This is a genomic window from Saccharopolyspora sp. NPDC049426 (assembly GCF_040676935.1).
In the GTDB taxonomy this organism is placed as follows: Bacteria; Actinomycetota; Actinomycetes; order Mycobacteriales; family Pseudonocardiaceae; genus Saccharopolyspora.
Window position 1 is genome coordinate 402,844 of sequence record NZ_JBFAPZ010000005.1, and the last position, 56,206, is coordinate 459,049.

Annotated in this window: 55 protein-coding genes and 2 riboswitches (1 of these 57 cut by a window edge); of the genes, 38 read left to right on the forward strand and 17 right to left on the reverse strand. The window is 69.1% G+C overall.

Going from position 1 to position 56,206, the window contains the following annotated elements; translation table 11 throughout:
• Positions 1-1,277: the 3' portion of a pyruvate kinase gene (gene pyk, locus AB0J78_RS13625; protein ID WP_363789233.1), read on the forward strand. It extends 145 nt beyond the left edge of the window; only the last 1,277 of its 1,422 coding nucleotides appear in the window; its start codon lies beyond the left edge, outside the window; it ends in the stop codon at positions 1,275-1,277.
• A 113-nt stretch (positions 1,278-1,390) separates the two neighbouring features.
• Positions 1,391-2,287 (forward strand): acyl-CoA thioesterase II, encoded by an 897-nt coding sequence (locus AB0J78_RS13630; protein ID WP_363789327.1) that lies wholly within the window; start codon positions 1,391-1,393, stop codon positions 2,285-2,287.
• A 215-nt stretch (positions 2,288-2,502) separates the two neighbouring features.
• Here AB0J78_RS13630 and AB0J78_RS13635 read toward each other — a convergent pair whose 3' ends face one another.
• Positions 2,503-3,006, reverse strand: coding sequence for an Lrp/AsnC family transcriptional regulator (locus AB0J78_RS13635; RefSeq protein WP_363789234.1), 504 nt, complete (start codon positions 3,004-3,006; stop codon positions 2,503-2,505).
• A 94-nt stretch (positions 3,007-3,100) separates the two neighbouring features.
• Here AB0J78_RS13635 and AB0J78_RS13640 point away from each other — a divergent pair, with 94 nt between their 5' ends.
• The 4 genes from AB0J78_RS13640 (at position 3,101) to AB0J78_RS13655 (ending at position 7,185) form a co-directional block, all read left to right on the forward strand.
• On the forward strand, positions 3,101-3,709 hold the full coding sequence (locus tag AB0J78_RS13640) for a LysE family translocator (protein ID WP_363789235.1): 609 nt from the start codon (positions 3,101-3,103) through the stop codon (positions 3,707-3,709).
• Positions 3,710-4,032: 323 nt separating this feature from the next.
• A complete protein-coding gene (gene dacB, locus AB0J78_RS13645) occupies positions 4,033-5,604 on the forward strand; it encodes a D-alanyl-D-alanine carboxypeptidase/D-alanyl-D-alanine-endopeptidase (protein WP_363789236.1) in 1,572 nt (523 codons plus the stop codon).
• Between the two features lie 128 nt (positions 5,605-5,732).
• Positions 5,733-6,389 carry a DedA family protein gene (locus AB0J78_RS13650; protein ID WP_363789237.1) on the forward strand — a complete coding sequence of 219 codons (657 nt, stop codon included), beginning with the start codon at positions 5,733-5,735 and terminating at the stop codon, positions 6,387-6,389.
• Between the two features lie 409 nt (positions 6,390-6,798).
• Entirely contained in the window at positions 6,799-7,185 is a 387-nt protein-coding gene (locus tag AB0J78_RS13655; RefSeq protein WP_363789238.1) for a helix-turn-helix transcriptional regulator, read from the forward strand.
• Positions 7,186-7,381: 196 nt separating this feature from the next.
• On the opposite strand, the gene glyA is transcribed toward AB0J78_RS13655, so the two are convergent.
• The 5 genes from glyA to AB0J78_RS13680 form a co-directional block, all read right to left on the reverse strand.
• Positions 7,382-8,662 carry a serine hydroxymethyltransferase gene (glyA, locus tag AB0J78_RS13660; RefSeq protein ID WP_363789239.1) on the reverse strand — a complete coding sequence of 427 codons (1,281 nt, stop codon included), beginning with the start codon at positions 8,660-8,662 and terminating at the stop codon, positions 7,382-7,384.
• A gap of 29 nt (positions 8,663-8,691) precedes the next feature.
• Positions 8,692-9,795 (reverse strand): glycine cleavage system aminomethyltransferase GcvT, encoded by a 1,104-nt coding sequence (gene gcvT, locus AB0J78_RS13665; protein ID WP_363789240.1) that lies wholly within the window; start codon positions 9,793-9,795, stop codon positions 8,692-8,694.
• 119 nt (positions 9,796-9,914) lie between these two features.
• Positions 9,915-10,014: riboswitch (glycine riboswitch) on the reverse strand.
• 1 nt (position 10,015) lies between these two features.
• Positions 10,016-10,112, reverse strand: a riboswitch (glycine riboswitch).
• A gap of 136 nt (positions 10,113-10,248) precedes the next feature.
• Positions 10,249-10,563 carry a type II toxin-antitoxin system PemK/MazF family toxin gene (locus tag AB0J78_RS13670; protein ID WP_363789241.1) on the reverse strand — a complete coding sequence of 105 codons (315 nt, stop codon included), beginning with the start codon at positions 10,561-10,563 and terminating at the stop codon, positions 10,249-10,251.
• Between the two features lies 1 nt (position 10,564).
• Entirely contained in the window at positions 10,565-10,798 is a 234-nt protein-coding gene (locus AB0J78_RS13675; protein WP_363789242.1) for a hypothetical protein, read from the reverse strand.
• 70 nt (positions 10,799-10,868) lie between these two features.
• Positions 10,869-11,495 carry a TetR/AcrR family transcriptional regulator gene (locus AB0J78_RS13680; protein WP_363789243.1) on the reverse strand — a complete coding sequence of 209 codons (627 nt, stop codon included), beginning with the start codon at positions 11,493-11,495 and terminating at the stop codon, positions 10,869-10,871.
• 105 nt (positions 11,496-11,600) lie between these two features.
• On the opposite strand from AB0J78_RS13680, the gene AB0J78_RS13685 reads away from it, so the two are divergent.
• The 7 genes from AB0J78_RS13685 to AB0J78_RS13715 all read left to right on the forward strand — a co-directional run bounded on the left by AB0J78_RS13685 (position 11,601) and on the right by AB0J78_RS13715 (position 19,424).
• A complete protein-coding gene (locus tag AB0J78_RS13685) occupies positions 11,601-12,779 on the forward strand; it encodes an acyl-CoA dehydrogenase family protein (RefSeq protein WP_363789244.1) in 1,179 nt (392 codons plus the stop codon).
• A gap of 341 nt (positions 12,780-13,120) precedes the next feature.
• Positions 13,121-13,303, forward strand: coding sequence for a hypothetical protein (locus tag AB0J78_RS13690; protein WP_132625899.1), 183 nt, complete (start codon positions 13,121-13,123; stop codon positions 13,301-13,303).
• Positions 13,304-13,427: 124 nt separating this feature from the next.
• On the forward strand, positions 13,428-14,654 hold the full coding sequence (locus tag AB0J78_RS13695; protein WP_363789245.1) for a Tm-1-like ATP-binding domain-containing protein: 1,227 nt from the start codon (positions 13,428-13,430) through the stop codon (positions 14,652-14,654).
• Positions 14,655-14,667: 13 nt separating this feature from the next.
• Positions 14,668-15,498 (forward strand): phosphoenolpyruvate hydrolase family protein, encoded by an 831-nt coding sequence (locus tag AB0J78_RS13700; protein WP_363789246.1) that lies wholly within the window; start codon positions 14,668-14,670, stop codon positions 15,496-15,498.
• A 105-nt stretch (positions 15,499-15,603) separates the two neighbouring features.
• On the forward strand, positions 15,604-16,038 hold the full coding sequence (locus tag AB0J78_RS13705; protein ID WP_363789247.1) for an SRPBCC family protein: 435 nt from the start codon (positions 15,604-15,606) through the stop codon (positions 16,036-16,038).
• Positions 16,039-16,194: 156 nt separating this feature from the next.
• Entirely contained in the window at positions 16,195-17,142 is a 948-nt protein-coding gene (locus AB0J78_RS13710) for an NAD(P)-dependent oxidoreductase (protein WP_363789248.1), read from the forward strand.
• Positions 17,139-19,424: a glycosyltransferase family 2 protein gene (locus tag AB0J78_RS13715; RefSeq protein WP_363789249.1), complete on the forward strand. Its 2,286-nt coding sequence runs from the start codon at positions 17,139-17,141 to the stop codon at positions 19,422-19,424. Before AB0J78_RS13710 ends, AB0J78_RS13715 begins: the two co-directional genes overlap by 4 nt.
• Here AB0J78_RS13715 and AB0J78_RS13720 read toward each other — a convergent pair.
• Positions 19,393-19,851 (reverse strand): GtrA family protein, encoded by a 459-nt coding sequence (locus tag AB0J78_RS13720; RefSeq protein ID WP_363789250.1) that lies wholly within the window; start codon positions 19,849-19,851, stop codon positions 19,393-19,395. The genes AB0J78_RS13715 and AB0J78_RS13720 overlap by 32 nt on opposite strands.
• 141 nt (positions 19,852-19,992) lie before the next feature.
• On the opposite strand from AB0J78_RS13720, the gene AB0J78_RS13725 reads away from it, so the two are divergent.
• The gene (locus AB0J78_RS13725; RefSeq protein WP_363789251.1) at positions 19,993-21,162 is read left to right on the forward strand and encodes an NAD-dependent epimerase/dehydratase family protein; all 1,170 of its coding nucleotides are present in this window, start codon (positions 19,993-19,995) and stop codon (positions 21,160-21,162) included.
• 269 nt (positions 21,163-21,431) lie between these two features.
• Here AB0J78_RS13725 and AB0J78_RS13730 read toward each other — a convergent pair whose 3' ends face one another.
• Positions 21,432-22,337 carry a sulfite exporter TauE/SafE family protein gene (locus tag AB0J78_RS13730; protein WP_363789252.1) on the reverse strand — a complete coding sequence of 302 codons (906 nt, stop codon included), beginning with the start codon at positions 22,335-22,337 and terminating at the stop codon, positions 21,432-21,434.
• Between the two features lie 789 nt (positions 22,338-23,126).
• Between AB0J78_RS13730 and AB0J78_RS13735 the strand changes: the two genes are divergently transcribed.
• Positions 23,127-23,846, forward strand: a complete 720-nt coding sequence (locus AB0J78_RS13735) for a M23 family metallopeptidase (RefSeq protein WP_363789253.1) — start codon at positions 23,127-23,129, stop codon at positions 23,844-23,846.
• Between the two features lie 402 nt (positions 23,847-24,248).
• Here the strand turns inward: AB0J78_RS13735 and AB0J78_RS13740 are convergent, their stop codons facing one another.
• From AB0J78_RS13740 to AB0J78_RS13755, 4 genes are all read right to left on the reverse strand, one after another.
• Complete coding sequence (locus AB0J78_RS13740) at positions 24,249-25,058, reverse strand: SigB/SigF/SigG family RNA polymerase sigma factor (protein WP_363789254.1); 810 nt, start codon at positions 25,056-25,058, stop codon at positions 24,249-24,251.
• Positions 25,055-25,495: an ATP-binding protein gene (locus AB0J78_RS13745; protein ID WP_363789255.1), complete on the reverse strand. Its 441-nt coding sequence runs from the start codon at positions 25,493-25,495 to the stop codon at positions 25,055-25,057. Before AB0J78_RS13745 ends, AB0J78_RS13740 begins: the two co-directional genes overlap by 4 nt.
• A 100-nt stretch (positions 25,496-25,595) precedes the next feature.
• A complete protein-coding gene (locus tag AB0J78_RS13750; protein WP_363789256.1) occupies positions 25,596-26,222 on the reverse strand; it encodes a vitamin K epoxide reductase family protein in 627 nt (208 codons plus the stop codon).
• Positions 26,219-26,968: a thioredoxin domain-containing protein gene (locus AB0J78_RS13755; RefSeq protein ID WP_363789257.1), complete on the reverse strand. Its 750-nt coding sequence runs from the start codon at positions 26,966-26,968 to the stop codon at positions 26,219-26,221. The genes AB0J78_RS13750 and AB0J78_RS13755 overlap by 4 nt, the downstream gene beginning before the upstream one ends.
• Before the next feature lie 142 nt (positions 26,969-27,110).
• Here AB0J78_RS13755 and ligD point away from each other — a divergent pair, with 142 nt between their 5' ends.
• The gene (gene ligD / locus AB0J78_RS13760; RefSeq protein WP_363789258.1) at positions 27,111-28,115 is read left to right on the forward strand and encodes a non-homologous end-joining DNA ligase; all 1,005 of its coding nucleotides are present in this window, start codon (positions 27,111-27,113) and stop codon (positions 28,113-28,115) included.
• A gap of 6 nt (positions 28,116-28,121) precedes the next feature.
• Here the strand turns inward: ligD and AB0J78_RS13765 are convergent, their stop codons facing one another.
• Complete coding sequence (locus AB0J78_RS13765) at positions 28,122-28,274, reverse strand: hypothetical protein (RefSeq protein ID WP_363789259.1); 153 nt, start codon at positions 28,272-28,274, stop codon at positions 28,122-28,124.
• A 298-nt stretch (positions 28,275-28,572) separates the two neighbouring features.
• Between AB0J78_RS13765 and AB0J78_RS13770 the strand changes: the two genes are divergently transcribed.
• From AB0J78_RS13770 to AB0J78_RS13790, 5 genes are read left to right on the forward strand one after another with little or no spacing between them, the layout of a single operon-like run.
• Entirely contained in the window at positions 28,573-29,781 is a 1,209-nt protein-coding gene (locus tag AB0J78_RS13770) for a helix-turn-helix domain-containing protein (protein WP_363789260.1), read from the forward strand.
• Between the two features lie 38 nt (positions 29,782-29,819).
• Complete coding sequence (locus AB0J78_RS13775; protein WP_363789261.1) at positions 29,820-30,332, forward strand: YbaB/EbfC family nucleoid-associated protein; 513 nt, start codon at positions 29,820-29,822, stop codon at positions 30,330-30,332.
• Positions 30,329-30,637 carry a hypothetical protein gene (locus AB0J78_RS13780; protein WP_363789262.1) on the forward strand — a complete coding sequence of 103 codons (309 nt, stop codon included), beginning with the start codon at positions 30,329-30,331 and terminating at the stop codon, positions 30,635-30,637. Before AB0J78_RS13775 ends, AB0J78_RS13780 begins: the two co-directional genes overlap by 4 nt.
• Positions 30,634-32,019, forward strand: coding sequence for a hypothetical protein (locus AB0J78_RS13785; protein WP_363789263.1), 1,386 nt, complete (start codon positions 30,634-30,636; stop codon positions 32,017-32,019). Before AB0J78_RS13780 ends, AB0J78_RS13785 begins: the two co-directional genes overlap by 4 nt.
• Entirely contained in the window at positions 32,016-32,939 is a 924-nt protein-coding gene (locus AB0J78_RS13790) for a DUF6346 domain-containing protein (RefSeq protein WP_363789264.1), read from the forward strand. Before AB0J78_RS13785 ends, AB0J78_RS13790 begins: the two co-directional genes overlap by 4 nt.
• Before the next feature lie 104 nt (positions 32,940-33,043).
• On the opposite strand, the gene AB0J78_RS13795 is transcribed toward AB0J78_RS13790, so the two are convergent.
• A complete protein-coding gene (locus AB0J78_RS13795; RefSeq protein WP_363789265.1) occupies positions 33,044-33,433 on the reverse strand; it encodes a RidA family protein in 390 nt (129 codons plus the stop codon).
• 336 nt (positions 33,434-33,769) lie between these two features.
• Here AB0J78_RS13795 and lpdA point away from each other — a divergent pair, with 336 nt between their 5' ends.
• The 7 genes from lpdA to AB0J78_RS13830 all read left to right on the forward strand — a co-directional run bounded on the left by lpdA (position 33,770) and on the right by AB0J78_RS13830 (position 42,703).
• On the forward strand, positions 33,770-35,230 hold the full coding sequence (gene lpdA / locus AB0J78_RS13800; RefSeq protein WP_363789266.1) for a dihydrolipoyl dehydrogenase: 1,461 nt from the start codon (positions 33,770-33,772) through the stop codon (positions 35,228-35,230).
• A gap of 24 nt (positions 35,231-35,254) precedes the next feature.
• On the forward strand, positions 35,255-36,370 hold the full coding sequence (gene pdhA / locus AB0J78_RS13805; protein WP_363789267.1) for a pyruvate dehydrogenase (acetyl-transferring) E1 component subunit alpha: 1,116 nt from the start codon (positions 35,255-35,257) through the stop codon (positions 36,368-36,370).
• A gap of 140 nt (positions 36,371-36,510) precedes the next feature.
• On the forward strand, positions 36,511-37,506 hold the full coding sequence (locus tag AB0J78_RS13810) for an alpha-ketoacid dehydrogenase subunit beta (RefSeq protein WP_132677341.1): 996 nt from the start codon (positions 36,511-36,513) through the stop codon (positions 37,504-37,506).
• 25 nt (positions 37,507-37,531) lie between these two features.
• Complete coding sequence (locus AB0J78_RS13815) at positions 37,532-38,779, forward strand: pyruvate dehydrogenase complex dihydrolipoamide acetyltransferase (RefSeq protein ID WP_363789268.1); 1,248 nt, start codon at positions 37,532-37,534, stop codon at positions 38,777-38,779.
• Positions 38,780-39,131: 352 nt separating this feature from the next.
• Positions 39,132-39,755, forward strand: coding sequence for a DUF4232 domain-containing protein (locus AB0J78_RS13820; RefSeq protein ID WP_363789269.1), 624 nt, complete (start codon positions 39,132-39,134; stop codon positions 39,753-39,755).
• A 36-nt stretch (positions 39,756-39,791) separates the two neighbouring features.
• Positions 39,792-40,430, forward strand: coding sequence for a DUF4232 domain-containing protein (locus AB0J78_RS13825; protein WP_363789270.1), 639 nt, complete (start codon positions 39,792-39,794; stop codon positions 40,428-40,430).
• Positions 40,431-40,462: 32 nt separating this feature from the next.
• The gene (locus AB0J78_RS13830) at positions 40,463-42,703 is read left to right on the forward strand and encodes an N-acetylmuramoyl-L-alanine amidase (protein WP_363789271.1); all 2,241 of its coding nucleotides are present in this window, start codon (positions 40,463-40,465) and stop codon (positions 42,701-42,703) included.
• A 153-nt stretch (positions 42,704-42,856) separates the two neighbouring features.
• Here AB0J78_RS13830 and AB0J78_RS13835 read toward each other — a convergent pair whose 3' ends face one another.
• Positions 42,857-43,864: an iron-siderophore ABC transporter substrate-binding protein gene (locus AB0J78_RS13835; RefSeq protein WP_363789272.1), complete on the reverse strand. Its 1,008-nt coding sequence runs from the start codon at positions 43,862-43,864 to the stop codon at positions 42,857-42,859.
• A gap of 161 nt (positions 43,865-44,025) precedes the next feature.
• Here AB0J78_RS13835 and AB0J78_RS13840 point away from each other — a divergent pair, with 161 nt between their 5' ends.
• The 5 genes from AB0J78_RS13840 (at position 44,026) to AB0J78_RS13860 (ending at position 49,344) form a co-directional block, all read left to right on the forward strand.
• On the forward strand, positions 44,026-44,784 hold the full coding sequence (locus AB0J78_RS13840) for an EI24 domain-containing protein (protein ID WP_363789273.1): 759 nt from the start codon (positions 44,026-44,028) through the stop codon (positions 44,782-44,784).
• Between the two features lie 27 nt (positions 44,785-44,811).
• Positions 44,812-46,125, forward strand: a complete 1,314-nt coding sequence (locus tag AB0J78_RS13845) for an amidohydrolase (protein ID WP_363789274.1) — start codon at positions 44,812-44,814, stop codon at positions 46,123-46,125.
• A gap of 17 nt (positions 46,126-46,142) precedes the next feature.
• A complete protein-coding gene (locus AB0J78_RS13850; RefSeq protein WP_363789275.1) occupies positions 46,143-46,850 on the forward strand; it encodes a M50 family metallopeptidase in 708 nt (235 codons plus the stop codon).
• An 82-nt stretch (positions 46,851-46,932) separates the two neighbouring features.
• Complete coding sequence (locus tag AB0J78_RS13855; RefSeq protein WP_363789276.1) at positions 46,933-47,835, forward strand: oxidoreductase; 903 nt, start codon at positions 46,933-46,935, stop codon at positions 47,833-47,835.
• 138 nt (positions 47,836-47,973) lie between these two features.
• On the forward strand, positions 47,974-49,344 hold the full coding sequence (locus AB0J78_RS13860; RefSeq protein WP_363789277.1) for a PAS domain S-box protein: 1,371 nt from the start codon (positions 47,974-47,976) through the stop codon (positions 49,342-49,344).
• 96 nt (positions 49,345-49,440) lie between these two features.
• Here AB0J78_RS13860 and AB0J78_RS13865 read toward each other — a convergent pair whose 3' ends face one another.
• Positions 49,441-49,617: a hypothetical protein gene (locus AB0J78_RS13865; RefSeq protein WP_363789278.1), complete on the reverse strand. Its 177-nt coding sequence runs from the start codon at positions 49,615-49,617 to the stop codon at positions 49,441-49,443.
• A 104-nt stretch (positions 49,618-49,721) separates the two neighbouring features.
• Here AB0J78_RS13865 and AB0J78_RS13870 point away from each other — a divergent pair, with 104 nt between their 5' ends.
• The 3 genes from AB0J78_RS13870 to mshB all read left to right on the forward strand — a co-directional run bounded on the left by AB0J78_RS13870 (position 49,722) and on the right by mshB (position 52,401).
• Entirely contained in the window at positions 49,722-50,453 is a 732-nt protein-coding gene (locus AB0J78_RS13870) for a Clp protease N-terminal domain-containing protein (RefSeq protein WP_363789279.1), read from the forward strand.
• Positions 50,454-50,517: 64 nt separating this feature from the next.
• A complete protein-coding gene (locus AB0J78_RS13875; RefSeq protein WP_363789280.1) occupies positions 50,518-51,480 on the forward strand; it encodes a DUF3048 domain-containing protein in 963 nt (320 codons plus the stop codon).
• Between the two features lie 78 nt (positions 51,481-51,558).
• Entirely contained in the window at positions 51,559-52,401 is an 843-nt protein-coding gene (gene mshB, locus AB0J78_RS13880) for an N-acetyl-1-D-myo-inositol-2-amino-2-deoxy-alpha-D-glucopyranoside deacetylase (protein WP_363789328.1), read from the forward strand.
• 191 nt (positions 52,402-52,592) lie between these two features.
• On the opposite strand, the gene AB0J78_RS13885 is transcribed toward mshB, so the two are convergent.
• Entirely contained in the window at positions 52,593-53,315 is a 723-nt protein-coding gene (locus AB0J78_RS13885; RefSeq protein ID WP_363789330.1) for a maleylpyruvate isomerase family mycothiol-dependent enzyme, read from the reverse strand.
• Positions 53,316-53,509: 194 nt separating this feature from the next.
• On the opposite strand from AB0J78_RS13885, the gene AB0J78_RS13890 reads away from it, so the two are divergent.
• Positions 53,510-55,081: an alpha/beta hydrolase gene (locus AB0J78_RS13890; protein WP_363789281.1), complete on the forward strand. Its 1,572-nt coding sequence runs from the start codon at positions 53,510-53,512 to the stop codon at positions 55,079-55,081.
• Positions 55,082-55,567: 486 nt separating this feature from the next.
• On the forward strand, positions 55,568-56,149 hold the full coding sequence (locus tag AB0J78_RS13895) for a TMEM165/GDT1 family protein (protein WP_363789282.1): 582 nt from the start codon (positions 55,568-55,570) through the stop codon (positions 56,147-56,149).
• Positions 56,150-56,206 lie beyond the last annotated feature (57 nt).

A 56,206-nucleotide genomic window follows, 5' to 3' on the forward strand; every position in this document is an offset into this window, starting at 1 on the left:
ACATGGTCCGGGCCGCGGCGAAGGAATCCGGCCGCGCCGTGGGCATCCTAGGAGACCTGCAGGGACCGAAGATCCGGCTCGGGAAGTTCGCAGCCGGACCGGTCGAGTGGCGAACCGGCGACGTCGTGCGCATCACGGTCGATGACGTGCAGGGCACGCATGACCGGGTGTCCACCACCTACAAGGGCCTGGCCGAGGACGCCAAGAAGGGCGACCGGCTCCTGGTCGATGACGGCAAGGTCGCGATGGTCGTGACCACCGTCGAGGACAACGATGTCGTGTGCGAGGTGACCGAGGGCGGTCCCGTCTCCGACAACAAGGGAATCTCCCTGCCGGGCATGGACGTCTCCGTACCGGCCCTGTCCGAGAAGGACATCGAGGACCTGGAGTTCGCGCTCGAACTGGGTGTGGACTTCATCGCGCTGTCGTTCGTGCGCAGCCCCGCCGACATCGACCTGGTCCACCAGGTCATGGACCGCGTCGGCCGCCGCGCACCGGTCATCGCGAAGCTGGAGAAGCCTGAGGCGGTGGACAACCTCGAAGCCATCGTGCTGGCCTTCGACGGCGTCATGGTCGCCCGCGGTGACCTCGGCGTGGAGCTCCCGCTCGAACACGTCCCGCTGGTCCAGAAGAAGGCGATCCGCATCGCGCGGGAGAACGCCAAGCCGGTCATCGTGGCCACCCAGATGCTGGACTCGATGATCCAGAACTCGCGCCCGACCCGGGCCGAGACCTCCGACGTCGCCAACGCGGTCCTCGACGGCGCCGACGCGGTGATGCTGTCCGGCGAGACCAGCGTCGGCCGCTACCCGATCGAGACCGTGCAGACCATGGCCCGCATCGTCGAGGCCGTGGAATCCGGTTCGCCCACGCCGCCGCCGCTGAGCCACGTCCCGCGCACCAAGCGCGGCGTGATCTCCTACGCGGCGCGCGACATCGGCGAGCGCCTCAACGCCAAGGCTCTGGTGGCCTTCACGCAGTCCGGCGACACCGTGCGCCGGCTCGCGCGACTGCACACCCGCCTGCCGCTGCTGGCGTTCACCCCCGAGGAGTCCGTGCGGAGTCAGCTCGCTCTCACTTGGGGGACGGAAACGTTCTTGGTGCCTAAGGTGGACACAACGGACCAGATGGTGCGGCAGGTCGACCAGGCGATGTTGTCCCTGGGCCGGTCGCAGCGCGGCGACATGGTCGTGGTCGTCGCCGGTTCGCCGCCGGGCACGGTCGGTTCGACCAACCTCATCCGCGTGCACCGTCTGGGCGAAGAAGACCACGTCTGATCGGCCTCGGGCGGGAGCACCAGCTCCCGTCCGGCCGGTCGGGCGCACTACCCGAGGAGCACGCAGTGACCGAAGCGGCCAGGGCCGCAGCAGCCGACCCGACCGGGACCCACCTGCAGGGCGAGGTTCCGGTGGACGTCAACGGCGTGCCGCACGGCCAACCCGTGCTGGACAGCCTGGTGGCGCTGCTGGACCTGGAGCGCATCGAGGAGAACATCTTCCGCGGTGTGAGCCCCGCTTCCTCGACCATCCGCGTCTTCGGCGGTCAAGTCGCCGGGCAGGCGCTGGTCGCCGCCGGTCGCACGGTGCCGGAGGAGCGACGGGTGCACTCGTTGCACGCGTACTTCATCCGGCCCGGCGACCCGAGCATCCCGATCGTCTACGAGGTCGATCGCACCCGTGATGGTCGTTCCTTCACCACGCGCCGCGTGGTCGCGCAGCAGCGCGGCAAGACGATCTTCTCGCTGTCGGCGTCGTTCCAGGTCGACGAGGGCGGCATCGACCACGCCGAGCCGATGCCCGAGGTCCCCGACCCCGAATCGCTGCCGACGTTCGGCGAGCGGCTCGGCGAGTCGCTGTCGAAGTTCGGCCCGCCGCAGCCCCGCCCGATCGACGTCCGCTACGTCACCGAGCCGCCGTGGGTGAGCCGCGAGAACGGCCCGCGCGAGGCCCGCAACCAGGTGTGGATGCGCGCCGACGGCGTGCTGGCCGTGCCGGACGACCACCTGCTGCACGTCTGCATCGCCGCCTTCGCCTCCGACATGACGCTGCTGGACGCGCCCCTTGCGCGGCACGGCGTGTACTGGGGCCTGGACAACGTCGTCGGCGCGAGCCTGGATCACGCCATGTGGTTCCACCGCCGCTTCCGCGCTGACGAGTGGTTCCTCTACGACTGCGCCTCGCCGAGCGCCTCCGGCGGACGAGGTCTGGCAACCGGCCGCTTCTTCTCCCAGGACGGCCAGTTGGTCGCCACGGTCGTCCAAGAAGGCCTCCTCCGAGTCAACGACTGATCTGCCGTTTCCCGGCTCCGCGTGCCCACTCCTGTCCAGAACCCCGATTTCAGTGGAAATCAGGTCCCGGAGTTCCACTGAAATCGGGTTCCGGAGTTCCACTGAAGTCGGGTCCCGGAGTTCCACTGAAATCTGGGTGGTCACGTGCGGGGTGCCGGGTTGTGGTGGGTTGGGTGAGTCGGACGTCTGTGATCGTGGTTGCTGCGGAGCTGGGTTCAGGTTCGCCTGCGGCGTTTGGGGCGCAGGTGCTTGGGGGCCGTGAGGGCTCTGGTGCGGAGCTGTTCCAGGACGATCGAGCTGGTGAAGTTGCGGACCTCGGTTCGCGACGCGAGCTTGTCGACGAGGAATTCCTGCAGGTGCTTGGTGTCGGCCACCGCGACGTGCAGCAGGAAGTCGGCTTGGCCGCTCACGTGCAGGAGTGAGCGGGTCTCCGGCTGGGCCATGACGAACTCGCGGAACTGATCCACGATCTGACGGGTGTGCGGGCGGACGTTGACCGCCACCACCGCTTCCAGCGCCAGTCCCGTCGCGGCCGGGTCGACGTCGATGTGCGACCCGGTGATCACTCCCTGTTCTCGCAGCCTGCGGACGCGTTGCAGGCAGCTGGACGGCGCCAGCCCGATCCGTTCGGCGAGGGTGCGGTTCGGCAGGGTCGCGTCGTTCTGCAACTCCTCCAGAATCCACCAGTCAACCGAATCCAGTTCGACTGATTCACTCATAACCGAACATCCTACGCAGCTGGTCGAAACCAGGCGAACCATCGACGGAGAATCTGCGCATCTGCTTCCCCGAAATTCTTCGAAGGAGTTCGTCGTGCACATCGCCTGGGGGTCGTTCCTGCTGGCGTTGCTGGTGATCGTGCTGGTCCCCGGCCCCGACTTCGTCCTGGTGACCCGCAACGCGGCCAGCGGTCGCAGGTACGGATGGCTGGCCGCGGCGGGCGTGAACTGCGGACTGCTGCTGCACGCCACCGCCGCCACCCTCGGCCTGTCGGCGCTGGTCGCGGCCGTGCCGACGGCGCTGTTCGTGGTCAAGGGACTGGGCGTGGCCTACCTGGCGTGGATGGCGCTGCAGATGCTGCGCCACGCCGGTTCCAGCCCGGCCGAGGCCGTCGTCGAGCAGCCGCGTTCCGGTCGCGCGGTGTTCCTGCGCGGACTGCTCACTGACGTGCTCAACCCGAAGGTGATGCTGACGTTCCTGACGCTGCTGCCGCAGGCGATGGACCCGAGCGCGGCGCCGATGCCGCAGGCCGCGCTGCTCAGCGGGGTCGCGGTGATGGCCTTCGCCGCGTGGTGGCTGGTCGTGGTCCCGTCCGTCGGCCGGCTGGCCGCGCTGCTGGCGAGCCCCAAGCGCCGCGCGGTCTTCGAACGCTGCTGCGGCGGCGCCCTCCTCGCCATGGCCACCTCAATCGCAGTCGGCTAACCCACCTCCCCGCCCACACCCGGATTACCGCAGTATTCAGACCCCGGATTACGGCGGTATTCAGACCTCACCCCCTGCCCGTACCCGGATTACCGCAGTATTCGGGTCCCGGATTACTGCGGTATTCGGGCCCCGCCTCCCTGCCCGTGCCCGGATTACGGCGGTATTCCGTTGCCTGATTACCGGGGTGTTCCGGGTGCGGAGGTTGGGGGTGATCCGGGTTCGGGTGGGGATGGGGTTTGTTGTTTGCGGCTTTTGGGTTGGGTTTGTTGACCTTTCACAGGTGGGCTGCTTAGTGTCCGTGATCTCGGAGAGGAGCGGGCATGCGCAGACGGTGGGCGTTCGTGGTCGGGTTGGCGGTGGCGTTCCCGCTGGTGGCGGTGCCGTCGACAGGTGCGGCGCCGACCGGGGTGGACGCGCTGAAGGTCGACCTCGACGACATCCTGGCCGACCCCAGGCTCGGCGGTGCGCAGGCCGGGGTCGTGGTGCGCGATCCGGCCACCGACGAGGTCCTCTACAGCAGGCAGGCCACCGACCGCGCCACGCCGGCCTCCAACGCGAAGCTGTTCACCGCGGCGGCGGCGCTGGAATCCCTCGGGCCCGACTACCGGTTCCGCACCCAGGTGCTCAGCGACGCCGCGCACCAGGGCCCGGCGCTGCTGGGCGATCTCCACCTGCGCGGAACGGGCGATCCGACGATGCTGGCCGCCGACTACGACCGGCTTGCCGCCCAGATCGCCGAGCAGGGTGTTCGCGAGGTGCGCGGCCGGCTGCTCGCCGACGACACCTGGTTCGACGACGTTCGGCTGGGCTCCGGCTGGGCCTGGGACGACGAGCCCTACTACTACTCGGCGCCGGTCTCGGCGCTGAGCGCGGCGCCGGACACCGACTTCGACGCCGGGAGCGCGATCGTGCGGGTCACACCCACCGCGCCTGGCCAGGCGCCGGAGGTCGCGCTCGACCCCGGAACCGGTGCGCTGAGCATCGACAACCGCGCCACCACCGCTGCCGAAGGCGAACCGGGCATCACCGTCACCCGCGACCACCACAGCGGCCGGGTCGTGGTGACCGGGACCGTCCCGGCCGGTGCCGAGCCGGTCGAGGAGTGGGTGGCCGTGCCCGATGCGACCGCCTACGCCACCGACGTCTTCGCCCGCGCCCTGGCCGCGCACGGCATCACCGTCACCGGGACCGGGAAGGCCGCCGCACCGCAGGGCGCCCGCGAACTGGCCGCGCGCGAGTCGATGCCGATGCGCGAGCTGCTGGTGCCGTTCCTCAAGCTCAGCAACAACGGCCACGCCGAGGTCCTGATCAAGGCCATGGGACGCGAGCAGGCCGGGGAGGGGAGCTGGGCGGCCGGGACGCGCGTGCTCGCCGAGCGGCTGCGGGGGCTCGGCGTGGACGCCGAGGCGCTGCGCCTGGTGGACGGATCAGGGCTGTCCCGGATGGACGGCGTCACCCCGGAACAGCTCGCCCTGCTGCTGGACAACGCCTCGCAACGCCCGTGGGCCCAGACCTTCTACGACGCCCTGCCGGTCGCCGGGGCGCCGGACAGGCTGGTCGGCGGCACCCTGCGCAATCGGATGGCCGGCACCGCCGCGGCCGACAACGTGCACGCCAAAACCGGTTCGCTGACCGGTGTTACGTCGCTGTCGGGCTACGTCACCGCCGCCGACGGCCGCAGGCTGGTGTTCTCGGTGGTGTTCAACGACTTCCTCTCCGACACCCCGCAGGACCTGGAGGACGCGATCGCGGTCCGGCTCGCCGAGCACAACGGCGCCGCCGACCAGCCGCGCGGGCGCCCGCGGGTGCCGCAGCCGCGCACGGCGCCCGACGACCCGAGCACCCCGCGCGACGAGAGCGCCCTGGAGTGCGCCTGGACCAAGTCTTGCTGAGTCGGTTCCCCCTAGGGGCAACGGTTTCGGGTTCGGTTGGCGTTTCGGTGCCATACCTGAGAACAGCTCATGTGCTCCCCGGTAGCGTGACCGCCGTCAGAGCTGCCGCAGCCGAGGAGCCCGTTCCCGTGACGTTCATCAGCGACGCCCTGGCCATGATCGCCGGTCTGCCCCGACCGCTGCTCGTGCTGGCAACCGGAGCTCTGGTGCTCGGCGAGTGCACCATCGGCCTGGGGTTCCTGGTCCCCGGCGAAGCGGGTCTGCTGGTGGCCTCGGCCGCGGTGAACGACCTCGGTTTCTTCCTGACGCTGGCCGGAACCGTGGCGGTGTGCGCGGCAGTCGGCGACAACATCGGGTTCTGGCTGGGCCGCCGGTACCGGCTGAAGATGCGCGAGACGAAGGTGGTGCGCAAGCTCGGCCAGCACCACTGGGATCGCGCGGGCACGCTGCTGCGGCGCTGGGGGATCGGTGCGGTGCTGGTGGGCAGGTTCCTGCCGGTGGTGCGGACGCTGCTGCCCGCCGCTGCGGGCGCCAGCGGCATGTCCTACCCGCGGTTCTTCCTCTCGTCGGTGATCGGCGCCGTGGCCTGGTCGGCCACGCACGTCGGCATCGGCTGGGTGGCGGGAGCGTCGGCGAAGTACGTCGAGTCGATGCTCGGCCGGGCGAGTTGGGTGCTGGCGATCGCCGTCGTGCTGGTCGGTGCGGGTGTCTGGGCTTGGAAGCGCCGTCGCCCGCGCAGCCAGGTCGTGCCCGAGCAGGTGGAGGACGTCGAAACCGCGGCTTAAGAGCTGTTGAGGGACCACTTTGCGTGACGGTGCGGGTGGCGGAACCTGAGCGGCTTCGTGGTCTCCGTGCGCCGCTTCTTATGTATGTCCAATACACGGCGTCGCGGCGTACTCGCCACGAAGCCGCTCAGAACCCGCGGCGGTGCGGGCTGAGTCCCACACCTGGAACAGCAGCTCCGCCGCACCCCTCAGCAGCTCCTAGTGAGCCGGGCGGTGCAGTGAGATGCGGACGCCGCGGCCGGTGGGCGACGGGGTGACGCGGACGTGAGTCTCATTCATGTGTCTGGACTCTAACGCACGCTTCGGCGTAAAACCAGTGGTGAAAGGGCTGGCGGCCGATGGAAGGCGTGCGCGTCCACCCGTTGAGCGGAGTGCGGTGAGTCGCACGGGTGGGACTAGACTCGAACTCATGGCACACGCTGGCGCGAGCGACGTGACCGCGACCGCGGGGGACAGCGACTTCGTCGAATACCTCGAACGGCACCTGGCTGAACGCGGGTGGACCGTTCACGACTTCTGCGAGCACAGCGGACTGAGACCGAGCGTGGTCTTCCGCTGGCGCAAGGGCTACCGGCCCGACATCGGCAACGCGCGGATCATGGCCAGCGCCCTCGGCGTCCCGTTGCTGGAAGTGCTGGTCAAGGCCGGTCGGCTGAGCGCGGACGAGGCCGGAGCCGAGGTCCGCATCGTTCCCGAGCTCGACTCGGTGCCCACCCAGGTCCTGCTGCGCGAGGTCAGCGCGCGCGTGGAGAAGCTGGAACGCTCCGCCGCCGATCACGCGGAAGCCGGTGTGTAGCTGCCGGGCCCTGGTGAGATTTGGAAGCGGTCGGCCCTCCGCGAACGTTCACGGCCGAAGGCGCATGGGAACGGGCCCCGGTCGATGACCGGGGCCCGTTCTCCGCGAGGCGTGGGAAGTCAGACCCGGGCGGGTTGCTTCTTGCGGCTCGGCCGACGACGATCGCGATCGCAACGCGGCGTTTTTGCTCAGACGATCAGAGGTTCGGGTAGAGCGGGTGCTTGGCGGCCAGGGCCTCCACGCGGGTGCGCAGCTCGGCGCTGATCGACTCGTCGAAGTTCGGCTTGAGGGCCTGCGCGATCACCTCGGCGACCTCGGTGAACTCCTCCTTGCCGAAACCGCGGGTGGCCAGCGCCGGGGTGCCGATCCGCAGACCCGAGGTGACCATCGGCGGGCGGGGGTCGTTCGGGACGGCGTTGCGGTTGACCGTGATGCCGATCTCGTGGAGCCGGTCCTCGGCCTGCTTGCCGTCCAGCTCGGAGTTGCGCAGGTCCACCAGCACCAGGTGCACGTCGGTGCCGCCGGAGACCAGCGAGACACCGGCCTCGGTGGTGTCGGAGGCCAGCAGGCGCTCGGCCAGGATCCGGGCGCCCTCGACCGTGCGGCGCTGGCGGTCCTTGAACTCCTCGCCGGCGGCGATCTTGAACGCCACCGCCTTGCCCGCGATCACGTGCTCCAGCGGGCCGCCCTGCTGACCGGGGAAGACCGCGGAGTTGAACTTCTTGGTGAACTCCTCGTCGTTGGACAGGATCACACCACCGCGCGGGCCGCCCAGCGTCTTGTGCGTGGTCGTGGTGACCACGTGCGCGTGCGGCAGCGGCGACGGGTGCAGACCCGCGGCCACCAGACCGGCGAAGTGCGCCATGTCGACCATCAGGTAGGCGCCGACCTCGTCGGCGATCTCCCGGAACCGCTTGAAGTCCAGCTGGCGCGGGTAGGCCGACCAGCCCGCGACGATCAGCTGCGGCTTGTTCTCCCGCGCCAGGCGCGCGACCTCGTCCATGTCGACCCGGTGGTCGGACTCGGAGACGTGGTACGGCACGACGTTGTAGAGCTTGCCGGAGAAGTTGATCCGCATGCCGTGGGTGAGGTGACCACCGTGGGCCAGGTCCAGGCCCATGATGGTGTCGCCCGGCTTGAGCAGCGCGAACATCGCCGCGGCGTTGGCCTGCGCGCCCGAGTGCGGCTGCACGTTGGCGTAGCTGGCGCCGAAGAGGTCCTTGATGCGGTCGATGGCCAGCTGCTCGACGACGTCGACGTGCTCGCAGCCGCCGTAGTAGCGCTTGCCCGGGTAGCCCTCGGCGTACTTGTTGGTCAGCACCGAGCCCTGCGCCTGCAGCACGGCCTGCGGCGCGAAGTTCTCCGAGGCGATCATCTCCAGGGTGTTCTGCTGGCGACCCAGCTCGGCGCCGACCGCCGCTGCCACCTCCGGGTCAACCGTTGCCAGGGCATCGTTGAACAGATCCGGGTTCGACATCAGTGTGTGCCTCCTGTTTCTTTCTGGAGTCAGGCGTTGCGGCGGTAGAACGGCAGCTCGACGACCCGCACCGCGACGTTGCGGCCTCGGATGTCGACTTGCAGGGCCGTGCCGGGTTCGCTGTGCTCCCGGTCGACGTAGGCCATCCCGATCGGGTGCCCGAGGGTCGGGGACGGTGCGCCGCTGGTGACCTCGCCGATCTCGGCGCCGTCGGCGTCGAGGACGCGGTAACCGTGGCGCGGCGCCCGCCGCTGGTCGGTGGTCAGTCCCACCAGGGTGCGCTCGGTGGGCTTCTCGGCAACCGCGGCCAGCGCGGACTTGCCGACGAAGTCGGCGTCCTTGTCCAGCTTGACCACTCGGCCGAGGTTCGCGTGGAAGGGCGTCAGCTCCGCGGACAGCTCGTTGCCGTACAGCGGCATGCCGGCTTCCAGGCGCAGCGTGTCGCGGCAGGACAGCCCCGCCGGCTGCAGGCCGTGCTCGGCGCCGGAGGAGGTCAGCGCCTGCCAGACGGCCTCGGCGTCGCCGGGGGCGGTGAACAGCTCGAACCCGTCCTCGCCGGTGTAGCCGGTGCGCGCCAGCAGCACGTCCTTGCCCGCGACCGTCGAGGGGTAGCCCGCGTAGTACTTGACGGTGCTCAGGTCGGTGTCGGTCAGCGGCGCCAGGATCGCCACCGCGTTCGGGCCCTGCACCGCGATCAGCGCGTAGTCGTCGGAGGCGTCGGAGTGCGCGGCGTCGAAACCGGAGACCCGCTCGGCCAGCTCGGCGGAGACCACGGCGGCGTTCGCGGCGTTGGCCACGACCAGGAACTCCTGCTCGGCGAGCCGGTAGACGATCAGGTCGTCGAGCACGCCACCGGAGTCGTTGCAGATCATGGTGTAGCGGGCGCGACCGGGGGTGATGGCCGAGGCGTTGGCGACCAGCGCGTAGTCCAGCGCCTCGGCGGCCTGCGGGCCGCTGATCAGGATCTCGCCCATGTGCGTGAGGTCGAACAGGCCGGCGCCCGTGCGCACCGCGTTGTGCTCGGCGGTGTCGCTGCTGTAGCGAACCGGCATCTGCCAGCCGGCGAACTCGGTGAAGGTGGCGCCGAGGGATTCGTGCACCGCGTGCAGCGGTGTCCGGCGGGGCGATGACATGGTGAAACTCCTCCTGGGTGGGCGTGCCGGTCGGCAGTCGAGGGCCGGTCAGCTCACGCGCCCAACCTTATCCGGGGCGCCTCGACCCCCGACCGTCGCGGTCTGCGCTGGTCGGGCGGGGTCTCCCCGGAGTCATTGGCCTGAGAGTTTCACCACCCGGCGGGGTGGTTTGCACCGTGGGCGAGAAGCGCGATGCTCCTGCTTTTCTCCGTGATTCGCCTGGTGTCCTGCGGTAACGGTGCCTGAGAGTTTACTGGGGAGTATTGCTCCTTCGGCGCCTCGTCCGGCGAGGACGAGGTCTCTCCCGCGAGACGTCATCGGCGCGGTATTCGGTTGTACCGCTCACAGACGCTACGAACCGCCCCACCCCCAGTCAACAGGAAGACCGAGTGATCTCAACCCTTGCGCAGCGGCTTTCCGGATGGTTGCGGGGCTGCGCGCGAGAGGCGCGGTTCACCAAGGAGCGAAAAGGCCGAGCACCCGTCTCAGGGCCTCATCGATGTCCTCCATGTCGTCTCTCGTCAACGTGCCTGCTTGTTGGCTGAACCGCTGCTGCGGATCGATGGCCTGGAGTTGTTCAACCAGGACCCGTGTTCGCTGTTTTCCGATGCGAACCTCGGGGCGGTGTGCCGCAGGGCGTGCGCTGGTCGACGTCGGTGCGGCGATCACCGTTGAAGTCAGGAGCGCGTCTGACTGAAGGATCACGGCGAAGCGTGGGCCGCGCTGTTCGTGACCTCGTGCGTTCGGATTTTCCTTCAGCCGGTACACGTCACCACGCATCGCCCGCGCCCATCGCTTCGCGGGCAGCGTTGACCTCGGCGAGGTCCTCTGGATCTTGAAGCAGTTTCGCTGATTCCTCTCGCATCTGCTCGGTGACGAGGTGCCGATAAGACAGGTCGAGCGCACAGCGGATGGCGTTGTTGCGTGAGCTGCCATCGCTCATGAGTGCGGCCAGTTTTCGTTCCGCGTCGTCGTCGAGTCTGACGGTGAAGCTGGTGGACATGCCTCGAGAATACGCGTTGCGAACCGGATGGTGAACCACAATTGGTTCGGCTGATGGTGGCATGCGTGGTTCATCCGGTGAGGTCTTCGAGTTGGGTCTTGAGGCCGTCGATGAGGGCCGAGAGGGCGAGTTCGAAGCTGGCGGCGTCTATTTCCGCCGCCTTCTGGTGGAGAAGGTGGGCCCTGCTGAGGTGCGGGAAGCGGTTGGCGTAGACCGTGGCGTCGGCGGGGAAGCCGTGGCTGAACGAGCCCATGGCCGAGCCGATGACCAGGTACTTCGTCGAGGCGCCGATCATCGTGGCGTAGCGCTGCGGCCAGCCGGCCCGGGTGAGGCCGCCGTGGACGGCGTCGGCGGCGCGCAGGGCCGAATCGCGCCGGGCCGGGCCGTAGGCGATGAACGGGACCAGGTTCGGGTGGTCGACCAGGGCGGCGCGGTAGGAGCGGGCCCAGGTGCGCAGGCCGGCGGCCCAGTCCCGGTCGAAGTCGGAGACGTCGACCGCGCTCATCACCTCGTCGGCGATCTCGTGCAGCAGGTCTTCCTTGGTGGCCACGTGGTTGTACAGCGACGCGGCGCGCACGTCGAGGCGCTCGGCCAGCCTGCGCATCGAGAGCGCCTCCAGGCCCTCGGTGTCGATGATCTCCAGCCCGGACCTTCGGATGAGTTCCGGGGAGAGTCGGGGTGTGCTGGGTCTGGGCAACGTCTGTCTCCTCACCGGAACCCTTGCGGCGTGCGCCGGGACGGTTCTAGGCTGCCATAAAACTAACGGTGTTAGTTACCGGCCTGCACGGAAAGGAACCACGCGATGGTCGACTTCTCGCTCTCCGACACCGAGCGCGACATCCGCGACTGGGTGCGCAACTTCGTCCAGCGGGAGCTCATGCCGCTGGAGCCGGAGGTGCTGCGCAGAGAGCGGGCGGGTCAGCGCGGTCTCACCAAGGACGAGCTGCTCGAACTCCAGGACAAGGCCAAGGAGGCCGGGTTCTGGGGCGTCCAGACGCCGGAGGAGTACGGCGGCATGGACCTCTCGGCCGTCATGACGGCGCTGATCGAGGTCGAGCTCGGCCGCACCTACGTGCCGTTCCGCTTCGGCGGTTACGCCGACAACATCCTCTACTACGCCAACGAGGAGCAGAAGCAGCGCTACCTGCTGCCGACCATCGAGGGCACCCGCAAGTCCTGCTTCGCCATCACCGAGCCCGGCGCGGGTTCGGACGCCAAGAACCTGCGCACCACCGCCGTTCGCGACGGCGACGACTGGGTCATCAACGGCGAGAAGACCTTCATCACCGGTGGCATCGACGCCGACTTCGTGATGGTCTTCGCCGTCACCGACCGGGAGAAGGGCGCCAACGGCGGCGTGACCTGCTTCCTGGTCGACCGCGACATGGGCTGGAAGTCCGAGCCGATCGACATCATGGGCCCCGACGAGCGCCAGCCGGCCGCGCTGGTGTTCGACAACGTCCGAGTGCCCGACGAGAACGTGCTCGGCGAGGTCGGCAACGGCTTCGGGCTGGCCATGCAGTGGATCGGCCGGGGTCGCTACCTGCTGCCCGCCCGCGCGCTGGGCGCGTGCGAGCGCCTGGTGGAGATGGGCTCGGAATACGCCCAGAACCGCGAGACCTTCGGCGCTCCGATCGCCGACCGGCAGGCCATCCAGTGGATGATCGCCGACTCGGCGGTGGAGATCGAGGCGCTGCGCTGGCTGATCCTGCAGGCCGCCTGGCAGGTCGACCAGGGCATGGACTCCCGGCACGCGCAGTCCATCGCCAAGCTGTTCGGCGCCACGCACGCCAACCAGATCGTCGACCGGGTCCTGCAGATCCACGGAGGCATGGGCTACACCAAGGAGCTCCCGGTCGAGCGCTGGTACCGCGACCTGCGGCTGCTCCGGATCTTCGAGGGCACCGACGAGATCCAGCGCCGCACCATCGCCCGCAACGTGCTCAAGGGCCACGCCTCGGTGAGCGGTGTCCTCGGCTAAGAGCTGTTGAAGGGCGACTTTGCGTGGCGGTGCGGGTGGCGGAAACCCCCGAAGGGGAAAGCGCAGCGGCTTCGTGGTCTCCGCGCGCCGCTCCTGATGTATGCCGCTTGCCCAGGGTGTGGACATCGGCGTCGCGGCGTACTCGCCACGAAGCCGCTCAGAACCCGCGGCGGTGCCAGCTGCTCCGGTGGGGTGAGGAGGATGCGGCTCCGCCGCATGCTTCCAGCCGGAACCGGAACGTCACCGGAACGTCGCCACTCCGTTCGACGTGGTGAGGCGTGAGTCGCGGGTGATTTGTCGGTAGTCTGATGGACAACGGCCTCGATGCATCGGGAGTGATGATGTCGCTGTTCAAGAAGGTCACCGACTTCGCCAAGAGCCCGCAGGGCAAGAAGGTGGTCGACCAGGCCAAGAAGTACGCCTCCGACCCGAAGAACAAGGAAAAGATCGACCAGGTCAAGAACAAGTTCATGGGCAAGGGCGGATCCGGCTCCCAGGGTGGTTCCCAGGGCGGACACCACTGAGCGAAAGTCCCAGGAGACGACCTCCGGCGTGCAGCCGGAGGTCGTTTTTCTGTTGCTCGCCGGGCGATCGACAGTAGAGTCCGATCCCGGGTCGTTCTCCACGGCGAGCAGCACGGAGGTCTCGATGGGCAGCGCGTACGTCGCTGGAACGTTCGACACCAAGGGCGATGAGCTGGATTATGTCGCCGAGCTCATCGCCCACGGGCATCCCGTCGTCACCGTCGACCTGTCGACCACCGGCGAGGGTTCGTCGCGCGCGGTCGTCCAGGCGGCCGAGGTCGCCGCGCACCACCCGGACGGCGCGGATGCGGTGTTCACCGGCGACCGGGGAACGGCCGTGACCGCGATGGCCACCGCGTTCGCGCACTTCCTGCGGGAACGCGACGTCGACGGCGTCATCGGGCTCGGCGGTTCCGGCGGAACCGCGCTGATCACCCCCGCGATGCGGGAGCTGCCGGTGGGCCTGCCGAAGGTGATGGTGTCCACTGTGGCCTCCGGTGACGTGTCCGGTTACGTCGACGCCACCGACATCGCGATGTTCCCCTCGGTCACCGACGTCGCCGGGCTGAACCGGATCTCCCGCCGCATCCTCGCCAACGCCGCGCACGCGCTGCTCGGCGCGATCAGCCACCCGGTGCCGCAGGTCGAGGACAAGCCCGCGGTGGCGCTGTCGATGTTCGGCGTCACCACCCCCTGCGCAACCGCGACCGCCGACGCGCTCACCACCGAGTTCGACCCGCTGATCTTCCACGCGACCGGGACGGGCGGCCGCGCCATGGAGAAGCTCGTCGACGACGGCCTGGTGCGCGCGGTCCTGGACATCACCACCACCGAGGTCTGCGACCTCATCGCGGGTGGTGTGATGAGCGCGGGCGAGCAGCGGCTCGACGCCATCGCGCGCACCCGGGTCCCCTACGTCGGCTCGTGCGGTGCGCTGGACATGGTGAACTTCGGTGCGCTGGAATCGGTTCCGCAGCGCTACCGCGACCGCAGCCTCTACGTGCACAACCCGCAGGTCACCCTGATGCGCACCACTCCGCAGGAGTGCCGGGAGATCGGCTCGTTCATCGCGCGCAAGCTCAACGCCTGCCACGGCCCGGTCCGCTTCCTGCTGCCGACCGGCGGAGTGTCCATGTTGGACGCGCCGGGCCAGCCGTTCCACGACCCCGAAGCCGACGCCGCGCTGTTCGACACCATCGAGCGCGAGGTCGAGCAGACAGAGAACCGCCGAGTGCTGCGGGTCGGCCACAACGTCAACGACGAGGAATTCGTCACGGCGCTGCTGACCTCGTTCCGTGAAATCCTGGAGGAGCAGGGAAACCCCGGGACCCGAGAGGTGTCCCGGCACTGACACTGGAGGGGCGATGAACGGATTCGACCGCGCGGACCTGCTCCGCGAGTTCCACGCCAAGGCCCAGCGCGGCGAACCGATCGTCGGCGGCGGCGCGGGCACCGGGCTGTCCGCCAAGTGCGAGGAAGCCGGCGGCATCGACCTGATCGTCATCTACAACTCCGGTCGCTACCGGATGGCCGGACGCGGTTCGCTGGCCGGACTTCTGGCCTACGGCAACGCCAACGACATCGTGGTCGAGATGGCCCGCGAAGTGCTGCCGGTCGTGCAGCGCACGCCCGTGCTGGCCGGGGTCAACGGAACCGACCCGTTCATGCTGCGCGAGCACTTCCTGCGCGAACTGCGCGAGCTCGGTTTCGCGGGCATCCAGAACTTCCCGACCGTGGGACTCATCGATGGCACCTTCCGGGCGAACCTGGAGGAGACCGGGATGGGCTACGGCCTGGAGGTCGAGCTCGTCGCCGCCGCCCGCGAGGCCGACCTGCTCACCACGCCCTACGTGTTCTCCGCCGACGACGCGCGGGTGATGACCGAGGCCGGCGCCGACATCATCGTCTGCCACATGGGGCTGACCACCGGTGGCGCGATCGGCGCGGAGACCGCCAAGAACCTCGACGACTGCGTGCGGCTCATCGACGAGTGGTCGCAGGCCGCCGCCGAGGTCCGCGAGGACGTGCTGGTCCTGTGCCACGGCGGGCCGATCGCGACGCCCTCCGACGCCTCCTACGTGCTGTCGAAAACCCAGCGCTGCCACGGCTTCTACGGTGCCAGCAGCATGGAACGACTCCCCACCGAAGAAGCCCTGACCGAGCAGACGAAGGCGTTCACCAACATCAAGTTCTAGAAGGTGCGCATCTCGCTGGCGGAACCCCCGGCGGTGCCGGCTGCGGGGGCGCTCACCGAAGGAGTAAGTGGCTCCGCCACTTCGACACCGAACCCAGGAGGAACCATGCGCAGTTTCGCGAGCGCGGTCATCGAAGCCCCCGTCGAGAAGGTGTGGGAGGCGGTGCGCGACTTCGACGCCCTGCCGGTGTGGCACCCGGCGATCGCCTCCAGCGAGATCGAGGACGGCCGCGACTCCGCGAGCGTCGGCTGCGTGCGTCGGCTGAAGCTCGGCGACGGGGGTGAGGTGCGCGAGCGCCTGGTGGCCCTCGACGACGTCGCTCGCAGCTACACCTACGAGTTCGTGACGAGCCCGTTCCCGGTCCGCAGCTACCGCTCCACGATCCACGTCCTGCCGGTCACGGCGTCCGGGCACAGCTTCGTCGAGTGGTTCGCCGACTTCGACTCCGACGCCGACGTCGAAGCCGAGATGGACAAGACCTTCGCCCAGGGCGTCTACGCCACAGGCTTGAAGGGCCTCGCGGCGCACGTGGCGCGCTGAGCGCCGCGTGGTGGCGGTTTCCGCCGGAAACCGCCACCACTCCAGCGAGTAGCGAAAGTTTCACCTCTTGGGAGGTTGACACTTCCGGTCCTGGGGCGATGGCAAAACCGAAGGGCTCGGGGATGGTGATCCGGCGCTCCGGTTAGAGTCGGGCGCGTGCCAAGCCCTACCCCCGCAGACATCGCCCACTCCGACCGGGTCGTGGTGACCGGAGGCTCCGGCTTCGTCGGCCGTGCCGTCGTCCGAGCGTTCATCGAGCGCGGCACCCCGGTCACCATCGTCGATCTCCAGGCCCCGCCAGAGTCCTTGCGGGACCCGCTGGTGAGCTTCGTGGAGGGCGACCTGCGCGACGCCGACGTGCGTCACCGCGCCGTCGCGTCCGGCAGCGCCGGCATCGTCCACCTGGCCGCGATCACCTCGGTGCTCAAGTCGGTCGAGCAGCCCGCCGCCACCTACGCCAACAACGTGGAGGTCACCCAGCACCTGCTGGAGCTGGCCCGCGAGCGCGAGGTCGGGCAGTTCATCCTCGCCTCCACCAACGCGGTGGTCGGCGACATCGGGCACGGCACCATCTCCGAGGCGCTGCCGGTCCGCCCGCTCACGCCCTACGGCGCCACCAAGGCCGCCTGCGAGATGCTGCTCTCCGGGTACGCGGGCGCCTACGGGATGTCGACCTGCGCGCTGCGGTTCACCAACATCTACGGCCCCGGCATGGGCCACAAGGACAGCTTCGTGCCGCGCCTGATGCGCGCCGCGCTGGCCGGTGAGGGCGTCGAGGTCTACGGCGACGGCGCGCAGCAGCGCGACTTCGTGCACCTCGACGACGTGGTGCAGGGCGTGCTGGCCGCGTGGGACAAGCAGTACACGGGCACGGCGGTGATCGGCTCCGGCGAGTCGATCACGGTCCTGGAGCTCATCGACGCCGTCCGCGCCGCCACCGAGATCGACGTCCCGGTCACCCACGTGCCCGCCAAGAACGGCGAGATGCCCGCGGTGATCGTCGACGTCTCCAAGGCGCAGCGCGAGCTCGGCTACCAGCCGGGGGTGGAGCTGACCGACGGTCTGCGCACCGTCTGGGCGGACTTCACCAGCGGAGCGCGGTGACGGCCGCGCTCACGCGCGCACTGCGCCGGCACTGGTTGCTGGCGCTTTTGGTGCTGGCCGGGCTGGTGCTGCGGATCATCACGCAGCTCGCCTACCGGCCCGCACTGCTCTACATCGACTCGTTCCGCTACCTCGACGACGTCGGCGTGTTCCACCCCGGCGGCATCAACCCGATCGGCTACGAGTGGTTCCTCTGGCCGCTGCTGGGCGTCGGCGGCCTGACCGGGGTCGCGGTCGTGCAGCACCTGCTCGGCATCGGCCTGGGCATCGGCGTCTACGTGCTGCTGCGCCGCTTCGGCGTCCGCGAGTGGCTGTCCGCGCTGGCCGCCGCCCCGGTGCTGCTGGACGCCTACCAGCTGCAGATCGAGCAGCTGATCATGTCCGACCTGCTGTTCCAGGTGCTGCTGCTGGTCGCCGTCTACCTGCTGTGCTGGTGGGGTCCGCCGACGCCGAAGGTCGCCGCTGTGGCCGGTGCCGTGCTGGCGCTGTCGGTGATGGTGCGCTCGGTGGGCTTGACGGTGGTGCTGCCCGCGGCCGTGTTCGTGCTGCTGGCCGCCGGTCTGCGCCCGCGCGGGGGCTGGCGGCCCCGGCTGATCGCCACCGGTGCGCTCGTCGCCGGCTTCGGCGGGCTCGTGCTGGTCTACGCGCTCTACGGCGCGGTGGTCGGGGGGAAGTTCGGCGTCGGCGGTTCCGGCGGCGGGGGAGTGCTGTTCGGGCGCGCGGCGGTCGTGGCGAACTGCGACGTGCTGGACCTGACCCGCGAAGAGCAGCTGCTGTGCCCCGACGAGCCGCGCGAGCGCCGCGAGAAGATCGGCATCGACTTCTACCTGCACCTCTGGGACGTCCAGGCCAACGTCGACAACCTGCTGCCCGAGGGCATGGACGTCAACGCGGCGCAGCGGTCGCTGACCCGGAAGGTCGTGCTCAACCAGCCGCTGGACATCGCAGGGGGCGTCGTCGACGACTTCCTCAAGGGCTTCGCCCCCACCCGCACCCAGGCGGTCGGCGACGTGCCGCTGGACCGCTGGCAGTTCCAGCTCGACCACCCGACGTACGCGCCGGACTGGTACGCGCAGGAGTGGGCCGAGCTCTACGACGGCGTCGGGCTGCGCGCGGATCCGGAACTCACCTCGTTCCTGCGCGGCTACCAGCTGGGTGGCGGCTACACCCCGGGCCTGCTCCTCGGCTGCGCGCTGCTGCTCGCGAGCGCGGCGGTGCTGGGCGCGGGACGGGCCGCGCGCAGCGGGCTGCGCGCGGTGACGCTGCTGCCCGCCGGTCTGGTGACCACCTCGCTGCTGACCGCTTCGGTCATGGAATTCTCCTGGCGCTACCAGTTGCCCGGACTCGTGCTCATCCCGCTCGCCGGCGCGCTGGGCGCCACCGCGATCTTCGGCCGCGAGGCCATACGTTCCACACCCCGATCGACGCCCTCCGAGGAGTGCCAGATGTTGACGACCTTCCCCGACGCGGTCGACCGGGACGCGCTGGAGGAGTACGCGTCCCGCTACGGCGAGCACCGGTTCGCGCCGGTGGTCGTGCTGATCGCCGCCTACAACGAGGAGGAGTCGATCGGCGAGGTGCTCGACGCCATCCCGGCCCGCAGCTGCGATCTGGACGTCGACACCCTCGTGGTCGTCGACGGCGCCAAGGACCGCACCGCCGAGGTGTCGCTGAAGCACGGCGCCCGCACCTGCGTGGCGCCGAACAACCGGGGCCAGGGCGCGGCGCTGCGGCTGGGCTACCGGTTGGCCGCGCAGCGCGGCGCGCGCTACGTGATCACCACCGATGCCGATGGCCAGTACGACATCTCCGAGCTGCCGAAGCTGCTGGAACCGCTGATCGAGGGCCGCGCGGACTTCGTCAGCGGCTCGCGGCGGCTGGGCAGCAACGAGCGCCCGGCGCTGATCCGCCGCATCGGCACCTACGTGTTCGCGTGGGTGGTCAGCGCCCTGACCCGGCAGCGGATCACCGACACCTCGTTCGGCTTCCGCGGCATGCGGGTGGAGGTGCCGAACTCGGTGACCCTGCGGCAGCCGCAGTACCAGTCCTCCGAGCTGCTGGTGGGCCTGCTCAGCCACGGTTACCGGGCGGTGGAGCAGCCGATGCGGATGCTGCAGCGCACGGCGGGGGAGAGCAAGAAGGGATCCAGCCTCAGCTACGGCTACCGCTACGCCAAGGTGGTGCTCGGCACGTGGTGGCGCGAGCGCCGCGGCACCGGTCGCGCGGCGGGCGCCCCGGCGGTGGAGCGGGTCAGCGAGCGTCCTGCCGCGGTCGGCGATTGAACACGAGCTTGTCGATCAGCACGAACTTGACCACGAACATCACCGCGTAGGTCCCGACGAAGGCGCCCCACACCACGGCCACCTGAGCGGGCCGGGTGTGGGGGAACGCCGAGGTCGCCGCGATCTCGGCGAGGTGGGTGGCGCCCGCGGCCAGCAGCGCCGTCCCGACCGAGATCGCGCCGTAGCGCAGGAGTTCACCGCGCAGCGCGTCGCGCCCCCCGCCGCCCCAGGTGCGACGGTTGAGGGTGAAGTTCGGGATCGCGCCGGCCAGCCACGCCAGCACGGTCGAGACGACCGGTGTGGCCCCGAGCGAGTAGGACAGCAGGAACACGAGCTGGCTGATGCCGGTGGCCACGACCGATGCCGCCGCGAACCGACTGATCAACCGCCAGTAGCGAGCACGGCTGGTGATCATCGGCTGCGCCACGTGTCCTCCAGGGAAATTCATGCGCAAGTGTGTTGGGCGGAACGATACCGATCGCTGTGCGTGGTCTTCTTGGACTGTTGAAGAGATGAGAGCATGCGTGATGTTCATGCTGCACTACCGGCTGGAAAGAGGGAGACAGGCGTGCGAATCCTCGTCCTCGGAGGGGACGGCTATCTCGGTTGGCCGACCGCTCTGCATTTGTCCGACCGCGGTCACGAAGTCGCCGTGGCGGACAACTACGCCCGTCGGGGCTACGACCACGAGATGGGCGTCGAGAGCCTCGTGCCGATCGAGCCGATGCAGGTCCGCCTGGACGCCTGGCGCGAGGTCTCCGGGAAGACCATCAAGCACTACTACGGCGACCTCGTCGACGGTGACTTCACGATCGAGATGATCGCCGACTTCCGGCCGGACACCATCGTGCACTTCGCCGAGCAGCGTGCGGCGCCGTACTCGATGATCGACCGCAAGCACGCGGTCTACACCCAGCAGAACAACGTGGTCGGCAACCTCAACGTGCTGTTCGCGATCCAGGAGGTCGACCCGGAGATCCACCTGGTCAAGCTGGGCACGATGGGCGAGTACGGGACGCCCAACATCGACATCGAGGAGGGCTGGCTGGAGGTCACCCACAACGGGCGGACCGACCGGATGCTCTACCCGAAGAAGCCGGGCTCCTTCTACCACCTGAGCAAGGTGCACGACAGCCACAACATCGAGTTCGCCTGCCGCATCTGGGGTTTGCGGGCGACCGACCTCAACCAGGGCGTGGTCTACGGGCAGGAGACCCCGCAGACGGTGCGGGACCCGAGGCTGGCGACCCGGTTCGACTACGACGCCATCTTCGGCACGGTCCTCAACCGGTTCGTCATCCAGGCGGTGCTGGGGCACCCGCTGACGGTGTACACGCCGGGCGGGCAGACCCGGGGCATGATCGACATCCGGGACACCGTGGAGTGCATCCGGCTGGCGGCCGAGAACCCGGCCGACCGCGGCGAGTTCCGGGTGTTCAACCAGATCACCGAGAGCTACTCGGTGGGTGAGATCGCCAAGACCATCGCCAACAACTTCGACGGCCAGGTCGAGATCGAGCACGTCGACAACCCGCGGGTCGAGCAGGGCGAGCACTACTACAACGTCAAGCACACCGGTCTGGTGGAGCTGGGCCTGGAGCCGCACCTGCTGTCGAACACGCTCATCGAGTCGCTGTTCGAGGTGGCGGACAAGCACAAGCACCGGGTCGACCTCGCGGCGATGCGGCCGACGGTGAACTGGCGCAAGGCCAGCAACCCGATGCGCGACGAGAAGTAAGCGGATCCAGAAGGGTGCCCCGGGCTGTTCGGCCCGGGGCTCCTTACCGCGTGTCGGGGGGCTTCCACGCGGCAGTTTCGAACATTAGCCCTCGCGGATGATCTCTGCGATACGGCACGTGGGTAAATCTCGAACCTGCTGTGAACGTTGGTTAACGGCCATCGCCTCGCGCCCGGAACCGGCAAACGGACGGTTTCCCTCCCAAACCCGACGGGCTCTCGCGTCCCGCGCGCGGGTCGGAACAGGGGTGGAAACCGTCCTGCGCCTGCTCAGCTGTGGGCCGTGGCCGGGACCTCTTCCTCGAGGTCTTCGATCTCGCGACGCTCGCTGATGATCACACGAATGGTGTAAGCCAGTGCGGCCACCCAGGCCACGACGATCGCTCCGTAGATCACCGCGGGGGTCGGGGCGGGCAGGTCGAACGCCTTGATCAGCGTGCGCGCGTTGGTCAGCACGATCAGGCCGCCGGCGCCGACGCCGATCAGCCGCATCGGCACGATCCGGACCAGGTAGGCGGCCAGCGGTGCGGCGAGGACGCCGCCCAGCAGCAGTGCGCCCACGGTCATCCAGGACAGCTTCTGGTCGGCCAGCGACAACAGGAAGCCCAGGCTCGCCGCCACCGCGATCAGGAACTCGCTGGTGTCGACCGAGCCGATGACCTTGCGCGGCTCGACCTTGCCGGTGCTCAGCAGCGTGGGCGTCGAGACCGGGCCCCAGCCGCCACCGCCGGTGGCGTCGACGAACCCCGCGACCAGGCCCAGCGGAGCCAGCAGCTTGGGGCTGACGCCGGTGAGCTGGCGGCGGCGCAGCGGCCGGATGGCGAAGCGCAGCAGCACGTAGACGCCCAGCGCGAGCAGGATCGTCGACATCCAGGGCTCGGCGGCTTCGGTGGAGATGTTGCTCAGCGCGGTCGCGCCGAGGAAGGCGCCGATCGCGCCCGGCACGCCCAGGGTGAGCACGATCTTCCAGTCGACGTTGCCGAACCTCCAGTGCGAGATGCCGGAGGCGACCGACGTTCCGATCTCGGCGAGGTGCACCGAGGCGGAAGCCAGCGCCGGGGTGAGTCCGGCGGTCAGCAGGATGGTCGTCGAGGTGACGCCGTAGGCCATGCCTAGCGAGCCGTCGACCAGCTGCGCGATGAAACCGCCGATCGCGAAGATCAGGAATGCTTGCACGATGTCTCCGAGGAGTCGAGGCGCGACGAGTTCGCGGGCGCGAGGGCTCGTGGCGGGATGGTGCTGCGGACAGGTGGGCGCGACTAGGGGCTAGTGCGAGCGCCGACACCGTGCGGAGGTGACGCGGCGCAGGTCGACGTGGAGGCGCTGCGACAGCAGCCGCCACTGATCACCGGGCGTCATGGGGAACAGTGAAACAGATCCCGCGTTCGAGTGGCAGCGTCTCCCAGAGTGCGGGAAGGTTTTTTAGGCCGTTCGAGGGTGTCTTGTGTCGAAGGACACCATCCGACCGAATTGATCTTGCACCGGCCCGGCCCCTTTTTGTCCACTATGGACGATCTAACTGCGGATAGTTGATCTGACAGCCGTTGCGCGCCTTGGCGATCTACCTTTGATCATCCGTGTGACCTGCGCGAACTGTTCGAATCAAGGGGCTTCCGGTGGTGTGGGCCGGTTGCCGAAAACGGCTTCTCCGCAGGCTGGTCCGGGTGTTGATGTTATCGAACGGCGATCTCAGTCAGTCACTGAAAGTCACGGTTTGTATGGCGCAGCCGGGTGAACCATCTGCTGGGTGAGTCATCGGTTGCGGCTTGCTGTGACTGTCAGCTACGTTCTGATCTGCACGTCACGGTTCGATCACGACAAGGTCTCTTTCCCCGAAGAGCTCTTGCCCGCACCCCCCGACGCGGGAGTGGCCGGACCGACCCCCGACGGAAGGCAGTGATGGGCAAGCATCGCAAGGAAGACCGGCTCCCCCCGACAGCCGGCCTTCCGCTCCGCAACAAGGTTGTGGCTGCGGTGGTCGCCGGAGGCGCGTTCGCGGCAGTGGGTCAGCCCCTCGCCGCGAACGCGGGCTCCGACCAGCAGCGCGACATCCGGCCCCTGGCCGGGACCAAGAAGCTGAGCACCGCGATCACCGGCACTCAGAACAGCCCCGCAGCCGTCCGGCTGCTCAAGGAACAAGTACCCGAACAGCAGCCCGAAGCGCAGGAGCTGGCCAAGGCCAAGGCAATCGAGGCCGAGCGCATCGTCCGCCAGGAGGCCGCCCGCCAAGCGGCGGCCCAGGCCGCTCAAGCCGCGGCCGAGGCGCAGCGGGCCGCTGAGGAGAAGGCGCGCAAGGCCGCCGGCTTCCACAGCCCCGCCGAAGGCCGGTACACCTCCGGCTTCGGCTCCCGCTGGGGCAGCAGCCACATGGGCATCGACATCGCCAACAGCATCGGCACGCCGATCTACTCGGTGGCGCCCGGCGAGGTCATCGAAGCCGGCCCGGCCAGCGGGTTCGGCATGTGGGTCCGGGTGCAGCACGACGACGGCACGATCACCGTCTACGGCCACGTCAACACGATCGTGGCTGACGAAGGGCAGCGGGTCGGCGCCGGCGAGCAGATCGCCACCATGGGCAACCGCGGCCAGTCGACCGGTCCTCACCTGCACTTCGAGGTCCACGAAGACGGGACGAAGATCAACCCGCTGCCCTGGCTGAGAGAACGAGGCATCGACGTTTCTTGAGGTTCGTGGTTGGTCTGCGTGGCGGTGCGGGTTGAGTCCCGCACCTGAAGCAGAGCGGCTACGCCGCCTCATCGAACAGAGCCGGGCACCGAGTGCGGTGCCACCCGAGAACGGCCGCCCGGGGTCCGCCTCCCCCCGACAGACCCCGGGCGGTTCACCAAGTTCAGGACGCTGTCGTCCTGGTCGTGGATTCGGTCCTGCGCCGCGGGAGGCGCGGTAGGGCCATCAGGCGGCGCCTCGCCTCCGGTTCGTCGGCCGATCGGTCCGGGTGGTCCGTGGTTCCCGCGAGCCTTGCCAGGTCGATCCGCACACCCATGTGTCCTCCCTCGGCTGCTCTGCCTCGATCAAGAACAACGCTAGCCGACCGGACGGGGCGGGAACTCCGCTCTTCTACTCAATTGCTCACGGCTCCGTGGGCTGCGGAGTCGGCGCGTCGTCCTCCAGGCGCTGGCGCAGCCACACCAGGGTTCGCGACAGCAGGCGCGAGACGTGCATCTGCGAGATGCCGACCTGTTCGGCGATCTGCGTCTGCGTCATGCCGCGGAAGAAGCGCATCACCAGGATGCGGCGCTCCCGCTCGGGCAGCTCCTCCAGCAGCGGCCGGACCATCTCGCGGTTCTCCACCTCGGCCAGCTCGGCGTCGTCCGACCCGATCGCATCACCGAGCGGGATCTCGTCGGTGTCGGTGAGCAGCTCGTCCAGCGAGGCGCTGCGGTAGGCGTTGCCCGCCTCCAGCCCGTGGTAGACGTCGTTGACGCTGATGCCGAGGTCCTTCGCCAGCTCGCTGGGGGTGGGGGCGCGCCCCAGCTCCTGCGAGAGCCGCGCGATCGCGGCCGAGACCGACAGGTGGAGCTCCTGCAGGCGGCGCGGCATCCGCACCGCCCAGCCGGTGTCGCGGAAGTGCCTGCGGACCTCGCCCATGATCGTCGGGACCGCGTAGGACAGGAAGTCGACCCCGCGCTCGGGGTCGAAGCGGTCGACCGCGTTGATCAGGCCCAGCACCGCGACCTGCGTCAGGTCCTCCTGGGACTCGCCGCGGTGGCTGAAGCGCCGGGCGATGTGCTCGGCGACCGGCAGGTGCTCGGTGACCAGCCGGTCGCGGAGCTCGGAACGTCGTGGATCCTTCTCGCCCAGCTTCGCGAGCTCGCCGAACAGCGGCGCCAGCCTGTCGTAGCGCTCGTTGCGTGACTGAGTGGAATCCGCTCGTCTCACACCTGAGCCGTCCGTCCCTTGGTCAACTCGATCCGCACCAGGTGGCTGCCGTTGGCAGCGGGATCCGACTCGACCGAGGTTGACACAGCGTCGGCCAACGCGCTGAGCACGCGCCAGCTGAAAGTGTCCTTGCGGGGCCCGAAATCGTTCTTGCTGAGCACTTCTGCGGTGATCCACAGCTGCTCACCGGACAGCCGGAACCGGCAGACGAGGGTGGCCTCCGGTGCTGCCAGCCGGACCAGCGATGAGCACGCCTCGTCGACGGCCAGCCGCAGATCCGCGATCGAGTCGACGTCGTGGTCGGCGCGCATGGCCAGGTCGGCCACGACGGCCCGCATCACCGACAGCTGGTCGGGCTCTGCCCGGACCCGCACCTCGACCTGATTCGGAGCGGAAGTCGCAGGCTCGACCTGCGCGACCTCGCGTTCCACGCTCATTTCGACGACCACCTCGTCTCGGAGCGGCGTTCACTCACGGTGACCTGCCCTTGCGGCTTCCTGGTACCCGTGACCCCGGTCGTGCAAACTCCACGCCCGATCAGCGACCCGTCCAGTAATCCCAGAAGCGTTGCAAGATCAGAGCCACGATCACGACGTACCACACTACGACCACGAGGCTGTGAAACCGGCTCAACGCCACGCCGAGGGACCGGCCGCCGCCGAAGTGGCCCTCGCGGAGGTTGTGCAAGGTCGTGTACCAGAACAGCGGGATCGTGACCACCCAGACGACCATGCAGTACGGACACAGCGCGCCGATGGAGTACAGGCTCTGCACGATCAGCCAGTGGATGAACACCACGGCCAGCGTGGTCCCCACCTGCATGCCCAGCCAGAACCAGCGCGGCGGGCGGTACCCGGTCAGCACCGCGACGCCCGCGGTGACCACGACCGGGAACGCCGCGACGCCGATCAGCGGGTTCGGGAAGCCCAGCAGCGCCGCCTGCGAGCTGTCCATCACCGAACCGCAGGACACGATCGGATTGAGGCTGCACGAGGGCACGTAGCCCGGATTCGACAGCTTGGCGAGCTTCTCGACGATCAGCGCGAACGAGGCGACGAACCCGATCGCGCCGCCCACGACGTAGAGCCAGGCCAGGCCGCGCGGACCGGCGGCGGGCCGCTGCGCGCCGGGTGCGGCGTGTTCGACGGCGTGGGCGGTGGTCACTTCGCCAGCTCCTGGTCCAGCTGCTTGCGGAACGCCTGGTCGACCTCGGCCATGCTCTGCGCGCTGCCCTGGTCGAACTTCTGGCCGTTGATGAAGATCGTCGGGGTGCCCGAGACCCCGGCGGTCTCGCCGTCGGCAACGTCGCGGTCGATCTTGGCCTGGACGCTGGGCGAAACCATGTCCTGCTTGAAGCGGTTGACGTCCAAACCGATCTGCTGCGCGTACTTCTCGAACTCCGCCTTGGCCTTGGCCTCGTCGCTGTTGAGCTCGTCCGCGCTCACGGTCGCCCAGGCTGCCCAGTTGTCGAACAGGGCGTGGTACATCTCCTTGTACTTGCCCTGCAGCGCGGCGGCCTCGGCGGCGCGCGCGGCGGGCTGCCCCAGCGGGTGCATCTGCAGCGGGTAGTTGCGCGTGACGAACGTGATCCGGCCTGCGTAGTCGTTCTCGATCTTCTTGGTCATCTGCGAGTAGTACCCGTAGCACGACGAGCACTGGTAATCGAGGAACTCGGTGACGGTGACCTTGGCGTCGGGCGCCTCGGTGAGCACGTTGCTGTCGGGCTTGCGCAGCACCTCGGCCGCAACCGGGGGCTGTCCGCTGCCGGCGCCGCCACCGCTGTCGCCGGAGCGGTTGAACAGCAGCACACCACCGATCACCAGCACTGCGACGACCACCACCACGACGGTGAGGATGACGTTGGTGGAGAGCCCGCTCTTCTGGGTCACCGGGTTCTGGTTCTTCGACATCGTGCGCATTCACCTTCGGCGGTTGTGAGGGGAACCGACCAAAACAGTCTCGCGCATTCACCCGGTCGGGAAATTCTGCGGGGGTGCTCTCACAGCACCTTCACAGCGAGCTCTCAGCTTGTCGGTGATCCGAGGAGGGGTGATGCTGACGCGCATGACCGATCTGGCGGGCCTGCTCGACGACGAATCGCGCGCTGCGCTGCGGGCCTGGCCAGGCGGGACGTGGTACTCGCCCGCGCTGGCCACCCTCACCAGGCACGAGTTCTCCGACGAGAAGTGGATCTACGAGCGCAAGCTCGACGGTGTCCGGTTGATCGCCGGGGCCGACGGCGGCGAGCCGCAGCTGTGGTCGCGCAACCGCAAGCGGGTCGACCCCTCCTACCCGGAGATCGCCGAGGCGCTCGCGGCCCAGAGCGCGTCGAACTTCGTCGTGGACGGGGAAGTCGTGGCCTTCGAAGGCGACCAGACGAGCTTCGCCCGGCTGCAGAAGCGGATGCACCTCACCGACGCCGCGACCGCCCGCCGCACCGGCGTCGCGATCTACTACTACGTCTTCGACCTGATCGCCTTCGGCGGTGTGGACCTGACCCGGCTGCCGCTGCGAACCCGCAAGCGGCTGCTGCGCGAGTGCTTCGAGTTCACCGATCCGCTGCGGTTCAGCCAGCACCGCAGCGGCGACGGAGAGGAGTTCTTCGCGCAGGCGTGCGCGCGCGGCTGGGAAGGACTGATCGCCAAGCGGGCCGATCAGCCCTACCGGTCCGGGCGCGGCCGGGACTGGCTGAAGTTCAAGTGCGTCTCCGGCCAGGAGTTCGTGATCGGCGGCTACACCGATCCCAAGGGCTCCCGGTCCGGTTTCGGCGCGCTGCTGGTCGGCTACTACGACACCGACGGCCTGCGCTACGCGGGCAAGGTCGGCACCGGGTACGACGAGCGGACGCTGCGCGAGCTGTCCGCGAAGCTGGACGAGCTCGCCCGCGAGGACTCACCGTTCCACGACCCGATCCGGGAACCCGGGGCGCACTGGGTGGAGCCGGAGCTGGTCGCCGAGGTCGGCTTCAGCGAGTGGACCGGCGACGGGAAGCTCCGGCACCCCAGGTTTTCGGGTCTGCGCAACGACAAACCGGCCGGCGACGTGCGCCGCGAGTGACGCGCCTCAGCGCTGGGAGACGATCGGGGCCTGGTTGGCGGCCTGCTCGATCTGTTGGCCCGTATGGGTCGGAGGACTGAACACCGCGAGCAGAACGGTCATGACGACCATCGAAACCGTCGCTACAACCGACACGATCGTGCGGCTGTTGATCTGCATCGCGCTGCTCTCCCTGAGAAATGTCGTGCGGAGTGGTGGAGGTGGGGGGCTCCCGGCGAGTGCCGGAGAACGCGTCCCACACCAGGTGTCGGCGGGAGAGGCGGCAACGTTAACGCCCCCGTCACAACTTTCTGGTGTGATGCGGAACATTCTGGCGGCGACCGGATTCCGAGTTCATCGGAGCCGAATCCCGCTCGCTCTAAGTGATGGATCAGTGACCCTGAGGTGTGGTGCCGACAGCGGTGGGATCGGCGTTCTCGGCCTCGCCGCATCGCTGTGACCGGTATCGTCGCAGAGCGTGGTAGCCGATCCTGCCGATCTCCCGAAAGTCACCCGCGCGCTGGCCAAAGCCGGACTGGACGACGTCCCGGCCTTGACCGAGCGGCTGATGTCCGCGATCTTCACCGACAACCCCGAGTGGACCGACTACCGGCCGGTGCCCAAGGAAGACCTGTGGGAGGGCTGTCGGCAGTACCTGGAGCGGATCCTGCAGATCCTCAGCGGCGAGGTCGACATCTCCGATCGGGACGACGACGTCGCCGCCGCCATCGGCCGCCGCCGCGCCGAGCAGGGCGTGCCGCTGGAGGTCATGCTGCGGACGTTCCGGCTGGGCGGGCGCGTGGTGTGGGAAGCGCTGGTCGACCAGGCGCACCGCGACGGGGCCGATCCGGACGCGGTGCTGGGCGTGGCCACGTCGATCTGGCGGGTCATCGACGGCCTGTCCTCGACGCTGTCGACCTTCTACCGCAACACCGAGCTGGAGCGGCTGCGCCGCGACGACCAGCGCAGGCACGCGCTGGTGGAGGACCTGCTGGCCGGCCGCGCCCGCGACGTCGCCTTCGCCCAGCGCACCGCCAAGGAGCTCGACCTGCCCACCGGCGGCGCGTACCTGGTGGTGGTCGCCGAGATGACCGACGACGGTGGTTTCGCGCTGCGCGGGCACTCCGAGGCGCTGGCCGCGCTGCACTTCCGCTCCGTCTGGCAGGTCCGCGCCGACTCCCTCGTCGGCCTGGTCGCCCTGGAGCAGCACCCGGCGGCGCTGGCCCTCGACGCGCTGCGACCGCTGGCCCGCGCCCGCGTCGCGGTCTCACCGAAGGTGCAGGGCCTCGCCGAGATCGGCCTCGCCCACCAGCTTGCCCTGACCACGCTGGGCACCTCGGCGCACGGTGCCACCGAGCTGGTCACCCTGGAGGAGCGCTTCCCCGAAGCCCTGCTGGTGCAGTCGCCGGACCTGGCGCAACGACTGCTGGAAACCCAGCTCGGTCCCGTCCTGGAACTGCCGCCCAAGGAGCGCGACATGCTCCTGGACACCCTCACCGCCTGGCTGGAGGAGAACTGCTCCACCGCCAACGCCGCGGTCCGCCTCCACTGCCACCGCAACACGGTCCTCAACCGCCTCCACCGCATCACGACGCTGATCGGCCAACCCCTCCACGGCCGCACGGCCTACGTCTCCCTCTCCCTGGCCCTGTCCACCCTCAACCTCCGCGACGACCGGCAGCGCTGATGCCGCGGACGTGACGGTTTCGCCGAAAACTTCCCGCTGTGCTGGCTGTTCTGGTAACTACGGACACCGAACGCCGCAGACGAACGGGGGACATGGATCCGCATCGCTATCTCGAGGACTTCGAGAAGAAGGCTGAGCAGCTTCAGCGGCAGCTGGAGGCCTCGCAAGAGGCAATGCAGAACGCACGAGGTGAGGCGACGAGCCCCGACGGAAGCGTCGAGGTGGCAGCCGGCATCGGTGGCGCGATCGAGGAGCTGCGGCTCACATCGAAGGCGATGCAGCTCGGACACGACGCCCTCGGGCGCCTGATCATCGAAACGATTCGCACTGCGCAGGCCAAAGCGGCACAGGCCGCCCAGGAGAGCATGCGCCCGATGCTCGGCGACGGGGAGGCCATGAACTTCCTGAGCGAGCAGATCGAATCCGGTATCGCCAAGGCCGACGCCGCCGGAACGGCTCCGGAGCAGGCCCGGCGTCCGTCGGCGCCGAGCATCGAACTGGACGAGTACGACGAGTTCGACGACTGGAACCCTCGTGGAGGCCGTCGATGAGCGGGATGAAGGCGGACCCGAACGCGGTTCACAAGCACGGTCAACAGCTGACCGGCGAGCTCACCGAGGCCCTGCAGAAGGCGCACGACGCCGCGACCGAGGTGAAGGTTGAAGAGGAGTCCATGGGCGTGCTCTGCGCTCCGTGGGCGCAGCTCTTCGATGAGGAACTCGCGGCGGCCCAGCAGATGCTGCAGCAGCTGCCCAAGGCCGTGGACGCCTCCGGCAACCGAGTCCTGGACTCGGCGAAGGAGATGCGGGAACGCGATGAGCACGGCAAGAGCCAGGTCGAGGGGGCCGCACGATGAACGATCTGGTGGCGAAGCCGCAAGACGACGGGAAGATGTTCACCGGCGCCGGGCCCCTCGACACGATGGAGGACATCGGCGCCAACCTCAACAACCCCGCGGAGACCATCAAGAAGGACACCAACGGCGACGGCGTCGATGAGGAGCTGCGCAAGGAGATCGAGCCGGTTCAGCTGGGCATCGACGTGGCCTCGCTGGGGCTCGACGCGGCGGGCGCCGTGGTCGATCCGCTGGGCACCCTGGCGTCGTCGGCCGTCGGGTGGATCATCGAGAACGTCGGTTTCATCCGCGAGCCGTTCGACGACCTCACCGGTGATCCGCCGGCGATCGAGGCCGCTTCGAACACCTTCAAGAACATCTCCGACCACTTGAAGGAGGTCGGCGAGCAGTACAAAGCCGCGCTGCGAGACGTCGACTCCTGGCAAGAGCAGTCGGGGGAGGCGTACCGAGGTGAGGCGAAGACCCTCGCCGAGCACGTCGCCAACGCGAGCGCCGGAGCGGCCACCGCTGCCAGCAAGATCAAAACGGCGGGAGTGTGCGTCGCAGCGACGCGGGCGTTGATCCGCGATCTGATCGCTGAGCTCGCCGGGACTTTGTTGACCTGGGGTTTGCCCGCGATGGCCGCGTCGGTCCCGACCGCGGGCGCCTCGGTGGCGGCCTTCATCACCCGGGCGGGGATCAAGGTCGTCGAGATCGCGGGCAAGATCGCTCAGCACCTCAAGACCCTCTTCCGCGCGCTCGACGAACTCGGTGGGGTCGCGCGCGGTGCCACCGACGCGCTGCGCCGTCGCGCCGACGAACTCGCGCAGAGCGCGGCCAACCGCGCTGGGGACACGCCCTTGGACAGCGCTCTCAAGCGCAGGGAAGAGGGTCTCGCCGACCAGATGAACCGTCGCGCCGACAAGCAGGAGGCTCGGGACCAGAAGCTCGACGACTTCACGCAGCGGCGCACCGACCAGGCCGATCAGCTGAGGCAGAAGGCCGACCAGTTCGACGAGAAGGCGAGGGAGAGCTGGCAGCGGAACCGCCAGGACGTGGCTGAAGGTCGGGATGCGTCCGGGCTCGGCTACGACCGGCTGACCGCGCGGGCCGACGCGCCGTCCAGCGGACCGCTGTCCGGGACCGCTGTCGGGCGCGCGGCCGAGGCGGTCGACAACGCGGCGGGCAAGGGGATGACGGACGGCCAGAACTGGATTCGCGCTGCCCGCTCCGGGGATTTCGGACACCTCGCACCTGGCGTCGGAGATGCTGTTCCGGCCATCAAGGAAGGTGCGAAGGAAGCGAACAAGGGCTATCTCCAGGACGACGAGGAAAAGGCCCAGACCGAACGTGACCGCACCATGCGCGGCCAGATCTTTCCGCATCACGAGGGGGGACAGTGAGCAAGTCGGAAGTGCGGAAGCGGGCGCCTGTTCGGATCGTCGGCGGTGTGGTGCTGTTGCTGGCCGCGCTGTTGCACTACGGCTACTTCCTGGCCGATCGGGATCAAGGTGGGCCTGTTGCGGGCCAAGGCGAGGTGCAGGCCTGCTCGCCGGAGTGGGTCTACCTGGGGCTGCTGTCGAGCTGCGAGGTGCGGACTCCCGACGGGGTGCTGTCGGTGTCGGCCGGTCGGTTGGACGGGGCGGAGCCCGGGCAGCGGGTCGATCTGTCCTATTCGGATGCCAGGGGCTCGGTGCACGACGGGTGGCGCATCGCCCAACCCGCGTCGAGCTACGGGTTGGCGGTTCCGGTGGAGGTGCTGCTCGTCGGTCTCGGCGCCTGGTCGTTGTACCGCGGTTTTCGGCCGGGGCGAGGTCGGGGCGGCCTCGACGGCTTCGAGCGCTACCTGGTCGGGTTCAGCCTGGGGCTGGCCGTCGCCTTCGGCTATGGGGCCTATCTCCTGCACGGCTGGTTCGTCACCGGTTCGCAGCTTGAGGTCGAACCGACCGGCACCGCGATCGCGCGGAGCTGCGAGCGGGACGTGTCGATGCTGGGGACGACCTGGCAGTGCGCTGCGGAGATCACGATCAACGAGACCGGGCAGCGGATCCGGCACACGTTCGGCGGTTCGCAGCTGAGCCCTGCCGACGTCGGCAAGCCGGTGCCGGTCGGGTTCGACGACCCGGGCAACGCCGCAGGTCCCACCGTCCCCTGGGCGACGATCGGCACCTGGCCGGGCTCGGCCGGGTACGGTTTCGCCGTCGTCGGGGTCATCCTGCTCTGCGTGCTCAGCGCCGGCTGCGCGCTCGGCGCCTGGCAGACCTGGCGGAAGACTCCGGAGGAAGCGAACGCCGCCCGAGCGGATTCAGCACCGGCCGCCTGACGGGCCAGGGGAGCGGGTCATGGGCAGTGCGGTTCGGCACTGCCCATGACCACGTTCGTCGCTGAGGACGTCGCTCACCGGGGGCTCGGGCGGTGCGGGCTGGGCTAGTTGGGGGTTCGGAGGGCTTCGACTTCGATTTCGATCTTCATCCGGGGGTCGATGAGGTCGCAGATGAGGATCGTTCCTGCTGGCCGGGTTTCGCCGAAGTAGCGGCGGAGGACCGGCCAGCAGGGCGGGAAGTCGTCGCGGTCGGGGAGGAAGTAGCGGACCCGGACCACGTCGGCGAAGGTGCAGCGGGCCTCGGTCAGCACCGCCTCGATGTTGCGCAGGCACTGCTCGGTCTGCTCCACCACGTCGTCCGAGATCGTCATGTCGGTGTAGTCGAAACCGGTCGTGCCGGCCACGTGGACCCGGTCGCCGTCGATCACGGCGCGCGCGTATCCGATCTGGTCCTCGAAGGTCGAGCCGCTGGAGATCGTGCGTCGTTCCGCCATGCGCCAAGGCTAGGTGGCGCCGATTGTGCAGTGGGCATAGTTGAAAAATTTTGGGTTCTTTTCGCAGGTAGCGGGCGTAACCGCAGGTGCTGCGGTTTTGTGCCTGACGACGTTCCGTTTGTGACGGGGATCGCGGATGCCTTCTGTAATCGCGATGCCACATGTTGTGCCCGTCACGGCATGGGATGTGCGATGTGCACAGTTGGTCGTCCTAAAGTCTGGGCGGCTGGGCATAGCGCGGAAGTGGTCGTGCTCACGACACTCTGGGTGAGGATGGCCCGCTCACGAACGCGGGTCGTCGGTAACCGGCGCGTGCGTTCAAAGGAGCACAGCGAAGTGCAGGAGTTCGACCTTCTGGTGGTGGGCGGCGGCCCCGGTGGCTACGTCGCCGCGATCCGGGCCGCGCAGCGCGGCCTCTCGGTGGCCGTTGTGGAGAAGGAGCGGCCCGGGGGTGTGTGCCTGAACTGGGGCTGCATCCCGACCAAGGCCATGCTGCGGTCCGCCGAGGTCTACGAAACCGTGCTGCACGCAGCCGATTTCGGCGTCAACGTCGAGGGCGTCAGCGTCGACTACGACGCGATCACCCGCCGCAAGGCCAGCGTCGTCAAGGGCCTGACCGACGGCGTCGCGGGCCTGCTCAAGGGCAACGGCGTCACCGTCATCAACGGTCACGCCCGCTTCACCGGCCCGACCTCGGTGGACGTCTACGCCACCGGTGAGTCCCCGCTGGGCGCCGACGGCCCCCGCTACGCCGCCGAACCGGCAGGCGCGAAGCCGATCGAGCAGGTCAAGGCCACCGACGTCATCATCGCCACCGGCTCGGTCCCCGTGCAGCTGCCGCTGCCCGGCGCGGACCTGCCTGGCGTGATCACCTCCGACGGCGCCTTCGGACTCACCGAGGTCCCCAACCGCATCGCCATCATCGGCGGCAGCGCGGTCGGCGCCGAGTGGGCGACGCTGTTCTCCACCCTGGGCAGCGAGGTCAGCATCATCGAGATGCAGAAGACCCTCGTCCCGGCCGAGGACGCCGAGGTCGGCAAGGCGCTGGGCCGCTCCTTCACCAAGCGCGGCATCAAGGTCCTCACCGAGGCCACCGTCTCCCGCGTCGACCAGGCCGACGGCGGTCTGAAGGTCACCGTGGACGGCGCCAAGCCGCAGCAGATCGACGCCGACATCGTCCTGGTGGGCGTGGGCCGCAAGCCCAACACCGCCAGCCTCGACCTCGACAAGACCGGGATCGCCACCAGCGAGCGCGGTTTCATCACCGTCGACGACAAGCTGCGCACCAACGTCGAGCACGTCTACGCCATCGGCGACGTGACCGGCAAGGCACTGCTCGCGCACGTCGCCTCCCACCAGGGCGTCGTCGCCGCCGAGACCGTCGCCGGGCACCACGCCGCGATCGACTACAACGTCATCCCGGCCGCCACCTTCACCCACCCGGAGGTCGCCTCCGTCGGTCTGACCGAGGCGCAGGCCAAGGACGCCGGGCACGACGTCATCGCCGCGAAGTTCCCCTTCGCCGCGCTCGGCCGCGCGCAGAGCTACGGCGACACCGAGGGCTTCATGAAGATCGTCGCCGGCAAGAAGTACGGCGAGGTCCTGGGCGTGCACATCATCGGCCACGCCGCCAGCGACCTGATCACCGAAGGCGCGCTGGCGATGGCGCTGGAGGCAACCCTCGACGAGCTCGCCGAGACCATCCACGCGCACCCGACCCTCGGCGAGGTCGGCATGGAGGCCGCGATGAACGCCCTCGGCCTGCCGGTCCACGTAGCACCGCCCAAGAAGCGCTAGAGGCAAGAGACAAGGGGATCCGCGATGGCACAGACCGCCACCCGCAGCAAGCCGTCCACGCGCACCGGCGCGACCAAGACGCGGCGCTCCACCTCGGCGCGGGCCGCTGAGCGTGGCCGCTTCACGGGAGAGTCGCCCGAGCTGCTGCGCGACTACTTCTACGAGATGACCCTGATCCGCCGCTTCGAGGAGCGCGCCGCGCAGGGCTACACGCAGGCCAAGATCGGCGGCTACTGCCACCTCAACCTCGGTGAGGAGGCCTCGGTCGTCGGCCTGATGCGCTCGCTGCGCAAGACCGACCTGCTGTTCACCAACTACCGCGAGCACGGCTACGCCATCGCCAAGGGCATCGAGCCCGGCCGCGTGATGGCCGAGCTCTACGGCCGCACCACCGGCACTTCCAAGGGCTGGGGCGGCTCGATGCACATGTTCGACGTCGAAGCCGGTCTGCTCGGCGGGTACGGCATCGTCGGCGGCCAGATCCCGCTGGCCACCGGTGCCGCGCTGGCCATCGACTACCGCTCCGGCGACCAGGTCGTCATGTGCCAGATGGGCGACGGCACCACCAACATCGGCGCCTTCCACGAGGCGCTGAACATCGCCGCGCTGTGGAACCTGCCGGTGATCTTCGTGGTGATCAACAACCAGCTCGGCATGGGCACCACCGTGGAGAAGTCCTCGGCGGAGTCGGAGCTGCACAAGCGCGCTTCCGCCTACCGGATGCACGGCGAGCGGGTGGACGGCAACGACGTCCTCGCGGTCCGCGACGCGGCTTCCCGGCTGGTCGAGCAGGCCCGCGAGACCGGCCGTCCGGCGCTGCTGGAACTGGTCAGCGAGCGGCTCAAGGGCCACTCCGTGGTCGACCCGGGCAAGTACCGCGACGAGGAGTCGGTGGAGAAGGCCAAGCAGGCCGACCCCGTCGCGAACTTCCGCGCGGAGCTGATCCAGGCCGGTGTCCTCGACGAGGACGCGGCGGTCGAGATCGAGACCAAGGCGCAGGCCGAGGCAGACGCCGCCGTGGCCTTCGCCGACGACAGCCCGCACCCCGACGTCGAGACGCTGTTCGACTACACCTACGCCACGCCGGTCGCCAACGACTCGCGACGGCTGCCCGCCGACCCGCTGTTCGTGCACAACTGACGGGTCGAATCCTCAAGTCCCCTTGCGGTTTTTGCGACACCCCGCCACACGTATCGCAACCCGGTGACCGGGGTTTCTCGACGCCAGACGGGAAACCCCGGTCCTCGGGCCGCTCTTGACCGCTGTCCAGGAGAAATCCCTTGGCCCTCATGACCTATCGCCAAGCGCTGCACGACACCCTCCAGGAGGAGATGCGGCGCGACGAGGACGTGCTCCTCATCGGCGAAGAGATCGGAGTCTTCGAAGGCTCCTACAAGATCACCGCCGGCCTGCTCAAGGAGTTCGGCGAGAAGCGCGTCCGCGACACCCCGATCGCCGAAGAGGGCTTCGTCGGTGCGGCCGTCGGCGCCGCGATGCTGGGCCTGCGCCCGGTGGTCGAGCTGATGACGATCAACTTCTCGCTGGTCGCGCTCGACCAGATCGTCAACCACGCCGCCAAGATCTACGGCATGTTCGGCGGCCAGACCAGCGTCCCGATGGTGCTGCGCACCCCCGGTGGCGGCGGTCAGCAGCTGGGCGCCACCCACTCGCAGAACATCGAGCTGTACTACGCGTTCGTGCCGGGCCTGAAGGTCGTCGCGCCGAGCACGCCCGCCGACGCCAAGGCGCTGCTGCTGGCCTCGATCCGGGACGACGACCCGGTGCTGTTCCTGGAGAACCTCGCGCTCTACAACACCAAGGGCGAGGTCCCGGACGTGGTGGAGCCCGCCGAGATCGGCAAGGCGAAGGTGACCCGCGAGGGCACCGACATCACGATCATCGGCTACTCGCGGATGGCCGTCGTCGCCCAGCAGGTCGCCGAGAAGCTGCACGACGAGCAGGGCATCAACGCCGAGGTCATCGACCTGCGCAGCCTGCGCCCGCTGGACCGCGACACCGTGGTGCAGTCCGTGCGCAAGACCGGGTGCGCCGTGGTCGCCGAGGACGACTGGCTGACCTACGGCATCGGCGCGGAGATCGCGGCCTCGATCTCCGACGGTGCCTTCGACTACCTCGACGCCCCGGTGCGGCGGGTCGCGGCGGCCGAGGTGCCGCTGCCCTACGCCAAGCCGCTGGAACGTGCCGCCCTGCCGTCCGCGGAGTCGCTGACCACCGCCGTTCACCAGACCCTGGACGCGGTGGGCCGCCGCCGCTGAGTCCCGTGCTCACCCGAGGAAGACGATGACTGACATTCAGATGCCGAGGCTCTCCGACACCATGGAGGAGGGCGTGATCGCGAACTGGCACAAGCAGGTCGGTGACAAGGTCGCGCGCGGCGAAGTGGTGGCCGAGATCGAGACCGACAAGGCCCTCATGGAGCTGGAGGCCTACGACGACGGGGTGCTGGAGAAGATCCTGGTCGAGGCCGGCACGACCGTTCCGATCGGGGAGCCGATCGCGGTGCTCGGCGACGGTTCCGGTTCCGCCGCCGAGGCGGCTCCGGCGCCCGCCACCCCCGCTCCGGCCGCCGCCGAACCCGCTGCCGAGGAAGCGCCCGCAGCTCCGGCCCCGGCTCCGGTCGAGACCGCGGCCCCGGCCGAGCCCGGGAGCAAGCCGAAGGCCTCGCCGCTGGCCAAGGCCGTGGCCAAGGAGAAGGGCGTGGACCTGAGCACCGTGCGGGGTTCCGGTCCCGGTGGGCGCATCATCCGCGCCGACATCGAGACCGCCGCCTCGGCGGCCCCGGCCGAGCCCACCGCGGCTCCGGCCGCGCAGGCCAGCGCTCCGGCCGTCGTCAGCGACGACGTCGAGGAGATCCCGCTGTCCAACATCCGGAAGGTGACCGCCAAGCGCCTGACGGAGAGCAAGCAGAACGCGCCGCACTTCTACCTGACCAGCGCCATCGACGTCACCGAACTGCTGGAGTTCCGGGCGAGCCTCAACGAGCGCCTGCAGTCGGCCGGTGGCCCGAAGATCAGCGTCAACGACCTGATCGTCAAGGCCGTGGCGACCTCGCTGCGCGCCAACCCGGCGGTCAACGTCTCCTTCGCGGGCGACAAGATGCTGCAGCACAAGCGCATCAACCTCGGCGTCGCGGTGGCGATCGAGGGCGGTCTGGTGGTGCCGGTGGTCAAGGACGCCGACCGCAAGAGCGTCTCGGAGATCGCCGCCGAGAGCCGCGAGCTGGCGGGCCGGGCGCGTGAGGGCAAGCTGAAGCTCGACGAGATGTCCGGTGGCACCTTCTCGATCTCCAACCTGGGCATGTTCGGCATCGAGCAGTTCAGCGCGGTGATCAACCCGCCGGAGGCGGCGATCCTGGCGGTCGGCGCCGCCCGCGACGAGGTCCAGGTCCGCGACGGCGAGTTCGTGGCGCGCAAGATCCTGCGCGTGACGCTCTCGGCGGACCACCGCGCCGTCGACGGCGCGGTCGGTGCCGCGTTCCTGCAGCAGTTCACCTCGCTGCTGGAGGACCCGATCCGCATCATCGCCTGATCCTCTCCTCCGCAACCGAAACGGCCGTTGCCGACCTCCTCCGGGGTCGGCAACGGCCGTTTTCGCATTTCGAAATAGCATGTCGTGCAAGTAGAAATACTCATTCCGCGCTCGAATAACAATCGCTCCAGGAATGGGGATACCGCCGATCGGGTTGCGTTGCTGTCCATTCATCGCCAATGCCTCGGCTGATTCAGTGATCTACCTATCGTTTTCACGGAAATGGCCCTGGAGAACATCGCCCGCTTGGAAGACTCCCGCCCCGGATTCCGGCCGACCGCTCGGCCGATGCGTGACAAGGGGAGGACAGGTCCGCGAAGTGCTGAAAATCAGGGGGAAGCGCCTGGGGGCGTTGATCGCCGCGACCGCGGCGGTGACGGTGTCCTGCGGCCAGCAAGCGCCGCAGGCGCAGCAACCACCGGCAGTGGTGACGGTGACCCAACCCGCGCCGCAGGAGAGCGCCGAATCGCAGGGTTCCTCGGAGGAGACCTCGGAACAGGGCGGCTCCTCGGAGACGAAGGTCAGTCATCCAGAGGAGATCCCGACCCAGAAGCCATGTCAGACGTCGCAGCTCCGAGCCCGGTTCTACCCGGGCACGCTCGTCGGGTTGCACGACGATCCCACGCAGCCCGCCGGGGGATCGCGCACGAAGCTGCGGCTGGCGAACGTCGGAGCCAAGGCGTGCACCATCGAAGGTGATGCGCGGATCGAATTCCTGGATGGAACTGGCGCTGTCATGCCTGCGACGTTCGTGGACAAAGCGGGAACACTGCCCGCCGAGGCGATGAGCATCGGTACTCGCGAGGGCGTGGCTCAGGAACTGTACTGGATCTACCAGACAGGTGATTGCGTCGACGATCCGGCAAAGGTGCGCATCTATCCGCCGGACAACACCGAGTCAATCACGCTGGACTGGAACTTCGGCACGGTCTGCGGCGATCGTCGCGTCGAACGAACCCACCTCCACTCGGACTGACGCCAGGTGAAATTGCGCGGAAGAAGCGGAAAAGCGATGGAAATGAAGTCGGCTTTGAAAAACAACGGGAAGCGCCTTGGCGCGTTCGGGGCTGCGCTCGCAGCAGTAGCTGTTTCCAGCGCTTGTGGCCAGCTGGTACCGCAGGCGCCGCAGCCACCGGCGACGGTGACGGTGACACAGCCGCCACCACAGGAAAGTCCGACGAGCGGTTCGGAGTCCACTTCGGATTCTTCGGAGGCGCCGTCGAAGTCGAAGGAACCCGAAGCCGAAGACGGCCTCGCCTGCGCTGCCGAGGAGCTGCAGTTGCAGCTGGATCCGAACTACCCGCAGGCCGATGGCTCGCACATGACTCTGAAGGTCACCAACATCGGTGGTCGGCCGTGCCAGATCCGGGGCTATGGCGGATTGCAGTTCGTGGACTTCAACGGCAAGCCCGTCGACACCGAGCTGAACCGCCTGCAGGCGAACCCGCCGACGATCACCATCGAGCAGAGCCAAAGCGCCGGACTGGACCTGACCTGGGACATCTACCAGTCACCGTGCGTCGAGCCGGAGACGTTGCAGTTCACGCCGCCCGGTGATGACAAGGCGATCAAGTCGGTCTGGGGACGCGGCGCGGTCTGCCGTGGCGGGCTCGTCGATGCCACTGCGTTCCGCAACGTTTGGGGCGGCTGACCAGCCGACCTGTGAAGTCAAGGGGAGGAAGAATGCCACAGCCATTTGTCTGGTTGCTCGACGTGTTGCGCGCGGCCGGACTCAACGTGCATGAGACCGAGGGGTGGCGGGATCGTGCTGCGGAGGGACGCCCGCCCGCACCCGTCGGTGTGCTGCAGCACCACACGGCGACGCGAACCACGCCCCAGAAACCGGCGCCGACGCTGGACATGTGCATCAACGGGCGGTCCGATCTCGACGGCCCGCTGTGCCAGGCGTTGATCGGGTTGGACGGCTCCATCCACCTGGTCGCGGCAGGGCGGGCCAACCACGCTGGTGAGGCCAAGGCGTCCGGGCCGATGCCCGCCGCAGGGAGCGGAAACGACATCTACATCGGATTTGAGTGGGACTACCACGGTGTGGAACAGCACCCGTCTCGGGAGCAGTACGACGCCGCGGTCCGTGCAACCGCTGCGGTGCTCCGCCACCTTCGGGTGCCTGCTGAACACACGCGTGGGCACAAGGAGACGAGTGTGACCGGGAAGATCGACCCGGGCAACGTCGACCTCAACCAGTTCCGGGCGCACGTGGCAGCGGCGATGAATCCGCCCGCGCCGCAGCCGAACCCACCGGGACCGGCGCCGCATCCCCAGCCGCAGCCTCCGCAGGGGCCGCCGCCCCTTCCACCGATCCCCGACAGCCCGCCCGCGCGCGGGGGAAATCCCGGCCCGCCGGATCCGGCGGTGATGCGCGTCGTCTACCTGGTCGGCAAGCACATGAACGTTTCCGATTACGTGATGCTGGCAGCGTTCGAGACCGGTCTTGTCGAATCCCAGATGTCGAACCTCAACTGGGGGCACAGCACTTCGCTCGGAGTGTTCCAGCAACGCCCGGAGTGGTGGGGAACGCCGCCGCAGCTGATGGACGTGCGGTACGCGGCGACGAAGTTCTTCGAGGCAGCGCTGAAGAAGGAGCGCGAGAACAATCGGCGCAGCGCGGGGCAACTCTCTCAGGATGTGCAGGACTCGGCGCATCCTGAGCGTTACGATCAGCGGGAGGCGGAGGCGCGTCGACTGATCGACGAGACGGCCCGTTCCGTCCATCCCGCGCCGCCCGGGCCGAATCCGCCCCCGCATCCTGGCCAGCCGCCGGTGCCGCCACCGCCTGGCCCTCCGCAGCCGCCGAACCAGGGCCAGCCGCCGGTGCCGCCTCAGCCTGGCAAGCCCCCGCAGGGTCGGCCGCCGCAGCAGCCTCCGGCGCCGCCTGCTCCGCAGCCGCCTCCGCCGCCGCAGCCGGTGGTGCCGACCGTGTTCGGGTCCGGGATCCTGCCCGGCCCGGATGGTGCGCTGTCGGCGTTCGCGACGTCGACGTCCGGTGAGGTCGTCACCGCGTGGCAGGTCTCGCCCGGTGGCGACTGGGTCGGTTGGCTGGGCATCGGTGGCGAGCCCGAGGGGCGTCCGGTCGTGGTGCGCGAACCTTCAGGCGGCATGGTCGTTTTCGTGCGCGACCGCCATGGCGAGGTGATCACGGCGTCGTGCCCGCAGCAGGGTGCGAAGTGGAGTCCGTGGATCGGTCTGCGCGGTCAGATCGAGGAGGACCCGGTGGCGGTGCTGCGGCCGGACGGCGCGCTCGCGCTGTTCGCGGTCGGCAAGGACGGCAAGCTGCACAGCGCCGCGCAGGCCGGTCGGGGCGGGCACTGGACCGACTGGGACGACCACGGCGGTGACCTCATCGGCCGTCCCGCCATCGCGCTCGGTGCGAACGGAGCCGTGTCGGTGTTCGCCCGGAACTCGCAGCGCGAGGTTGTGATGTCCACGCAGGGCACCGCGGGCGCGGGCTGGTCGGAGTGGAAGGGCCTCGGCGGCAGCATGGCCGGCGACCCCGTGGTGGTGAGTCTCGCCGACGGCGTGGTCGTGCTGCTCGCGGTCGGCGACGACCAGCAGCTGTACAGCATGGAACGGCCCGGCGAAGGCGGGAACTGGTCCGACCTGGGCGGTGACTTCGTCGGCACCCCGGCGATCGGTCTCAACCCCAACGGCCGCTTGGAGGTGTTCGTCCGCGACACCGCGGGCGCGATCCACACCGCCGAGCAGCAGTCCGCCCACGGCGGCTGGTCGGCGTGGACGGACCTGGGCGGCGAGCTCGAAGGCGATCCGGTCGCCATCAGCCGCCCGGACGGCGCCTGCACGCTGTTCGCGATCGGCCGGGACGGTGACATGGTCACCGCTCACCAGCCCGAACCGGACTCCCCGTGGGAGCCCTGGACGGACCTGGTCGACTCGCTCAAGGCGTAGGCCCGAGAGTTCGAATTTCGCGCGAAATTTGAAAACCCAAGCTCCTGACCTGTGCGGACACGCCCGAGTTCAAGGGGATTCGAATTTCGCGCGAAATTCGAACGCCAAAGTCCTGCCTCGAACTTCGCGCGAAATTCGAATCCCGGCCGCCGGTTAGGACAGGGCTTCGAGGAGCTTCGGGGTGAGGTGGTCGAGGGCGTAGGGGATGCTGGAGACCGTTGCCGATCCCAGGGCCATGGTGAGGTCGTAGTCGTCGAGCAGGACCATGGAACCCCGCTTGGCGGCCGGGAGGTTGTTCAGCAGCGCGTCCTTGCGGACCGCTTCGACGTCGGTGGCCTTGGCCGTGGTGACGATGACGACGTCGGCGTCGAGCAGCGAGACCTGCTCCTTGCTGACCTTGACGTTGAACTTGCCGCCGCTGTCCATGCCCTCGATCGCCGGGGACAGGCGCAGCCCGAGCTGCTCCAGCAGCGCGGTGCGGGCGTCCTGCTTGGTGTAGGCCGCGTAGGTGCCTGCCGCGTCGGTGCGGACCACGACGTGCGTCTTGCCCTCGAAAACCGGGTTGGCCTTGCGGGTTTCATCGATGCGGGCCTGGGTCTTGCCGAGGAGGTCGGCGACCTCGGCCTGCTTGCCGAGGGCCTGTCCGATGGCCTCGGCCTGCACCCGCCAGTTGATGCCGTAGTCGATGGAGTTCGGCGGCTGCGCCACGACCGGGGCGAAGCTGCTCAACCGGTTGTACTGCTCCTGGGTCAGCGCGCTCTGCAGCGCGATGGTCGCCTCGGGTGCCAGGGCGATGACGCCTTCGACGTCGACCTCGCTGCCGAAGACCTTCGGGCGCCGGCCGCCCAGCATGGGCTCCACCCACGGGCCGACGCCGCTCTCCCACGGGCCCCACTTGGTCAGGCCGGCGGGGATCACGCCCAGCGGCAGCAGCACGTCGTGGTCGGTGATGCCCAGGGTGACCACGCGCTGCGGTGCCGCCTGGATGTCGGCCGCGCCGTAGCGGTTGGGGATGCGGACCGGGAATCCGGGGCCGGAAGGCGCGTTCCCGCTCGGGTTCGCGCCGCCGCCGCTGCCGCACGCGGCCAGGCCCGCCGCAACGAGTCCGGTCGCGCCCATCAGGAAGCCTCGACGGCCGATCACGCTGGGGGGAGGAGTCATAACCGAGTCCCTGTTCGTTCGGTTCCGGGCTCACCACCCGGAGCAGTAGTGTAAGAGAGGCTAACCTAACTCAGGCGTCGATCTGTCCGCGGTCGATCGGTGAATCTGCTCACCGGCCACGCAGTACGGTGGTTCGAGATCGCCGATCACGGGAGTTTCGAATGAGTTCGTTCGCCGCCGGAATCCGCGCGCTGGGATCCGGAACGGGCATCATCCTGCGCAGCCCGAAACTGCTGCTGCTCGGCGCGATCCCCGCCCTGATCAGCGCGCTGTTGCTGCTGGGGAGCCTGGGCGCGCTGATCTACTTCAGCGGTGACCTGACCAGCTGGATGACCCCGTTCGCCGACGGCTGGGCCGACTTCGCCCGCAAGGGCCTGCGCGTCCTGCTCGGCGCCGCCCTGGTGGGCGCGGCGGCCGTGCTGGGGTCGATCTCGTTCATCGCGCTCACGCTGCTCATCGGCGGACCGTTCTACGAGCACATCGCCGAGCAGGCGGAGAAGCAGCTCGGGCTGGACGCCTCCGACGACGGCGCCGGATTCGCCCGCCAGCTCGGCAGGGGAGTCCGGGACTCGCTCAAGCTCGTCCTGGTCGCGCTGCTCGGGGCCGTGGTGCTGCTGGTGATCGGGTTCGTCCCGGTCGCCGGGCAGATCGCGGGCGTGGTGCTGGGCGCGCTGTTCGGCGCGTGGGTGATCAGCCTGGAGATGGTGGGCCTGGTGTTCCAGCGGCGCGGCCTCGCCTTCGGCGAGCGCCACCGCAGCCTGCGCGAGCACAAGGCGATGACGCTCGGCTTCGGCCTGCCCGCCTACCTGCTGTGCCTGGTGCCGGTCCTGCAGCTGCTGATCATCCCGGCCGCCGTGGTCGGCGGCACGCTCCTGGCCCATCGCGTTCTCGACCAGCGGAGCGTCGTTGCTCCCGAGTGATGCGCCCGGCGGCTTAGAGTCGGTGCTGTGACACAGCCGGTTCAGCCTGACGAGTCCTACCTGCGCGCCGTCGCCGCAGCCACTGAGAAGGCCGTGGCCTCTGCCGAGCCATTGCGGTCCGCGCACGCCGGTGCCGATGAGGCGCTGCTCGCCGAGGTCGAGCGGTGGGTCACCGAGCACGGCGGTGACCTGCTCGGGCTGAGCCACGACCTGCACGCCGATCCGGAGGAGGCCTACGCCGAGCACCGATCGGTCGCGCGGGCCGCCGAGCTGCTGCGGCGCTTCGGCCACGACGTCGAGGTCGGCGTGGGCGGGCTGGACACCGCGCTGCGCACCGGCGTCGGGACGGACGGGCCGCACGTGGCGGTGCTCGCCGAGTACGACGCGCTGCCCGGCATCGGACACGGCTGCGGGCACAACATCATCTGCTCGGCCGGTGTCGGCGGGTTCCTCGCCGCGGCCACCGCCGCGCGGCGAACCGGCGGCCGGATCAGCCTGTTCGGCACGCCCGCCGAAGAAGGTGGCGGCGGCAAGGAACACCTCGCCAGGGCCGGGGTCTTCGACGACGTCGACGCCGTGGTGATGCTGCACCCGTTCTCGCACGACATCGCCACGCACCCGTTCCTCGGGCGCAGGCAGGTCGAGGTCGTCTTCCACGGGGTGGCCGCGCACGCCTCCGCGCAGCCGTTCATGGGCCGCAACGCGCTGGACGCGGTGGTGGCGACCTACCAGGGCGTGGCGGCGATGCGTCAGCACATGCCCTCCACCGATCGCATCCACGGCGTGATCACCGACGGCGGCAAGCGCCCCAACGTCGTTCCCGACCGGGCCGCGGCGCTGTTCTACGTCCGCTCCGCCGAACCGGGCTCGCTGCAGGACCTGGCGCAGCGGGTGGAGTCGATCGCGCACGGCGCCGCGGCGATGACCGGCTGCGGCGTCGAGCTGAACTGGGACCACAACCCGGCCTACCTGCCGATCCGGCACAACGACGCGCTCGCCGCCCGATGGGCGCGGCACCAGGCCAGGCGCGGTCGCACCTCGTTGCCTCGCGGCATCGTCCCGGACTACCTGACCGGCTCCACCGACCTGGGCAACCTCAGCTTCCGGATGCCCGCCATCCACCCGATGATCGGTCTGGGTGATGCGAACCTGTCGCTGCACACCGAAGGTTTCGCCGCCGCAGCCGGTTCCGCCGCCGGCGACGCCGCGGTGATCGACGGCGCCATCGGGCTCGCGCTGACCACAGTGGACTACCTCACCGACGGTGCGCTGCGGGACGCGGTCCGTGACGAGTTCGACGCCGCCGGGGGACCGCTGGACGTGCCGAACTACTTCAGCTGACCCGTTAGGGTTCCGCCGTGGACGAAATAGTGCGGAACGCGACCGCGCGGCTCCTCGATTCGGGGAACGTCGCCGCGCTCATCGCCGGGGTGATCGCACTCTCCCTGGTGCTCAACCGCGGAACCTGGCTGCCGCTGCGCAACGTGGTGACCATCGCCCACGAGGGCGGGCACGCGGTGGTCGCGCTGCTCAGCGGCCGCAAGCTCAACGGCATCCGGCTGCACTCCGACACCTCCGGGCTGACCGTCTCGACCGGCCGAGCCCACGGGCCCGGCATGGTGTTCACCCTGCTCGCGGGCTACCCGGCGGTGTCGCTGCTGGGGCTGGGCGGTGCGTGGCTGGTCACCTCCGACCGGGCGCGGTGGATGCTGTGGGGCTGCATCGCGCTGCTGGTGCTGGTGCTGCTGGCCGTGCGCAACGCCTACGGCGTGCTGTCGGTGGTGGTCACCGGAGGTGCGCTCGGAGCGGTGTCGTGGCTGGCGAGCCCGCCGTGGCAGGCGCTGTGCGCGGCGTTGCTGTGCTGGTTCCTGCTCATCGGCGGGCTGCGGCCGCTCAGCGAGCTGGGGCGGAAGCGGCGACGCGGGCGCGCCGGGGATTCCGACGCCGACCAGCTGGCGCGGCTCACCGGGCTCGGCGGCGGGGCCTGGATGTTCCTGTGGTTCCTCATCGGACTGGCATCGCTGCTGGTCGGAGGCTTCTGGCTGCTGCTGATGCCACAGGTGTGACGGCTCGTCCGAAGGGGCGGCCCCACGTGTGCGTCGGCACGAACTTGTTGCCGAGGCGCGGGTTATCCAGCAGCATCGCAGCGTGACGATTGCGAATGCTTTGGGTGGCGAGTTCGAGCTGGGCGGCGGTCTGGCGGTCAACCGCGTCGGGTTCGGCGCGATGCAGCTGGCGGGACCGGGCGTGTTCGGCCCGCCGAAGGACCGGGACGCGGCGATCGCGGTCCTGCGACGCGCCGTCGAGCTCGGCATCGACCACATCGACACCAGCGACTTCTACGGGCCGTGGGTGGTCAACGAGCTGATCGCCGAGGCTCTGCACCCCTACGCCTCGAACCTGGTGCTGGCCACCAAGATCGGCGCCTACCGGGACGACAAGGCGAACTGGCTGCCGCTGAACCACCCGGCCGCGCTGCGCTCCCAGGTGCACGACAACCTGCGTCGGCTGCGGGTCGACGCCCTCGACCTGGTCTACCTGCGCGACATGGGCCCGCAGGACGGCATCGCCTTCGCCGATCAGGTCGGGGCGCTGCACGACCTCAAGCAGCAAGGCCTGATCCGCACCATCGGTCTGTCCAACGTGGAGCTGGATCACTTCGAGGAAGCGCGGGCGATCACCCCGATCGCCTCGGTGCAGAACCTCTACAACGCGGTCAACCGGACCTCCGCCGCGCTGCTGCGCGTTACCGCGGAGGCGGACGTGGCGTTCGTGCCGTTCTTCCCGCTGGGATCCGGTTTCGCCGACAGCCGGGCGCGCGGCGACGACACGCTGAAGTCCATCGCGGGCAAGCACGGCGTCACCCAGGCGCAGGTGTCGCTGGCGTGGCTGCTGAACCGCTCCCGCAACGTCCTGCTGATCCCGGGCACCTCGTCGGTGGAGCACCTGGAGGAGAACGCCGCCGCAGGTGCGCTGAGCCTCGACGAGGCCGACACGGCGCAGATCGACGCGCTGGTCGCCGACGGCGAGACGCTGGAGGAAGCGCACTGATCAACTGCGGGTTGATCGATTTTGATCCGACGGCCTTGACGGCCTGGTGGTGCTCGCCCGGTATCCTGTCCGGGCGCGCCACCAGGTGTGCGCGCAGATCGTTTCGCTTCGCCAGGTTGACGCTGACGGACGGGTGAGATGAGCGAGGGAGATCCGGTCGGACCACCGCCGGAGTCCGAGTGGCGGTCCGATGTCGCGCGCCGCTGGACGTCCGAACTCCGCGCCACCGCCTACCTCCCGTTCTCCCCCGAAGAGGTCGAGGCGTCGCTCGCGGAACTGCTGGACATGGTCGTGCTCGCGCTGGGCGACACCTCCCGGGCCGTCGAGCCCGGGCGTGCCGTGGGTGCCCGGCTCGTCGAAATCCGCGCCACCGGCGAAGAAAGTCTTTCGGTGACCCTGAAGGTTCTTCAGGACGCGCTGCTTTCGGACACCACGAAGGTCGACGCGCTGCTGTCGGTGCTCACCGAGATCGCCGCCGGATACGCCGCGGCCGACCGCGAGAGCACCTTCGCCCAGCAGGAGACGCTGAACAAGGCCCTGCTGGCCTCCAAGCTCAAGACCGACCGCGAGCTCAAGGCCAGCGAAGCGCGCTTCAGCGAGGTGTTCACCTCCACCCCGATCGGCGTCGCCATCAGCGACCTCGAAGGCAGGTTCGTGCAGGTCAACCCGGCGTTCGAGCAGGTGCTCGGATATCACCGCGACGACCTGGCGCCGATGACCATCGACCGGCTCTTCCACCCCGAGGACGCCGAGTACCTCAGCGCCTCCTACCGCGAGCTGATCGACGGCGCGAACTCCAAGCGGATCAGCGACCGCAAGCGCCTGGTGCGCGCCGACGGCCAGGCCGCGTGGTGCTACCTGGGCGTCTCCGTGCTGCGCGGGGCCGACGGGGCGCCGAGCGGCGTGGTCACCATGGTCGAGGACATCACCGAGCTGCACCTGCTGCAGGACCGCTTCCAGCACCAGGCGCTGCACGACGCGCTGACCGGTCTGCCCAACCGCGGGTTCTTCCACACCCGGCTGGAAGCGGCGCTGGTCAACCTGCCGCGGGGCGGACCGGTGCACGATCCTGCCTCTTCCAGGCCTCCGCTCCTCGTTGTGCGCCGCGGGCGTGGGGAGCGGAGACGCGGGCCGTTCCGCTCCACCGCGCGGCCCGCCCTGACCGGGCGCGGACCGAACCCCCAGTCGGACCCCCGGTCAGCGGAAGCGAGGCGGGACCCTGTTCCCCCGGGGTCCCGACTCGTGAATCCCCCAGTGGGGATTGAGCGGGCCGGACGGAGTGATTCCCCCCAACCTCCGATCCGGCCCGTTCACCTTCTGCGGCCGAACGCGCGGGGCTTGTCCGGGAGGCGGCTGCGAGGGAGAGCGGTTTCGCCGCTCAGGCAGGGGGTTCGATGCCTCGGATGTAGCCCTTGCCGGTGCACTGGGGGCAGGTGCGCCACTCGGCCATGGTCATGCCGGTCTGCATTTCCTCGGTGGCCTGGATCATGTAGAGGCGCGGATCGCTGATCTTCTTGAGGCCGCCGCAGGTGAAGCACAGGGCGTTGGGCCCGTTGGCCTCGATACCGGCGTCTTCGCCACCCTCGTCCGACATGGGGTGAATCCTCACACGGGCGGCCCGCCGCCCCGCTGTCGGCCCGGGGTTTCCCGGCAGTAGGGACAGCGCCCCAAGGCCATCACCGTGGACACCTCGCCGGTGTCGAGCGCCAGGAACCGACGGGCCACCTTGATGTTGCCCGTGCCGCTGCAGCCTCGGCATTCCGAGTCCTCTTCCTCGGGCATCCGCGCTCACCTCCGTCGCTCCGACGCTACCGCCGGGTGGTCCGCCCGTCGATTTCGTCAACCGTCGGTTGACGAACCTGACAACGTCAACCTATGGTTGACGCATGACGGACAAGCAGCAGATCCCGGGAACCATCCGACTGGACGACCTCATCGAGGGGATCAAGAAGGCCAACGACGACGCGCTCTCCCAGCTGGAAGGGGCGGTGATCGTCGCGGACCACCTCGGTGAGCTCGCCGACCACCTCATCGGCCACTTCGTCGACCAGGCCCGCCGGTCCGGCGCGTCCTGGACCGACATCGGGCACAGCATGGGAGTGTCGAAGCAGGCCGCGCAGAAGCGCTTCGTGGCCAAGGGCTCTGACGATCCCGGCCTCGATTCCGGCGCCGGTTTCGGCAGGTTCACCCCGCGTGCGCGCAACGTCGTCGTGCTCTCGCAGGAAGCCGCGCACAAGGCCCGCAACGACGAGATCCGGGTGGAACACCTGATCCTCGGCCTGCTCGGCGAGCCGGAAGCCGTGGCGGCCAAGGTGATCCAGGTCCAGGGCATCGACCTCGACGCCGTTCGCGAGGCCGCCACCGCGGCGCTTCCCGACGGCGTCGAGACCATGCCCGCGCTGATTCCCTTCGACGCCTCCGCGAAGAAGGTCCTGGAGCTGACCCTCCGCGAAGCCCTGCGGCTCGGGCACAACTACGTCGGCACCGAGCACATCCTGCTCGCACTGCTGGAGCACGAGGACGGCGACGGCGTCCTGTCCGGCTTCGGCGTCGACAAGCGGACGTCGGAATCTCGGATCACCGCCATGATCGAGGAGATCGTGCGCCAGCAGCCCTGAAGCTGGGCCGTTCGGCCGCTTGTTCTCCTCCGCCGGCCGGGTGAGGCTACGCGGTGGAGGGGTGATGTGGGTTTTGCGCGTGATCGGCACCTTGGTGTCGGCAGGTCTGCTGGTCGTCGGGGGGCTGGCGCTGCAGCCGACCGAGACCGTGTCGTTGCCGATCGTCGACCCGGTGCCGCAGCCCGCACCTGAACCGCCCCCTCCACCGCCACCGCCGCCCGGACCACCGGTGCTCGCGGTCAAGATCGACAACGCCCCGCAGGCCCGCCCGCACACCGGAACCGGTGCCGCCGACGTGATCTACGTCGAACCGGTCGAGGCCGGGATCAGCCGCTTGATCGGCATCTTTGCCTCGCGCACGCCGCCGGTGGTCGGTCCGGTGCGCAGCGCGCGGCAGACCGATCTGCGCCTGCTTCCCCAGTTCGGCCGACCCACGCTCGCCTTCTCCGGCGCCGCGCCGGAACTGCTGCCCGAGATCGGGCGATCCTCGGTCAACAACGCCTCGCAGCAGACGATTCCCGGTGCGTTCTACCGGGGCCCGGGCGTGGCTCCGCACAACCTGTTCGCGCGGACCGACCGGCTGCCGCCCGGCGTCGGCTGGTCACCGGCCTCGCCGCTGGTGTTCGGGCCCGCCCCGGCGGCCGGAGGGGTGCCCACCGGGCACGAGGAGATCGCCTACCGCTTCGCGCGCGTCGGGTTCGACTGGGACGGCGGGCGCTGGCTGGTGTCGATGGACGGGCGGCCCTACGTGACCACCGACAGCGGTCGCGGTGCCGCGAGCACCGTTGTGCTGCAAGAGGTCCCGGTGTTCAGCTCCCCGTTCCAGGACGTGTCGGGCAACGTCTCGCCGTTCGCCGAGACCGTCGGCGGCGGGCGGGCCGTGGTGCTGCGCGACGGGCTGAAGTTCAACGCCCACTGGAACCGCCCGGCGCCGGAAGCGGGCACGTCGTTCACCACCGAGGCGGGCGAGCCGATGCAGTTCGCGCCCGGGCAGGTGTGGGTGGTGCTCGTGCCGAAGGCTCCGTGAGCGGGCGACGAACGCCACATCGCCCGCCCTCGTCGGTGTCAGTCGCTACTCTCGGATTACATGAGCGATCGCCGTTTGCTGCTGGTTCACGCCCATCCCGATGACGAGGCCACCGGGACCGGCGCCACCATGGCCCGCTACAGCGCCGAAGGCGCCACCGTCAGCCTCGTGACCTGCACCAGCGGAGAACTGGGCGAGGTCATCGACGACGACCTCGCACACCTGCGCGACAACCCCGGGGCGCTCGGGGAGTACCGGCGCGGCGAGATCGAGCGCGCTTTGGTCGAGCTCGGCGACATCCGCCAGCACTGGCTGGGCGGCCCCGGCCGCTTCCACGACAGCGGCATGGCCGGAGAGGACTCCAACAACACCGAGGGTGCCTTCGCCACCGCGGACCCGGCGGAGGTGACCCGCGCGATGGTGGCGGTGCTGCGCGCCGAGCGCCCACAGGTGGCCGTCACCTACGACCAGAACGGCGGCTACGGCCACCCCGACCACATCGCCGCCCACAAGGCGCTCATGGGCGCCCTCGGCCCCGCCGCCGACCCGGACTACGAACCGGATCTCGGCGAGGCGTGGGACGTTCCGAAGGTGTACTGGACGGCGATGCCGCGCTCGCTGCTCAAGCGCGCCGTCGAAGAGGGCCTGCTGTCCGAGGACGCGGTCGCCGCCTTCGAGCCGAGCACCGTTCCCGACGAAGACCTGACCACGCAGATCGACGGTCGCGAGTTCCACGCCAACAAGCTCGCGGCCCTGCGCACCTACCGCAGCCAGGTCAACATCGACGACGACGGCTTCTTCGCGAAGATGGTCAACGACCCCGAGTTCGGCCGCGAGCACTACGTCCTGGTCAAAGGCGAGCGGGGACCGGGCGAGGGTCCCTTCGACTGGGAGACCGATCTGTTCTCCGGCCTCGACTAAGAGCTGTTGAGGAAGTGCTTTGCGTGGCGGTGCGGGTAGCGGAACCTGAGCGCCTCCGTGGACTCCGTGCGCCGCTCCTTGAGTATGTCGCGTCACGGCGTACTCGCCACGAAGGCCCTCAGAGCCCGCGGCGGTGCTAGTGCCTTGGGTGGTGGAAGAGGATGCGGCTCCGCCGCATTCCTGAACCGCTCCTAACCGGCGGCGAGCCGGGACCGGTCGGCGGGTGCGGGGGGCGGTGGCCACGGTCCGAGCTCGGGCAGGTCACCGGTGGGCAGTCGCTGAGCGGGACGCCCGGCCAGCCACGCCGCCAGATCCTGCGCCCTGCCGGTGATCTCGGTGTCGGCCACCGCGCTGATCTCACCGGCGGCGGACCAGCGGCGCGGGCCGTCGGTCTGCCGCAGCGCGACGCCCGCCGGCAGGCGGGGCAGCAGGAATTCGACGGTGTGGTGGCAGAACTCCTCGGTCCACTCCTGCGGTCCCACGCCCAGGTCAAGGTCCACCAGGTGGATCCACACCTCGCGCCAGCGCATCAGCACGATCTCGGAGAGCTCGCCGTTGCGGAAGCGCACCGGGCGCTCCCAGTCGGCGGGGGAGGCGTGCGACCACACGGCTTCCAGCACGCCGATGTGGCGGTTCAGGCCGTCGTGGTGGGAGAAGGCGTTCCCGCCCGACAGCCCTTCGATGATGGCGTCGCGCTCGGCCTGCCCGCCTTCGTAGGCGTCGACGAGTTCGCCGTTCAGCGCCAGCGAGCAGACCCGCGCGAAGGCCCGGGCGTTGTCGGTCAGATGTGCCAGCACGTGCCCGCGGGACCAGCCCGGCAGGAGTGAGGGGGCGGCCACCTGCTCGTCGGTGAGCATGGCGGTGAGGCCGAGCAGCCGCCGGTGGCCCTCTGCAACAGCTTTCAACGGAGGCATCACGCGGCGTGATCCTAGGGGCGGATCACGGTTTTGAAACCACCTCGGCCCGATCGGTACCCGAAAGAGGCTACTGGGGCGGTTATCAAACCGTGTTGTCGCGAAACAGGATTCGTGCGTTCTGCGGTGTCGAAGATCCTTTTCGGATTGTTTGATCGGCGAAAGATCAAGCAACCGAGAAGAGGAGGCTGCGCGTGGCGAAGCGACACGTGCGATTACGCAGAACGTTGGCCGTCGCGACGAGTGCGCTGGTCACGGGGACCGCCGTGGTCGCGGAAGCTTCGGTGGCGCAGGCGTCCCCGGTGTCCTGGGGGCCCTGTGATCGGGCCGCGCTCGAAGAAGTTCCGATCACCGAACGGCATCTGTTCAGCTGCGCGAAGTACCCGGTACCGGTCGACCACGCCGACCCGGGAAAGGGAACCGTCAACATCGCGATGATGCGCCGGGCCGCGACCGAGCAAACCGGACGAATCGGCTCGTTGTTTCTCAACCCCGGTGGTCCCGGCGGTGCCGGGTTCGACATGCCGGTCGGCGCCGTGGACCGCTTCGCCCCGGCCGTGCTGAAGCGCTTCGACATCATCGGGTTCGACCCGCGCGGCATCGACCGCAGCACCCGGATGCGCTGCTTCGCCAACGGCGAGCAGGCGGAGGAGGTGCTGGGCCGCATGTCGTCGGTGCCGGTCACCGGCGAGCAGATCAGCAGCACCATGGACGCCTACGGCGACTACGGCGACGCCTGCGCGAAGAACGCGGGCGAGCTGCAGCGGCACATGAGCACCGCCGACGTCGCTCGCGACCTGGACCTGATGCGCGCAGGAGTCGGCGACGAGCAGCTCAACTTCGTCGGCTTCTCCTACGGAACGCTGCTCGGCGCGACCTACGTCGCCACGTTCCCGGAGCGCAGCCGCGCGATCGTGCTCGACGGCAACGTCGATCCGGCGCTGCGCACCGCTGACGGCGTGCAGCACGACCGGGAGCGGGCAGGTGGTTTCGAGCTCGCGCTGGACGGTTTCCTCCAGCGCTGCGCCGCCGAGGCGGGCAAGTGCGCGTTCGGCGAAGGTGATGTGCGGGCGAAGTTCGACGAGATCCGCGACGTCCTGCGGCGGGGCCCGATCACCATGCCCGACGGCTCGAAGATCACCCTGGACCAGTTCACCGACGGCGTCAGCAGCGCGCTGTACGACCCGGAGCAGTTCCGGCAGCTGGCCAGCGATCTGCAGGCCCTGCACCTGCAGCTGCACCCCGAGGCCGGGCTGATCCCCGATCTGCTGCGGGTGCTGCACCTGCCCTCCGGCAAGCACCGCTTCGACGGCGGCGACGCCGAGGAGTCCTACGTCGACGACTCGTACTTCGCGGTCAACTGCACCGACAAGCCGATCCCGAAGACGCCGGAGCGGGTTCCGGCCATCGCCGCGCAGTGGGAGGCCGAGTCGCCGACCTTCGGCCGCACCCAGGCGTTCAGCGATCTCGCCGGCTGCTCGCAGTGGCCCCCGACCAGCCCCGACGTGCACCGCGGCCCGTGGGAGAACCGGGCGGCCAACCCGGTGCTGCTGTTCGGCAACTCCTACGACCCGGCGACCCGGTACGAGTTCTCCCGGCGGATGGAGAAGGAGCTGGGCAACGCGCGCCTGGTCAGCGTCGACGCCTTCGGGCACTGCATCCTCGGCGACAGCTCCTGCGCCGACAGCCGTGCGGCCGACTACCTGATCAACCTGCGCGTCCCGCAGCCGGGCGAAGTCTGCCAACCGGACCAGCAGCCGTTCTGACCGGTCGTTCCGGGCTGTGGCGGAACCAGACGAGGCCGTCGCTCCGAGGAGAAGGAGCGACGGCCTCGCATTGGTAGGGGTCGATGCGCCGGTCGCCTCTCGGCGATAGGCGCGACGCGGCTCCAGCCGGACGGTATTCCGCGAAGGCGGTTGATGAGGCCCGGGGACACGGAACGCATCGACCAACGGGTTCAACGGGCCGCGCCGCGGTGTTGTTCCGGACCGAGCGGTGACGCCGCTCTCATCGTTCCGGCGCATTCGAATTTGCGGGACGCCGAAAAGTGCGTTTGGTGAAATGGAAATGGAAATTCCCCCGCGCCCCGCACTTTTACGATTCCGATGTTGTCGGTAAGGTCATTCTCGATTGAAGGGGAGTAGTCCGCGAATTCGCGGTCGACATGATGGTGCGCCGTTCTCGCACCCGGTCGCGAGCCTTGCGTTCGAGGTGGGCGAGACCTTCGGAATTGCTGGAAGGTGTGTCTCACCATGCTGGGTAGTGTTGCCCTGAGCTCCGCTGCCATTTTCGTGGCCGAACTCGGTGACAAGTCGCAATTGATGGCGATGACGTTCGCCACCCGCTATCGGTGGTGGCAGGTGCTGCTCGGCATCACCGTCGCCACCACTGCCGTGCACGCCATTTCGGTGGCGCTCGGATTCGGCCTCGGCGAACTGCTGCCGACCGAGTGGATCGCGCTGATCGCCGGTATCGCCTTCCTGCTCTTCGCGGCCTGGACGCTGCGCGGCGACCACCTCACCGAGGACGACGAGCGCAGGGCCAACCGGCGGTTCGGTTCCGCGGTGATGGTCGTGACGCTGGCGTTCTTCCTCGCCGAGCTCGGCGACAAGACGATGCTCGCGACCGTGACCCTCGCCACCCACCACGACTGGCTCGGCACCTGGATCGGCTCGACGGTCGGGATGGTGCTGGCCGACGCGCTGGCGATCGGTGTCGGACTGCTGCTCGGACGCCACCTGCCGGAGAAGGCCGTGCGCTACGGCGCCACCGCTCTGTTCGTCATCTTCGGCGGCTGGCTGATCATCGACTCCGTCATCGCGCTGAACGGGTGATCGGGGATACGCCGGGCAACCCGTGACCGCGCGCGGCGGTGTTCGTTAGCGGGGTGA

Bases quoted from the DNA above. Each gene is read 5' to 3' on its own strand.
- AB0J78_RS13885 (WP_363789330.1), bottom strand. From the start codon at position 53,315: ATGCCTCCGTTGAAAGCTGTTGCAGAGGGCCACCGGCGGCTGCTCGGC.
- AB0J78_RS13765 (WP_363789259.1), bottom strand. From the start codon at position 28,274: ATGCAGATCAACAGCCGCACGATCGTGTCGGTTGTAGCGACGGTTTCG.
- AB0J78_RS13655 (WP_363789238.1), top strand. From the start codon at position 6,799: ATGGCACACGCTGGCGCGAGCGACGTGACCGCGACCGCGGGGGACAGC.
- AB0J78_RS13825 (WP_363789270.1), top strand. From the start codon at position 39,792: ATGGAAATGAAGTCGGCTTTGAAAAACAACGGGAAGCGCCTTGGCGCG.
- ligD (WP_363789258.1), top strand. From the start codon at position 27,111: ATGCTGACGCGCATGACCGATCTGGCGGGCCTGCTCGACGACGAATCG.
- AB0J78_RS13830 (WP_363789271.1), top strand. From the start codon at position 40,463: ATGCCACAGCCATTTGTCTGGTTGCTCGACGTGTTGCGCGCGGCCGGA.
- glyA (WP_363789239.1), bottom strand. From the start codon at position 8,662: ATGTCGAACCCGGATCTGTTCAACGATGCCCTGGCAACGGTTGACCCG.
- AB0J78_RS13865 (WP_363789278.1), bottom strand. From the start codon at position 49,617: ATGCCCGAGGAAGAGGACTCGGAATGCCGAGGCTGCAGCGGCACGGGC.
- AB0J78_RS13695 (WP_363789245.1), top strand. From the start codon at position 13,428: ATGGGCAGCGCGTACGTCGCTGGAACGTTCGACACCAAGGGCGATGAG.
- AB0J78_RS13840 (WP_363789273.1), top strand. From the start codon at position 44,026: ATGAGTTCGTTCGCCGCCGGAATCCGCGCGCTGGGATCCGGAACGGGC.
- AB0J78_RS13860 (WP_363789277.1), top strand. From the start codon at position 47,974: ATGAGCGAGGGAGATCCGGTCGGACCACCGCCGGAGTCCGAGTGGCGG.
- AB0J78_RS13835 (WP_363789272.1), bottom strand. From the start codon at position 43,864: ATGACTCCTCCCCCCAGCGTGATCGGCCGTCGAGGCTTCCTGATGGGC.
- AB0J78_RS13895 (WP_363789282.1), top strand. From the start codon at position 55,568: ATGCTGGGTAGTGTTGCCCTGAGCTCCGCTGCCATTTTCGTGGCCGAA.
- AB0J78_RS13815 (WP_363789268.1), top strand. From the start codon at position 37,532: ATGACTGACATTCAGATGCCGAGGCTCTCCGACACCATGGAGGAGGGC.
- AB0J78_RS13635 (WP_363789234.1), bottom strand. From the start codon at position 3,006: ATGAGTGAATCAGTCGAACTGGATTCGGTTGACTGGTGGATTCTGGAG.
- AB0J78_RS13690 (WP_132625899.1), top strand. From the start codon at position 13,121: ATGTCGCTGTTCAAGAAGGTCACCGACTTCGCCAAGAGCCCGCAGGGC.
- dacB (WP_363789236.1), top strand. From the start codon at position 4,033: ATGCGCAGACGGTGGGCGTTCGTGGTCGGGTTGGCGGTGGCGTTCCCG.
- AB0J78_RS13675 (WP_363789242.1), bottom strand. From the start codon at position 10,798: ATGTCCACCAGCTTCACCGTCAGACTCGACGACGACGCGGAACGAAAA.
- AB0J78_RS13745 (WP_363789255.1), bottom strand. From the start codon at position 25,495: ATGAGCGTGGAACGCGAGGTCGCGCAGGTCGAGCCTGCGACTTCCGCT.
- pdhA (WP_363789267.1), top strand. From the start codon at position 35,255: ATGGCACAGACCGCCACCCGCAGCAAGCCGTCCACGCGCACCGGCGCG.
- AB0J78_RS13785 (WP_363789263.1), top strand. From the start codon at position 30,634: ATGAACGATCTGGTGGCGAAGCCGCAAGACGACGGGAAGATGTTCACC.
- AB0J78_RS13875 (WP_363789280.1), top strand. From the start codon at position 50,518: ATGTGGGTTTTGCGCGTGATCGGCACCTTGGTGTCGGCAGGTCTGCTG.
- gcvT (WP_363789240.1), bottom strand. From the start codon at position 9,795: ATGTCATCGCCCCGCCGGACACCGCTGCACGCGGTGCACGAATCCCTC.
- AB0J78_RS13795 (WP_363789265.1), bottom strand. From the start codon at position 33,433: ATGGCGGAACGACGCACGATCTCCAGCGGCTCGACCTTCGAGGACCAG.
- AB0J78_RS13755 (WP_363789257.1), bottom strand. From the start codon at position 26,968: ATGTCGAAGAACCAGAACCCGGTGACCCAGAAGAGCGGGCTCTCCACC.
- AB0J78_RS13870 (WP_363789279.1), top strand. From the start codon at position 49,722: ATGACGGACAAGCAGCAGATCCCGGGAACCATCCGACTGGACGACCTC.
- AB0J78_RS13700 (WP_363789246.1), top strand. From the start codon at position 14,668: ATGAACGGATTCGACCGCGCGGACCTGCTCCGCGAGTTCCACGCCAAG.
- AB0J78_RS13705 (WP_363789247.1), top strand. From the start codon at position 15,604: ATGCGCAGTTTCGCGAGCGCGGTCATCGAAGCCCCCGTCGAGAAGGTG.
- AB0J78_RS13780 (WP_363789262.1), top strand. From the start codon at position 30,329: ATGAGCGGGATGAAGGCGGACCCGAACGCGGTTCACAAGCACGGTCAA.
- AB0J78_RS13685 (WP_363789244.1), top strand. From the start codon at position 11,601: ATGGTCGACTTCTCGCTCTCCGACACCGAGCGCGACATCCGCGACTGG.